The sequence below is a fragment of the Citrobacter youngae genome, assembly GCF_003818115.1.
In the GTDB taxonomy this organism is placed as follows: domain Bacteria; phylum Pseudomonadota; class Gammaproteobacteria; order Enterobacterales; family Enterobacteriaceae; genus Citrobacter; species Citrobacter youngae.
On the sequence record NZ_RPOI01000012.1, the window covers coordinates 57,672 to 115,342 of the forward strand.

Here is a 57,671-nt window from a genome sequence, read left to right on the forward strand (position 1 = left end):
ATGAAGGTGAAACGATTGCTCCTGATAATTTCTTACCGGTAGCCCATGAGTTTGGCTTGTCATCCAGCATTGATCTGTGGGTCATTGAAAATACGCTGAAATTTATGGCGCAGAATCGGGAGAAAATGCCCGCTCATCGGTTTGCCATTAACTTGTCACCCACGTCGATATGTCGCGCCCGACTTCCGCATGACATCAACCAGCTACTGGTTAAGTACAAGGTTGAAGCGTGGCAGTTGATTTTTGAAGTCACGGAAAGCAACGCCTTAACCAATGCGGAACAGGCACAGGCAACGTTACTGCAGCTGCAATCATTGGGCTGTCAGATTGCAATCGATGATTTTGGTACCGGCTATGCCAGCTATGCGCGGTTGAAAAATGTGAGTGCCGACATCCTGAAGATTGACGGAAGCTTTATCCGTAACATTGTCTCAAATAGTCTCGACTACCAAATCGTGGCCTCGATTTGTCACCTGGCGCGGATGAAAAAAATGTTGGTGGTCGCGGAGTATGTTGAAAGCGAAGAAATACGCAGTGCGGTGATTTCTCTGGGGATTGATTATTTGCAGGGCTATCTGATTGGTGAGCCGCGACCGCTGCATAAAACTCTGGAAGAACAGGTGCCAGTCACGCTGGCACCTGTCGATCACTCACGCAGCGATATCGGGTGAGTTTTCTTCCTCAATTTTAAGGCACCAGCCTGTGACGGCTTCCCAGTATTGCTGCTCTTTTTCCAGATCGAGCAGCACCAGCGCGTTCTGGCTAAACCAGTCGTGCGGGAAGCGTAGCGTCCAGTGGTTATCGTCGGTAATCAACGTTAGCGTCGGCGGCGTAGTGGTTGCCTGGCGCTGGTTGTTGAGCAATACCCCAAGTCGCAACAGCTGAATTAGCGGCAGGAACTGCTTTTTCTTGAACAGCGTAAAGCGGGGTAAATCATCCAGCTTAACCGCTTTACGATGATAGCGAACCAGGGTTGCCATCATCAGCTGTTGCTCCTGGTTGAAACCTGGCAGGTCGCTGTTTTGCAGAATATAAGCCGAGTGGCGATGCAGTCCGCTGTGGTTGATGTTCAGCCCAACCTCATGCAGCATCGCTGCCCAGCGCAGTAACGCTTCCAGTTGAGGATTGGCCAGTTTGGGCTGTTGTGTATGCCACTGGTCGTACATTTGCATGGTCGTTTCCAGCACGCGCCGGGCCTGTTCGCTGTCGATGTTGTACTGGTTTGCCAGGCTGCTGGCGGTACGACTACGAACGTCCTGGTGGCGAAAACGGCCTTCCATCTCATACAGTACACCTTCACGCAGCGCGCCATCGGAAAGCCGGAGTTCACGAATAGCGAGGGCATCAAAAACACCGCACAGTATTGCCAGACCGGGAACAAAAACCGCCTTTCGTTCTTCTGACAGCCCCGGCATGCTGAGTGCCTCAAATGACGCATGCTTCAGGACTTCTGTTGTCAGCTTGTCCAGACGTTCAGGGGTGATAAAACCATCTTTCTCACCCATTTCCAGCAGCACTTCATGGGCTGCTTTGATGGTGCCTGAAGCTCCCAGTGCAACGTTCCAGCCCTGGATTCGAAATTGCCAGGTGAGCGTTTCCAGTTTTTGCGCTGCCGCCATACGGGCGCGCTGGAAGTTTTCCCGGCTGATCGCACCACCCGGAAAGTACATCTGGGCAAAACTGACGCAACCCATACGGCGACTTTCGACCAGTTTAGGCTCGAAATCTTCGCCGATCACCAGTTCTGTTGAGCCGCCGCCGATATCAATAACCAGCTTGCGACCTTTTTCCGGCTGGGTGTGCTCCACGCCCATAAAAATCAGTCGGGCTTCTTCGTTACCGGAAATAATCTCAATCGGGTAGGGGATGACTTTTTCCGCTCGCTTGAGAAAATCTGGCGCATTCAGCGCCTGACGCAAAGTATGGGTTCCCACGATGCATACGCTTGACGGGGGAAAGCCCTGCAGGCGTTCGGCGAACAGCGACAGGCAGCTTAATCCGCGTTCCATCGCTTCTTCGCTTAGCTTGTTATCCGCGCCAAGGCCGTCCGCCAGATGTACGCGTTGTTTCAGTCGCCCGATAATTTGCATTGCGCCATCAACCACGCGGGCAATGACCATATGGAAACTGTTTGAACCAAGGTCGACCGCAGCAAATTCCTGCGGTCGTGGAGACTTGTCGTGTATTGGCATAGAGTTAGTCAGGTTGCTCGAGTGATTTGATGTAGTCGTAAATCGCTAATTGTGACTGAACCTTACGGCGGTTTCCGCGCGGTACGTAGCGATTACTCAGTTCTTTATCAATAAAGCGGGCTTTCACCGTGTCGCTGAACAGGATATCGATAATATCCAGCACGCGCTGCTTAAGGCGTGGGTCAAGAAGCGGTGTGGCAACTTCAATTCGATAATCGATGTTCCTGGTCATCCAGTCAGCAGAGGAGAGATACACCTGCTTATCGCCCCCGTTCTCGAAGATATAGACCCGGTCATGTTCGAGATAGCGGTCAACAATGCTGATGACGCGAATATTGTCACTGATGCCTTCCAGATTCGGGATCAGTGAGCACATACCGCGGATCAATAAATTAACGGGGACACCTGAACATGAAGCCGCATACAGGCGGTCAACCAGCCCTTTATCGACCAGATTATTCAGCTTCAGGGTAATGCCAGAAGGCAACCCTTGCTGTGCATTAGCGATCTCTTTGTCGATCATGCTGTACAGCAGGCGCCGTGAGTTCTGCGGGGAAACCAGCAGATAATCGAACGTTACCGGGCGATACGGGTTTTCGATGAAGTTAAACACCCGACGGACTTCGTTGGTAATGCGTGAATCGGCGGTCAGCAACGAGTAGTCGGTATACAGGCGCGCTGTTTTTTCGTTGAAGTTCCCGGTGCCGATATGTGCATAGCGCACGACCTCATCGCCTTCTTTACGCGAAATCAGGAACAGTTTGGCGTGAATTTTCAGTCCTGGTGCGGAGAAGATGACGTGAACGCCCGCTTCGGTCAAACGCTTGGCCCAATGAATGTTGGCTTCTTCATCAAAGCGCGCCTGCAGTTCCACCACCACGGTGACTTTTTTACCGTTATGCGCAGCATGGATCATCGAGTCGATGATGCGCGAATCTTTTGCCACACGGTAAATGTTGATTTTTATCGCCAGCACACTCGGGTCGAATGAGGCCTGGCGCAGCAGTTCAAGAACGTGTTCAAAGGTGTGATACGGATAATAAAGCAGCACATCGCGTTCACGTACGGCATCAAAGCCGTTACGAAACTTCTCTTTATCGAACCAGATATGGCGCAGACGCGGCAGGGGTTTGTTCACCAGGTTAGCTTTGCCAACGTTGGGAAAGTTAATAAAGTCTTTGAAGTTATGATAACGCCCGCCGGGGACAATGGAGTCGTAGCGAGAGATCGTCAGCTTTTCACGCAGTACTTCAACCAGCGCATTGGGCATATCGCGCTGATAAACAAAACGTACAGGCTCTGCGGTCAGACGCTGTTTCAGGCTGGATGACATCAGTTCCATCAGGCTCGATTCCATCTCGTGCACCAAATCGTATTCGGCATCACGGGTCATTTTCATCGAATAGGCGTTCAGCGCATCGTAATCAAAGAAACCTTTGAAAATGTCGTCAAGGCAGTAACGTAAGATGTTGTCCAGCAGGATCATCGGTTTGCGGCGACGCGGGGTTTCCGGCGGCAGATTCACAAAACGGGGAACCTTGTCAGAAGGGATTTCCAGCAACGCGTAGCGGATTGTATCGCCGCGGATAATTTCCACCGCCAGATAGGTGTAGTCATCTTTCAGAAACTGGACTAAATCCGTCTCGCGGTTAATCAGGATCGGCGTAATGTGCTGACGCAGATATTGCTTGAAGTAGTGGCGTAACCAGCTCTGTTGATTGGCTGATAGCTGACGTTCGTTGATGAGGAAAATCTGGTTGCGCGCCATCTCCAGCAGCAGCTCGTTGTACAGGCCGTCAAATTCCTGATCGGCTTTTAATACCCGAGCCTGGATTTTGCCTAACAGATGGCGGGAGTGAGAGTTTGAACCCTGTTCTTCGCTAATAATGATTCGGCGCTTCAGTTCGGCAAAACGCACCTTGTAAAATTCGTCGAGGTTGTTGGAATAGATGCCTAAGAAACGCATCCGTTCGATCAACGGGTTTGACTTATCAGCAGCTTCCTGGAGTACGCGTTCGTTGAACGCTAACCAGCTGAGTTCTTTCTCGATGTATAGCTTTTCCTGACCCATTACCACTTTTACTCCGTTTCATTCACGGGACACTACCGGTTAATTATGGCGAGCATTGCTCTCAGATGTCCAACTGTGCCAGAAAAATATGACAATAAACCGTCTGATAGCAAAGAGAAAGGGGGAGCGTAGATGAATACCGGAGATGTTAACCGGAAAAGGTATTTATGCCTGTAGACCGGAGGGTGAGATCCGGTTTACAGGTTGGATTTTATTATTCGTCGGCGGCGTAGCCTTGTGGCGGCAGACGAACGCCATCCAGCCATGCAGCGTTATCACGCATCTTCAGACGGCCATCGGTAAACCAGCTTACCACCAACGGGTAAATGGTATGTTCCTGGGCCTGAACCCGCGCCGTGACGTCATCTTCGCTATCGCCTTCAAATACCGGAACCTTGGCCTGGAGAATAACCGGTCCGCCGTCCAGTTCATCAGTGACGAAGTGGACGGAGGTACCATGCTCTTCATCGCCGTTTTCCAGTACCTGGCGGTGCGTATGCAGGCCAGGATACTTTGGCAATAAAGACGGGTGGATATTCAGCAATCGTTCAGCATAGTGAGCGACAAACGCCGGGCTGAGGATACGCATATAACCGGCCAGCACCACGACATCGGGTGCCCAGGCGTCAATTTCTTGCATCAGTTGGCGGTCGAAGGCTTCGCGACTGGCAAACTGGGCGGCTTCCAGCGAGTACGCTGGAATATTCGCTTCGCGTGCGCGCTCAAGGCCGAACGCATCGGCCTTGTTACTGAATACTGCACGTATGGTGCCATTGATTTTTTTCTGTTCGCAGGCGTCTATTATCGCCTGCAAATTGCTTCCGTTACCGGAAATGAGCACCACAATGTTTTTCATTCAATGACCACACGCTGTTCGGAATCAGAAGCTTTGATGATACCGATTTTCCATGCGTTTTCACCTTTCTCATTGAGCAAAGCAAGGGCTTTGTCCACTTCCGGAGCTGGCAGGGCGATAACCATACCTACGCCGCAGTTAAAGGTGCGATACATCTCATGCTGGCTGACGTTACCCGCCGTTTGCAGCCAGTTGAAGACGGCTGGCCACTGCCATGAAGACTCGTCGATCACGGCCTGCGTGTTGTCTGGCAGAACGCGTGGAATATTTTCCCAGAAGCCGCCGCCGGTCAGGTGCGCAATGGCGTGCACATCAACCTTCTCGATCAGTTCCAGAATGGATTTTACGTAAATGCGGGTCGGAGCCAGCAAGTGATCGGCCAGCGACTTGCCTTCAAGCTCGGTGGTTTCTGGGTCACAACCGCTGACTTCTACAATTTTACGCACCAGAGAGTAGCCGTTAGAGTGCGGACCGCTGGAGCCGAGCGCAATCAGTACGTCGCCGTCAGCCACTTTAGAACCGTCGATAATCTCTGATTTTTCGACGACGCCAACACAGAAACCTGCCACGTCGTAATCTTCGCCGTGGTACATCCCCGGCATTTCAGCTGTTTCCCCACCGACCAGCGCACAGCCAGACTGCAGGCAGCCTTCGGCAATCCCGTTAATGACGCTGGCTGCGGTGTCCACATCCAGTTTGCCGGTTGCATAGTAGTCGAGGAAGAACAGCGGCTCAGCGCCCTGAACCACGAGGTCGTTGACGCACATTGCGACGAGGTCAATGCCGATAGTGTCGTGGCGTTTCAGATCTATCGCCAGACGCAGTTTTGTACCAACGCCATCAGTGCCGGAAACCAGTACCGGTTCACGATATTTTTGCGGCAATGCGCACAGCGCACCGAAGCCACCCAGACCACCCATAACTTCCGGACGACGCGTTTTCTTTACTACGCCTTTGATTCGATCAACCAGAGCATTACCTGCATCAATATCAACACCGGCATCTTTGTAGCTAAGAGAGGTTTTATCGGTCACTGCCTGCTTCCCCACATGTTTACTTGCAGTAAAAGTTAAATTCGGCGCAATTCTAACAGGGAAAGCAAACGTTTGCGAGCCTGCTCTGCATCAAGTTTTATCTGCTGGTTTTTTCAGCATTTTACAATCATTTATCTATTTGTTTGAACTGCGCCACGAAAATGAAACCGGGTACAGTCTTGTGCTTGAAACCTGCCAGCCGAATGCACAGTATCGTACTGAAACCGGTTTCTGTTTTCTGTTGCGGAGCTCATTTATACCCTAAATAATTCGAGTTGCAGGAAGGCGGCGACGCAGCGAATTTCCAGGAGCGTACATAAGTACGTGACTGGAGTGAGCGAGAAAAGCCAACGCACATGCAGCTTGAAGTATGACGGGTATAGAGCGTTTTGCGCAGACTCATCACGATAGGGGAAGGGGATGTCAGGATTTAAAGCAGATTTCATGTGGGGTGGCGCTGTCGCCGCTCATCAACTGGAAGGTGGCTGGCAGGAGGGCGGTAAAGGCATAAGCGTTGCTGATGTCATGACGGCGGGGGCGCACGGCGTGGCGCGTGAAATTACTGACGGTGTGATTGCCGGTAAAAACTACCCTAACCACGATGCCATCGATTTTTATCATCGCTATAAAGACGACATCAAGCTGTTTGCCGAAATGGGGTTTAAATGCTTTCGCACTTCTATTGCCTGGACGCGGATTTTCCCTTTAGGTGATGAAGCGCAACCTAATGAAGCTGGCCTGCAGTTCTATGATGACCTGTTCGACGAATGTCTGAGATATGGCATTGAACCGGTGATTACGTTGTCGCACTTCGAGATGCCCTACCATCTGGTGACGGAATACGGCGGCTGGCGCAACCGTAAGCTTATCGACTTTTTTGTCCGTTTTGCCCGGGTGGTTTTCACTCGTTACCAGCACAAAGTGAAGTACTGGATGACGTTTAATGAGATTAACAATCAGGCAAATTATCACGAAGACTTCGCGCCCTTTACTAACTCTGGCCTGAAATATCTGCCTGGTGAAGACCGCGAGCCGGTCATGTACCAGGCGGCGCACTACGAGCTGGTGGCAAGCGCGCTGGCGGTGAAGCTCGCGCGTGAAATTAACCCGGCGCTGCAAATTGGCTGCATGATTGCGATGTGCCCAATTTATCCGCTGACCTGTGCGCCGAACGACATGATGATGGCGATGAACGCTATGCACCGGCGTTACTGGTTTACTGACGTCCATGTGCGCGGCAAATACCCGCAGCATCTTCTCAATTACTTTACCCGTCGTGGCTTTGAACTGGATATCACCGAGGAAGACCGTCAGGCGCTGACCGAGGGCTGCGTTGATTACATCGGCTTTAGCTATTATATGTCTTTCGCGACCCAGGCAACGGCGGACAACCCACAACTGGATTACGACGAGTCGAAAAGCCTGGTTTCTAACCCGTACGTGCAGAAGTCGGACTGGGGCTGGCAGATTGATCCCGTCGGTCTGCGCTATTCGCTGAACTGGTTCTGGGATCATTATCAGCTGCCGTTGTTTATTGTTGAAAACGGCTTTGGGGCGATTGACGTGCAGCAGGCCGACGGCTCGGTGGATGATTCCTATCGTATTGACTATATGGCCGCGCATATCCGCGAAATGAAAAAAGCGGTGGTGGAAGATGGCGTGGATCTGATGGGTTATACCCCGTGGGGCTGTATTGATTTAGTCTCGGCCGGGACGGGGGAGATGAAAAAACGCTACGGCTTTATCTATGTTGATAAAAATAATGACGGGAGTGGGACATTAGCACGCTCGCCGAAGAAATCTTTTTCATGGTATCAAAACGTCATCCAGAGTAATGCTGAAAATCTATAAAATTCATAGCATTGATAACAACCCCCGCACTTATTGTGGGGGTTGTTTTATACTCATCATCCAGACGCAAACGATTTTGGTTGATCCATATCAAGCGTATGCAGTGTTGCGCCAGAGACGAAAAGCGGTATAATCCGGCGATTTTTTTTGTGGTTGCCACTCGTCTGAGGAAAGGAGAAGAGTATGAAGATCGTGGAAGTCAAACACCCACTCGTCAAACACAAGCTGGGACTGATGCGTGAAAACGACATCAGCACTAAACGCTTTCGTGAACTCGCCTCGGAAGTTGGCAGCCTGCTGACTTATGAAGCAACCGCTGGTCTGGAAACCGAAAAGGTGACCATCGAAGGCTGGAACGGTCCGGTTGAAGTTGACCAAATCAAAGGTAAAAAAATCACCGTTGTGCCAATCCTGCGTGCGGGCCTGGGCATGATGGAAGGCGTACTGGAAAACGTTCCGAGCGCGCGTATCAGCGTGGTGGGGATGTACCGTAACGAAGAGACGCTGGAGCCGGTTCCGTACTTCCAGAAGCTGGTTTCTAACATCGATGAGCGTATGGCGCTGATCGTTGACCCGATGCTGGCAACCGGCGGTTCCGTTATCGCTACCATCGACCTGCTGAAAAAAGCAGGCTGCAGCAGCATTAAAGTCCTGGTGCTGGTTGCAGCGCCGGAAGGTATCGCGGCGCTGGAAAAAGCGCACCCGGATGTTGAGCTGTACACTGCCTCCATCGATCAGGGACTGAACGAGCACGGATACATTATTCCGGGGCTCGGCGATGCCGGCGATAAGATTTTTGGTACCAAGTAAACGAATAAGTGAAAAGAAGCCGACTTTAAGAGTCGGCTTTTTTTTGAATAAAACAACCCAATCGCTAATAACAAACAACACTCAGAGGAAAACACTATGACGCGCCGTGCTATCGGGGTGAGTGAAAGACCGCCGCTTTTACAGACAATCCCGCTTAGTTTGCAGCACCTGTTCGCCATGTTTGGCGCAACGGTACTGGTGCCAGTCCTGTTTCATATCAACCCAGCTACCGTTCTGCTGTTTAACGGCATTGGTACGTTACTGTATCTCTTTATTTGCAAAGGAAAAATTCCGGCTTACCTCGGTTCAAGCTTTGCGTTCATTTCCCCGGTTCTGCTGCTGCTCCCGCTAGGGTATGAAGTGGCGCTGGGCGGTTTCATTATGTGTGGCATCCTGTTCTGCCTGGTTTCGTTCATCGTTAAGAAAGCCGGTACTGGCTGGCTGGATGTGATGTTCCCGCCGGCGGCGATGGGCGCAATCGTTGCCGTCATCGGTCTGGAGCTGGCGGGTGTCGCTGCGGGTATGGCGGGATTACTGCCTGCTGAAGGACAAGCGCCAGACTCAACAACCATCATCATCTCAATGGTGACGCTGGCGGTGACGGTATTTGGTTCCGTACTGTTCCGTGGCTTTATGGCGATTATCCCGATTTTGATTGGGGTGCTGGCCGGGTACGCGCTCTCCTTCGTGATGGGCGTCGTGGACACTACGCCGATAGCGCAGGCCCACTGGTTTGCGCTGCCAACGTTTTACACGCCGCGCTTTGAATGGGTCGCTATTCTGACCATTCTGCCTGCGGCGCTGGTGGTGATTGCTGAACACGTCGGCCACCTGGTGGTAACGGCGAATATCGTGAAAAAAGATTTGATTCGCGATCCTGGCCTGCATCGTTCTATGTTTGCTAACGGCCTGTCGACGGTGATCTCCGGCTTCTTCGGTTCGACGCCTAACACCACCTACGGCGAAAACATCGGCGTCATGGCGATTACCCGCGTTTACAGTACCTGGGTTATTGGCGGCGCGGCGATTTTCGCCATTCTGCTCTCCTGCGTGGGTAAACTGGCTGCGGCGATCCAAATTATTCCACTGCCGGTCATGGGCGGTGTATCTCTGCTGCTGTACGGCGTGATTGGCGCTTCCGGTATTCGCGTACTGATCGAGTCAAAAGTTGACTACAACAAAGCACAGAACCTGATCCTGACCTCGGTCATTTTGATCATCGGCGTCAGCGGCGCGAAAGTTCACATCGGTGCTGCTGAGCTGAAAGGCATGGCGCTGGCGACCATTGTGGGTGTCTGTCTGAGCCTGATTTTCAAAGTTATCAGCCTGCTGCGTCCGGAAGAAGTGGTGCTCGACGCCAAAGATGCCGACACTGAGCAACAGTAAACCTTTGACCGGGCGGCGATGCTGCCCGGTTCTATCGCGACGCATTTCTGTGTTAAACTCAACGCGATTTTATGAAATCCTGGGTTGAGGTATCTCTGAACACACCGGCACAGCTCTCTTTGCCACTTTATCTTCCTGACGACGAAACTTTCGCAAGTTTCTGGCCGGGGGATAACTCCTCTTTACTGGCTGCACTGCAAAACGTGCTGCGTCAGGAACATAGCGGGTATATTTATCTCTGGTCTCGTGAAGGCGCTGGCCGTAGTCATTTGCTGCATGCAGCCTGTGCGGAACTGTCCGCGCGCGGCGATGCGGTAGGCTACGTACCGCTCGACAAACGCACCTGGTTCGTCCCCGAGGTGCTCGACGGGATGGAGCATTTATCGCTGGTATGCATCGATAACATCGAATGTGTGGCCGGTGATTCGCTGTGGGAAATGGCGATCTTTGATCTCTACAACCGTATCCTGGAGTCGGGGAAAACACGCCTGCTGATCACCGGCGATCGCCCGCCAAGACAGCTAAATCTGGGATTGCCGGATCTCGCCTCGCGTCTGGACTGGGGACAAATCTACAAGCTACAGCCGCTTTCTGATGAAGATAAACTGCAGGCGTTGCAATTACGCGCCAGGCTACGTGGGTTTGAACTGCCGGAAGATGTGGGACGCTTCCTGCTTAAGCGTCTGGATCGGGAAATGCGTACGCTGTTTATGACGCTGGATCAGCTTGATCACGCATCGATCACCGCCCAGCGAAAGCTGACCATTCCGTTCGTAAAAGAAATTCTGAAGCTGTAAGCGCCGCAGCCGGAAAACTGCGGCAGTCTTAAGATTAACCGACGATTTCCAGTACCTGCTCCGGCGGACGTCCAATTCGAGCCTGACCTTTGGCAACTACGATCGGGCGCTCCATCAGTTTCGGGTTTTCCACTATTGCCTGAATCAGCGCATCTTCACTCAGGTTTTTGTCCGCCAGGTTAAGCGACTTATAGAGATCTTCTTTCTGGCGCATCAGCTCACGCGCGCTGGACATACCCAGCATCTGCAGAAGTTCACGCAGAGTCGCGGCGTCAGCCGGGGTTTCCAGATACAGCACCACTTCCGGGTCCACGCCGTTGGACTTCAGTAATTCCAGCGTTTCACGGCTCTTGGAGCAGCGTGGGTTATGGTAGATTTTAATCGCGTCTGACATTTTTCTTTCCTGTTACATCTTGGTGTACGGTTTAAAGCGCTCTTGCAGCTGGCGTAGCTGGTCGATACGGGCATCGTATCTGGCCTGCTGCTGGCTGCCCAGTTTCACCTGAGAGCTTGCGCTGCTGAGCATTGAAATCGCCTGATCCAGACGTCCGGCGAGGGCATACCCTTCTGCGCGCGCCGCCAGCTCCTGATCGCGGTTATTCAGGTTGGCTTCCGTTTGCGCTAACAAATCCCAGCCGTTAGGGTCGTCCTTATGGTTAAACGTATAGCGATTCAGGATGGTCGCCGCCTCTTTGGCTTGTCCACCCTGTAAATACGCATTCGCCAGGTTGAGCTGCAGTACCGGGTTAGTGCGCAGGTCGCGGGCGTTTTTCAGGCGGTTAATGGCATCACTGGTTTTCTTCTGGCCGAGATCGATATCCGTTGCCAGGTCGAGATACCAGGCATTATTTGGATCTGCCGCGAGCAGCGGCTGTAGCGCTTTACGTGCTTCGTCATATTTGCTGGCTTCCATCGCCTGTAATGCCCGGCCATACTGGGCTGCACGTTGTTCACGTACGTTGCCTTTCGACCAGTTATCCAGTAGATCGCTGGTTAACTGGTTGCGACCCGAGTTGTACATGCCTAAGGTTCGCGCCTTGGCCAGATAAAAATCTTCCGACGATTGGACGACCACCGGACGCATCTGGTTGGCGCGGTTACGGGCATCCGCCAGACGGCTTTCAGGCAGGGGGTGAGTCAGCAAAATTTCCGGCGGACGCGAAGAGTAACGAGCCTGATCGAGCAGTTTTTCGAGGAACGTTGGCATGGCCTGAGGATCAAAGCCCGAACGTTGCAGTACCTGAATACCGATGCGGTCTGCTTCCTGTTCATTTTGTTGCGTAAAGCTAATCATCCCCTGGCGAGTACCCGCCAGCGTACCGGTTAACGCCGCCATCCCTGCCTGCGGGCTGGCCATTGCTAATAAAATCGAGCCTAATGCGCCAACCCATGTCAGCGGTGCGCTGCGTTTCTGATCTTCCATCGCGCGCGCCAGGTGGCGCTGCGTGACGTGGGAGATTTCGTGCGCCATGACCGATGCTAACTGGCTTTCGTTATCGGAATAGCGGAATAGCGCGGAGTGCAAAACAACGTTGCCGCCAAAGAAAGCAAAGGCGTTGATTTCATCGTTGTTAATCAAAAAGAAGGTGAAGGGCGTTTTTACCGAGTCGGCGTGCGAAACCAGACGCATACCCAGAGAATTAATGTATTGGGTCAGCAGTGGATCGTTAATTAATGGCGCACTACCGCGCAACTGGCGTACGTAATAATCGCCCATCTGCATTTCCTGTCCTATGGAAAGCGTACTCCCTGCCGAGGTTCCCATATCAGGCAGGGTGTCCGCGGTGTCTGCAAATGCGGGCGCGACCTGACCGATGGTCAGTGCGGCAATGAGGGTAGCAACCAGGTTTTTTTTCAACTGCCTGAACATAACCTCTGTCCTGTATTCTTTTTTGAGATAGCCATTTGACCAATGCCGTGAAGTATCGTTCACACTCCGCAAGCTTACGGAGTGTAACTGTGAAACCTGACGATGAACACCCAGGAAAAATGTCTTTTCACTTTGCGTAATCAGTCATAAAAAGCGAAGTCTTTTTTGTGACATTTCGATACAATTCGGGATCGCAATCCCGCTATTGAGGTTCAGGGAAGGTTTTATGCTCGAAATGTTGACGCAATGGTATCGCCGCCGCTTTAGCGACCCAGAGGCTATTGCCTTGCTGATTATTCTGGTTGCCGGTTTTGGCATCCTGTTCTTCTTTAGTGGTCTGTTGGCGCCGCTGCTGGTCGCGATTGTGCTGGCTTATCTGCTGGAATGGCCTACCGCCCGGCTGGAAAATATCGGTTGCTCGCGGCGCTGGGCGACGTCAATTGTGCTGGTGGTGTTTGTCGGTATTTTACTGCTGATGGCGTTTGTGGTGATGCCCGTTGCATGGCAGCAGGGGATCTATCTGATCCGCGACATGCCCGGCATGCTTAATAAATTGTCTGATTTTGCCGCCACCTTGCCTCGGCGTTATCCGGCGCTGATGGATGCGGGCATCATTGATGCGATGGCGGAAAATATGCGCTCGCGAATGCTCACCATGGGCGATTCAGTGGTGAAATATTCGCTGGCTTCTCTGGTTGGGTTGTTGACGCTGGCGGTCTATCTGGTGCTTGTCCCACTGATGGTATTCTTTTTGGTGAAGGATAAAAGCCAGATGTTGAATGCTGTGCGCCGGGTGCTGCCGCGAAATCGTGGACTGGCAGGACAGGTCTGGAAAGAAATGAACCAGCAAATCACCAACTATATCCGCGGTAAAGTACTGGAGATGGTGGTGGTCGGTGTTGCAACCTGGCTGGGCTTCCTGATGTTTGGCCTTAACTACTCTCTGCTGCTGGCGGTGCTGGTCGGGTTCTCTGTGCTGATCCCGTATATCGGCGCTTTTGTGGTGACGATTCCGGTGGTTGGCGTGGCGCTGTTTCAGTTCGGGCTTGGCACCGAGTTCTGGAGCTGTTTTGCCGTGTACCTGATAATCCAGGCGCTGGACGGCAATCTGCTGGTTCCCGTACTCTTCTCCGAAGCCGTAAATTTGCATCCGCTGGTCATTATTCTCTCAGTCGTAATATTCGGTGGCCTGTGGGGATTCTGGGGCGTTTTCTTTGCCATTCCGCTGGCGACGCTAATCAAAGCCGTGGTGCATGCCTGGCCGGATGGTCAGACGGTTGACGATCGCTAATCCGTCAGTTCCGACGGCATAACGCCGTCGGAACTGAACTTATCTGACTTCTATCCACACTTTCTGAGTAATTTCCTCCGGTATCGTTTTTCTCCGTGTTTGTCTTTAATTTGGTCCTCCTGATGTTTTTTTCGTTACGCAAGGAATAAGACCAGCAGGAGAATTAAATGGGCCACAACACACACGCGCAACAAAAAGTGGGATGGGGCGGCGTCGGCGTTTGTGCCAGTCTGGTTGTTGCTGGTACGCTTTCGGGACATGATGCGACTGTATTGCTACCGGCTATCTACCTGATGGGCAATCCGGTGCAAAATGTGGGACGCTGCCTGGGAACTGCGGGGGGCCATCCCCGTTACTACCCGCTGATTATTGCGGTATGCGTCATTAATGCGCTGCTCTCTATTTGGGTTATGCAGGTAATTGCCTGACAAGGAAGGTTATGAACTGTTCCATTCTTAATTTGACGTTGTTCCGGCAGGGACACGTGTACGCGCCGGAAGATTTAGGGCGACAGGATATACTGGTCTCCGGCAGTAAAATTGTCGCCATCGCCCCGTCTATCGCAGCAGAAGATTTTCCCGGTTGTGAGTGCATCAACCTTGATGGGGCAATTGTTTGTCCCGGCTTTATCGATCAGCACGTCCATCTGATTGGCGGTGGCGGAGAGGCAGGGCCACATACCCGCACGCCGGAAGTGCGCTTGTCACGACTGGTGGAAGCTGGCGTCACCTCGGTGGTGGGATTGCTGGGTACCGATGGCATCACCCGTCACCCGGAATCGCTGCTGGCGAAAACACGTGCGCTGGAGTTTGAAGGCATCAGCGCATGGATGCTGACCGGGGCTTATTCTCTGCCATCGCCGACCATCACCGGCAGTATCGATCGCGACGTGGCGCTGATCGATAAAGTCATTGGCGTGAAATGTGCGGTTTCGGACCATCGTTCCTCCGCCCCGGACACCTCGGCGCTGGCGAACATGGCGGCGCAGTCGCGGGTAGGTGGATTGTTAGGGCGCAAACCGGGGGTAAGCGTTTTCCACATGGGTGACAGCCCGCGCATGCTGGAGCCGTTGTACAACATCCTCGAGTGCTGTGATGTCCCGATTACCAAACTGTTGCCAACGCATGTTAATCGTGCGGAACCGCTGTTCCAGGCGGCGCTGGAGTATGCCCGCCAGGGCGGTTATATCGATATCACCAGCAGCATTGATGAGCCTGTTGATCCGGCAATGGCGATTGCTACAGCGTTGCGCCAGAACGTGCCACTGTCGCGCATTACCCTGAGCTCGGATGGCAACGGCAGCCAGCCGGAATTTGATGAGTTAGGTAATCTCACCGGTATCGGTGTCGCGGGGTTTGAATCACTGGCGGAAACGGTGCGCCAGTTGGTGAAAGTTCATGCCATACCGCTGGAACAGGCGCTGTGTCCGCTGACGCGTACGGTCGCAGAATTTTTGGGACTAGAGCATAAAGGGCGTTTGGCGGTGGGATGCGATGCGGACATTCTGGTGCTGAACGACGCGCTGGAAGTGAATTACCTTTGGGCAAAGGGGAAAGCCATGGTGAAAGAGAAGCAAGCGTGTGTAAAAGGAACGTTTGAATAAACGACCTTTATGCCGGGGGGCGGCTACGCCTTACCCGGCCTACAAGTTTCGCAATATTAATAAGCTGCGTAGGCCTGATAAGCGAAGCGCCATCAGGCTTTTTCCAGCAAAACGTAAATCAGGCGTTCTCTTTCAGCCAGTTCAGTACCACGTCGTGGTGATTGCTGGTTTTGAAATCATCAAACACATGTTCAATTTTGCCTTCGGCATCAATAAGGAAGCTGATGCGGTGGATGCCATCGTAGGTCTTACCCATAAATGACTTTTCACCCCAGACGCCAAATTGCTCGCAAACCTGATGATCTTCATCAGACAGGAGCGTGAAGTTAAGCACTTCTTTCTCCGCAAATCGGGAAAGCTTCTCTGGTTTATCGGTGCTTATCCCCAGCACTTCAACACCGGCTTTTTTTAACTGATCCATGTTATCGCGCAAGCCACAGGCCTGTACGGTACAGCCGGGCGTCATGGCTTTCGGGTAGAAATAAACCAGAACACGCTGTCCCTGGAAGTCGGTTAAATTTACTTGTTCTCCGTCTTGATCCGGCAAGCTAAATTTCGGTGCGATATCACCGGCTTTCAGTGGGTTCATTACTTAACTCCATCCTGTTCATCATGCTGTGAGTAATTGACGACGTTAATACTGCCTTGCGCATTGAGTTCTGTACAGAGTGCTTTAAACGCATCCTCAATATTTGCCGAATCATGTGACGCAGGACTATGTGCGGTAATTTGAATAAACAACTGTGCAGTCTTGCCGTTTTCAGCCGGCTGTGTGCGCGAAACCAGTTCCGCAATATTCATTTGATGGCTGTCAAAAAGGGCGGTAAAGCGCTCAATCAAATGAGGCGAGTCGGGGACATCGACCTGTACCCATACCGTGGCGGGCATCGCCGGACGGGGACGCGCGGTCGTACGCTTCATCACAATCAATAAATCCAGCTCTGCGCCTTTCAACGGCAAGGTTGATTCAATCAGGGTGATGGCATTCCAGGTTCCGGATAACAGCATGATAAACGTAAACTCGTCACCCAGCATGGCCAGTCGGCTGTCTTCGATATTACAGCCACAACTGCTGACATGACGGGTGATAGTGTTCACAATTCCCGGGCGATCAGCACCCAGCGCAGTAATGACCAGATAGTGTTGCGATGGCGATGTCAAACCTGTTCTTCCTTTGAGCGGTGAGGTAATCATAAGGAAAGCATAAAAAAAACATGCATACAACAATCAGAAGGGCTATGGTCGCTTGCTTTTATTGTCGTACCAAACGTACCATTGAGACACTTGTTTGCACAGAGGATGGCCCATGTTCACGGGAAGTATTGTCGCGCTTATTACGCCGATGGATGAGAAAGGTAAAGTCTGCCGGTCGAGCCTGAAAAAACTGATTGATTATCATGTCGCCAGCGGCACCTCGGCGATCGTTTCGGTTGGCACCACCGGTGAGTCCGCTACCCTGAGTCATGATGAACATGGCGATGTGGTAATGATGACGCTGGAGCTGGCCGATGGGCGTATTCCGGTTATTGCCGGAACGGGCGCCAATGCGACCGCAGAAGGCATTAGTCTGACGCAGCGTTTTAACGACAGCGGTGTTGTCGGCTGCCTGACGGTGACGCCTTACTACAACCGCCCAACTCAGGAAGGTTTGTTCCAGCATTTCAAAGCCATCGCGGAACATACTGACCTGCCGCAAATTCTGTATAATGTGCCGTCCCGTACTGGCTGCGATATGCTGCCGGAAACCGTGGGTCGCCTGGCGAAGGTAAAAAATATTGTCGCTATCAAAGAGGCCACAGGGAACTTAAGTCGTGTTCACCAGATCAAAGAGCTGGTTTCAGACGATTTTATTCTGCTTAGCGGTGATGATGCGACCGGACTGGACTTCATGCAGCTTGGTGGTCATGGCGTGATTTCCGTAACGGCTAACGTTGCGGCACGCGATATGGCCGAAATGTGCAAACTGGCGGCAGAAGGGCATTTTGCCGAGGCGCGGGTGATCAACCAACGTCTGATGCCGTTACACAACAAACTATTTGTCGAACCCAATCCTATCCCAGTGAAATGGGCATGTAAGGAGTTGGGACTTGTGGCGACCGATACGCTACGTTTGCCGATGACGCCAATCACGGACAATGCTCGTGATATCGTCAAAGCGGCGCTTAAGCATGCCGGTTTGCTGTAAAGTTTAGGGAGATTTGATGGCTTACTCAGTACAAAAGTCGCGCCTGGCCAAGGTTGCGGGTGTTTCGCTTGTTATGTTGCTCGCGGCCTGTAGTTCTGACTCGCGCTATAAGCGCCAGGTGAGCGGTGATGAATCCTATCTGGAGGCCGCACCGCTTGCTGAGCTTCACGCGCCAGCTGGGATGATTCTGCCGGTTATGACCGGCGACTATAACATCCCGGTAACCAACGGCAGCGGTGCCGTGGGTAAAGCGCTGGATATTCGCCCACCGGCTCAGCCATTAGCATTAGTTACTGGCGCCCGTACTCAGATCGCGGGCGATACAGCGACATTGTTGGTGGAAAATGGTCGTGGCAACACGCTGTGGCCGCAGGTCGTGAGCGTTGTTCAGTCTAAAAACTACACCATCGCCAAACGTGATGATGCCAGCCAGACGCTGACTACCGATTGGGTTGACTGGAACCGTCTGGATGAAGACGAACAGTACCGTGGGCGTTATCAAATCTCGGTTAAACCGCAGGGCTATCAGCAAGCGGTGACGGTGAAACTGATTAACCTCGAGCAGGCAGGTAAACCGGTAGCCGATGCGGCATCAATGCAGCGTTACAGCGCTGAGATGATGAACGTTATCTCTGCTGGCCTGGATAAGAACGCCACCGACGCCGCGAATGCCGCGCAGAACCGTTCTGCCGCGACAATGGACGTTCAGAGTGCTGCAGATGACACCGGTTTACCGATGCTGGTGGTACGTGGACCGTTCAACGTGGTATGGCAGCGTCTGCCGGCAGCGCTGGAAAAAGTGGGGATGAAAGTGACCGACAGCACCCGCTCTCAGGGCAGCATCGCTGTGACTTACAAACCACTGTCAGACAGTAACTGGCAGGAGCTGGGCGCGAGCGATCCGGGTTTGGTATCCGGCGACTACAAACTGCAGGTCGGTGATTTAGACAACCGCAGTAGTTTGCAGTTTATCGATCCTAAGGGGCATACCCTGACGCAAAGCCAGAACGACGCGCTGGTCGCCGTCTTCCAGGCAGCGTTCAGTAAGTAAAAATAAAGGGCTGGATAACTCCAGCCCTTTTTTTCTGATATGATACGCAAACGTGTGCGTCGGCAGAAAAACGCAATATTTATCGTTAATTCACACCCAGGAGTAATAAAGATGCAAAAGCAAGCTGAGTTGTATCGTGGTAAAGCGAAGACCGTATACAGCACGGAAAACCCGGACCTGTTGGTGCTCGAATTCCGCAATGATACGTCAGCAGGGGATGGCGCGCGCATTGAACAGTTTGACCGTAAAGGTATGGTGAATAACAAATTCAACCATTTCATTATGACCAAACTGCAAGAAGCAGGCATTCCTACCCAGATGGAGCGACTGCTATCCGATACTGAATGTCTGGTGAAAAAACTGGAGATGGTACCGGTTGAATGTGTGGTACGTAACCGCGCGGCAGGCTCACTGGTTAAGCGTTTAGGCGTTGAGGAAGGTATTGAACTGAATCCGCCGTTGTTTGATCTGTTCCTGAAAAACGATGCTATGCACGATCCAATGATTAACGATTCCTATTGCGAAACTTTTGGTTGGGTGAGCAAAGAGAATCTGGCACGTATGAAAGAGCTGACTTACAAAGCCAACGACGTGCTGAAAAAGATGTTTGATGATGCTGGTCTGATTCTGGTCGACTTCAAACTTGAGTTTGGCTTGTACAAAGGCGAAGTCGTGCTGGGCGACGAATTCTCACCGGACGGTAGCCGTCTGTGGGACAAAGAAACGCTGGATAAAATGGACAAAGATCGCTTCCGCCAGAGTCTGGGCGGCCTGATCGAAGCCTATGAAGCTGTCGCGCATCGTCTGGGTGTGAAGTTAGACTAACGCCCCCCTGAGCCGGCGATCGCTCTCCGGCTCATCAATCCCGCCGATTTTGATTACTGTTTCTTATGGTAATCCTGTTCCGAACCGCCTACGATCATCATCATAATGAATAAAAAGTTGAGGTGATTATGCGCTGGCAAGGGCGTCGTGAAAGTGACAATGTGGAAGACAGACGAAACAGCGCCGGCGGCGGCCCTTCTATGGGCGGACCGGGTTTTCGTTTGCCCAGTGGTAAAGGCGGCATCATCCTGCTGATTGTGGTGCTTGTCGCGGGCTATTATGGCGTGGATCTTACCGGATTAATGACCGGCCAACCTGTATCCCAACAGCAATCATCACACTCCATTAGCCCAAATGATGATGAAGCGGCAAAATTCACCTCGGTGATACTGGCAACGACCGAAGATACCTGGGGGCAGCAGTTTGAAAAAATGGGCCGGACCTACCAACAGCCGAAGCTGGTGATGTATCGTGGCGCGACGCGTACCGGCTGCGGTGCGGGCCAGTCCGTGATGGGGCCGTTTTATTGCCCGGCGGATGGTACGGTGTATATCGACCTCTCATTCTATGATGACATGAAAAACAAGCTGGGCGCTGATGGCGATTTTGCTCAGGGCTATGTCATTGCGCACGAAGTGGGCCACCACGTGCAGAAACTGCTGGGTATTGAACCGAAAGTTCGTCAGATGCAGCAAAATGCCTCTCAGGCCGAAGTGAATCGCCTTTCCGTTCGTATGGAGCTGCAGGCAGATTGCTTTGCCGGTGTCTGGGGACACAGTATGCAACAGCAGGGTGTACTTGAATCTGGCGATCTGGAAGAGGCGCTAAACGCCGCTCAGGCCATTGGTGATGATCGTTTGCAACAGCAGGGGCAAGGGCGCGTTGTGCCCGATAGTTTTACTCACGGCACCTCGCAGCAACGTTACACCTGGTTTAAACGCGGCTTTGACAGTGGCGATCCGGGACAATGTAATACCTTTGGCAAAGGCATTTAAGATATTGAGGCAGGGATGTCTGACAATGCAGCACTGAGTGCGCTCACTGAACGCATGGCCAGAGAAGGAATTCGTCGTCTGCTGGTCATCAGCGGCGAAGAAAACTGGTGCCAGGCGCAAGCGTTAGCGCTACGCAAAACATTGCCCGGCGACTGGCTGTGGGTAGGGGCAACAGCCCCCGCAGAGCCAGGTTGCACACCACAGGCGCTGCAAACGTTACTGGGGCGCGAGTTTCGTCATGCGGTTTTCGACGCCGGACAGGGATTTGACGCGGCGGCGTTTGCCGCACTCAGCGGCACGCTCCGCGCCGGGAGTTGGCTGGTGTTGCTGACCCCACCCTGGCAGGCCTGGCAAACGTCTCCGGACATGGATTCCCTGCGCTGGAGCGACTGCGCCGAACCTATCCCAACACCGCACTTTGTTGAACACTTCAGGCGAGCCGTGACTCGTGAAGGGGAAACGTTGCACTGGCAACAGCATCAGGCGAAATCCTATCCGCACTTTCCTGTACGGGCAGACTGGCAGGCGGCAAACGGCGATCCCCTGCCGGAACAGGCGAAGATTTTACATCATTTGCTGGATATGCCTCCGGGTGTGGTTGCGGTGACCGCCGCGCGTGGCCGGGGTAAATCTGCGCTGGCAGGACAGTTGATTTCGCGCATGACGGGGACGGCTATTGTTACCGCTCCGGCGAAAGCGGCAACGGATGTACTGGCGCAATTTGCTGGGGAACGCTACTGCTTTATGGCCCCGGATGCGCTGTTAAGCAGTACTGCAACTGCAGACTGGCTGATCGTGGATGAAGCCGCCGCGATCCCCGCGCCGCTGCTACACCAACTGGTGGCGCGTTTTCCCCGAACAATGTTAACCACCACCGTTCAGGGCTATGAAGGAACTGGCAGAGGGTTTTTGTTGAAATTCTGCGCTCGCTTCCCCTATCTGCGGCGCTATGAACTGCAGCAGCCCATCAGGTGGGCTCTGGGGTGCCCGCTGGAAAAAATCGTCAGCGAGGCACTGGTGTTCGACGACGAAACCTTTTCGCATCCCCCTCAGGGCAATATCCACTTCTCTGCCTTTGAGTCGACCGCCTGGCATCGCAATCCGCATCTGCCTCTGGCGGTCTACCAACTGCTTTCCGGGGCGCATTACCGTACCTCACCGCTGGACCTGCGACGCATGATGGATGCACCAGGTCAGCATTTTCTGCATGCTTCGGTTGCGGGCTCGGTTGCGGGAGCCGTCTGGTTGGTCGATGAAGGGGGATTATCCGCAGAATTAAGCCAGGCCGTTTGGGCAGGATATCGCCGGCCAAGAGGCAATCTGGTTGCGCAGTCACTGGCGGCGCATGGCAGCGATCCTCTGGCCGCAACGCTGGTTGGCCGGCGGGTTAGCCGTATTGCGGTTCATCCCGCTCGCCAGCGGGAAGGTATCGGGCAACAACTGATTATGCAGGCCCATCAGTATTCCTCGCAGTGTGACTATCTTTCCGTCAGTTTTGGTTATACGGCCGAATTGTGGCGTTTTTGGCAGCGATGCGGTTTTGTCATGGTGCGAATGGGGAATCATCGTGAAGCCAGCAGCGGGTGCTATACGGCAATGGCGTTGCTTCCCATCAGTGATGCCGGGCAGCGTCTGGCTGAGCGGGAGCATCAGCGATTGCGTCGCGATGCGGCGATCCTCGCACAATGGAATGATGAGTGTATCCCGGTCGTCCCACTGAAAGAGTCTACGCTTAATGATGATGACTGGGATGAGCTGGCAGGGTTTGCCTTCGCGCATCGGCCGTTACTCACCTCACTCGGTTGCTTAAGCCGTCTTCTCCAGCACTGTGAACAGCCTCTCCCGGCGCTGCGTGGGCGTTTACAGGAAAAATGCAGTGACGCAGAACTGTGCAAGCGGCTGAAGGTCTCGGGGCGCAAAGCATTGCTGCTGGTTCAGCGTGAGGAGGCGGCACAGGCGTTAGCGCAGTTGGATACCGAACGTCAGCAACGGTTACGTAATCGCATTATGCAATGGCAATTTTTTCACTAACTTCTTCAATTTCCTGGCATGGTCATTGCGGTTAAGCGGCGTAGAATAATTCTCATCAGTTAAGGAGATCGCCATGAAACATGACCATTTTGTTGTTCAAAGTCCCGATAAACCCGCTCAACAGCTACTGTTGCTGTTTCATGGCGTCGGCGATAACCCGGTTGCCATGGGCGAAATTGGTTCCTGGTTTGCACCACTGTTTCCGGACGCGCTGATTGTCAGTATTGGTGGCGCTGAGCCTTATAGCGCTGCCGGTGGGCGTCAATGGTTTTCTGTTCAGGGTGTAACAGAAGAGAACCGTCAGGCGCGTATTGATGCCATCATGCCGGTGTTTATCGAAACCGTTCGCTATTGGCAGAAACAGAGTGGTGTGTCACCTCAGGCCACCGCGCTGATTGGCTTTTCGCAAGGGGCGATTATGTCACTCGAGAGTATTAAAGCTGAGCCAGGGCTGGCGTCGCGGGTCATTGCCTTTAATGGTCGTTACGCCACCTTGCCGGAAGCCGCTACCACCGCTACCACAGTGCATTTGATTCACGGCGGTGAAGATCGGGTGATTGAGTTATCTCATGCGGTTGCTGCGCAGGAAGCGTTAATTCGTGCAGGTGGGGATGTGACTCTGGATATCGTCGAAAATCTGGGGCACGCCATTGATGAACACAGCATGCAGTTCGCGCTTGATCATCTGCGCTTTACCGTACCGAAGCACTACTTTGATGAAGCGCTGAGCGGTGGTAAGCCTCACGATGATGATGTGATTGAAATGATATAATGTGTAGGCCGGATAAGGCGAAGCCGCCATCCGGCATGACAGTCAGTGATAGTGCCGGATAGCAACGTGATATGTGTTATCCGGCCTACAAATTATTTCTTCGGCTGATCCTTATTCGGCCAATCGTCGTCATCGTCCCATTTATCGTTAAAATCACGATGCGGGGGAAGTTCCGGCTTATTGGCGAGAAACTTCTTGTGGTCGACACGCTTAAGATCTTTGATCACATTCAGCAGTACCCCCACCAGAAACACCAGCACTAAAATCCACCAATATTTTGCCAGCCAGTCCATGCTCATTTCCTCTTGCAGGAACACTCATCAGGCGACGAGTTGTTCCATGATACGTTGATACATACGGGCAAGCAGCTGCAGGTCGGCGGCATTGACGCATTCATTTATTTTATGAATGGTGGCATTGACCGGCCCAAGTTCCACCACCTGTGCCCCCATGCGGGCAATAAAGCGCCCGTCGGATGTCCCGCCTGTCGTCAGTAACTGCGGTTTAATCTCATTATAGTGCTCAATGGCGTTCACCACTGCATCCACCAGTTTACCGCGTTCGGTCAGGAACGGTTGACCGGAAAGCCACCAGTCTATTGTGTAACGCAGTTGGTGCTTGTCCAACAGTTCCAATACCCGCGACTTAATCATTTCGTCGTTTAATTCGGTGCTGAAACGGAAGTTGAACTGAATAAACAGTTCGCCAGGGATGACGTTGTTGCTGCCCGTGCCCGCCTGAATATTGGCAATCTGCATGCTGGTTGCCGGGAAGAACCCATTGCCTTGATCCCACTCAATCGCCACCAGCTCATTGAGCATTGGCGCAGCCCGGTGCACCGGGTTATCGGCCAGATGTGGGTAGGCTACGTGGCCCTGCACGCCATGAATGGTCAGGTTGCAGGTCAGTGAACCACGACGTCCATTTTTCACTACGTCACCGACGATTTCGGTGCTGGACGGCTCACCGACCAGGCAATAATCCAGCCGCTCATTACGCGCCATCAGCGTTTCAACCACCTTCACGGTGCCGTTTTTAGCGCTGGCTTCTTCGTCAGAGGTTATCAAAAACGCCAGACGACCCTGATGGTCTGGATGCTGTGCGACAAAACGCTCTGCGGCCACGACCATTGCCGCCAGCGAACCTTTCATATCGGCCGCACCGCGTCCGAACAGCATGCCGTCGCGAATGGTCGGTTCAAACGGCGGATTGATCCACCGATCAACATCGCCTGCGGGCACTACGTCGGTGTGACCGGCAAATGCCAGGGTCTCACCTTTTCCGCGCCATGCCCAAAAATTCTGTGTGTCACCAAAATCCATTCGCTCAACGGTAAAACCTACCGCACGCAGGCGTTCAATCATTAACGCCTGGCACCCGGCATCATCCGGGCTCAGAGATGGACGGCGAATAAGCTGCTGTGTCAGCTCAATAACCGGGCACGACATAGATTACACCTCATTAAAAAACTGCGTATAACTGGATTCGCTGAAACCAAGCAGCATAGGCTTACCCGGCGCGCAGAGCAATGGGCGTTTGATAATTGCAGGCATTTCAATCATCAATGAGGCGGCAGCAGTGGCATTAGTGATTTGATTACGCGTTGCTTCATCCAGTTTGCGCCAGGTGGTTCCCCGCGTATTGAGCAGCGCCTCCCAGCCTAACTCGTTGATAAAGGACTGTAACAGCGTGTTGTCCAGACCGTCGACACGATAATCATGGAAGCGGTAGTCAATACCCTGCGTTTCCAGCCAGCGTCGGGCCTTTTTAATTGTATCGCAATTCTTAATGCCGTAGAGGGTGATCATGTGAATCCTTATTAACGTATTTTGAATACTTATTCTTGTATTCTCGCGTTTCTGATAATACATATTGTCATTCATTCGTTATAGAAAAATATAACATTGTTGAACAACGGTGAATAATGATTCCTGAAAGTTCCAAAATTTCACGTCGATCGGTATTTCAGAATTAACCTGTTTGCATCAGTCTGTTTTTCCATCAAAATTGTCAAAGTCGTAGATTATGTGTGAATATTTCAAAATATTGCAGTGAGTCACATAAAATTTATGGGTATAGCGCATAGTGATGACATGACCCCAAGCACTGGAGGATGTAATCACAACCATCGGTTAAATTATCTTCTTTTAATGAGGATGATTTCGTAGAATGCTCATAATAATAAGAGAGGTTGTTATGATTGAACGTGAACTGGGGAACTGGAAAGACTTTATCGAAGTGATGCTTCGTAAATAATTTTCTGGAAGAAATTCATATCCTGCAAAGGATGAAAAAGGCGACTCATCGTAAGTCGCCTTTTTTGTGCCCGATTATTCCGGGCGTGGTTTCAACGGGAAGCGTCTGCGTACCAGCACAAAGAACAGAGGCACGAAGTAAATCGCCAGGATCGTGGCTGAAATCATCCCGCCCATTACGCCAGTCCCCACCGCATGCTGGCCGCCGGAGCCAGCACCGCTGCTGATTGTCATCGGCAGTACCCCGAAGATAAACGCCAGTGACGTCATCAGAATCGGACGCAAGCGCTGGCGACAGGCATGCAGTGTGGCATCGAGCAGATCGTGTCCTTTTTCGTTCATCTCATTGGCGAATTCAACAATCAATATCGCGTTCTTTGCCGAAAGCCCGATAACGGTGAGTAACCCGACCTGGAAGTACACATCGTTTTCCAGACCACGCATCCAGGTCGCCAACAGCGCGCCAATGACACCCAACGGTACGACCAGCATAACGGAGAAGGGAACCGACCAGCTCTCGTATAGCGCAGCCAGACACAGGAACACGACCAACAGTGAAATAGCGTACAGGGCAGGAGCCTGAGATCCCGATAACCGTTCCTGATAAGACATCGCTGTCCATTCGAGGCCGAATCCGGTCGGCAACTGATGGACCAGCGATTCCATGATGTCCATCGCAGTACCAGTGCTGACGCCGGGGGCGGCTTCGCCGACGATCTCGACGGCGGAGTAGCCGTTATAGCGTTCCAGACGCGGTGAACCGGTTTCCCAGCGCGATGTGGCAAAGGCCGAGAAAGGCACCATGCCGCCGCTATTGTTGCGCACGTACCACAGGTTTATATCGTCCGGGAGCATGCGGTATTTTGCCGCAGCCTGGACGTAAACCTTCTTCACGCGGCCCCTGTCCATAAAGTCGTTTACGTAACTGGAGCCCCACGCCGTTTGCAATGTGTCGTTGATGTCATCAATGGAAACGCCCAGCGCCTGAGCTTTACGCTGATCGATATCAATTTGCAGTTGCGGACTGTCATCCAGGCCGTTATGACGAACACGGGTCAGTGAAGAGTCGTTCCCGGCAAGCTCAATTAATTTGTCGCGTGCGGCCATTAACGCGTCATGTCCCGCACCAGCGTGGTCCTGCAGCTCCATATCGAAACCGGCAGAGCTTCCGAGGCCACTGATAGCCGGAGGACTGCTGGCGAAGACGCGGGCTTCTTTAATCTTATTGAAGGCTTTGGTTGCACGCTCGATAATGGCGAAAGAGGTTCCGGTAGTGGTGTCGCGCTCATCCCAGTCTTTTAAGCGGACAAACATACGCGCCACGTTTTGACCGTTCCCGCCTGGACCGGAACCGACCGTGGAAAAGACCGACATAATGTTGTCTTTTTCGTGGGTGAAGTAGTACTTCTCGACTTCCTCAACGACTTTTAATGTTTGCTGCTGCGTGGAGCCGCTCGGCAACTGTACCGAGGTGGTAAACATCCCGCGGTCTTCTAACGGCAAGAAGGACGTTGGCAGGCGCAGGAACAGGAACACCATGCCGCCAAGCAGCAGTCCGTAGATCAGTATCCAGCGCAGGCTGCGATGCAGGATCCGCGCAACGCCTTTTTCGTAACGCTCAGCGTTGCGGTTAAACATCCGATTAAACCAGCCGAAGAAGCCTGTTTGACCATGATGCTCACCTTTATGCAGCGGTTTAAGTAGCGTAGCGCACAGGGCAGGGGTCAGGATCATCGCCACCAGAACAGACAGCACCATTGCGGAGACGATAGTAATTGAGAACTGGCGGTAAATAGCCCCTGTTGTGCCACCGAAGAAGGCCATCGGGATAAACACCGCCGACAGCACCATGGCGATACCGACCAGCGCTCCCTGGATTTGCCCCATCGATTTTCGCGTCGCTTCACGCGGTGAGAGGCCTTCCTCACTCATAATACGCTCGACGTTTTCCACCACCACGATGGCATCATCGACCAGCAGGCCAATTGCCAGCACCATTGCAAACATTGTTAAGGTGTTAACGCTGTAGCCAAAACCATAAAGCACGGAGAAGGTGCCCATCAGGACGACGGGAACGGCGATGGTCGGGATAAGCGTGGCGCGGAAGTTTTGCAGAAACAGATACATCACGAGGAATACCAGCGCGATGGCTTCCAGCAGCGTTTTCACCACGTCGATAATTGAGGCTTTAACAAAGGAGGTGGTTTCATACGCGACCTTGTATTCCAGCCCGTGCGGGAAATACTGTGACAGTTCGTCAAGGCGGTTAAGCACCAGCTCTGCCGTTGCCATTTCATTGGCGCCGGAGGCCAGTTTCACCCCCAGACCGGAAGCCGGGTTGCCATTAAACCGGCTGAGGTAGTCGTACTTCTCGGCCCCCATTTCGACCGTTGCCACATCGCCCAGTTTAACTTCAGACCCGTCCTGGTTAACGCGAAGCGTAATTGCACGGAATTCATCCGGCGTTTGCAGCAGGGACTGGGCGTTGATCGTCGCATTTAGCGCCTGTTTGTCCACCGAAGGCGTACCGCCAAGCTGCCCAACCGCAATTTGCGCATTCTGTGATTCAATAGCGTCAGTCACATCTTTGGCGGTCATCTGAAAGCTGTTAAGTTTGGCCGGGTCGAGCCAGATACGCATCGAGTACTGTGAACCGTAAGCATCAATATCCCCTACACCGTTAATACGGCTAAGCGGGTCCTGAATATTACTCGCCACGTAGTCGGCGATGTCCTGCTTATCCATTGAGCCATCGGTGGAGACGAAGGCGATTGTCAGAATATTGGTGTCCCCGGTCTTACGCACCGTGACCCCCTGATCCTGTACCGCCTGCGGCAGCTTACGCATTGCCGATTGCAGCTGGTTTTGCACCTGCTGGACGGCCTCGTCAGGATCGGTTCCGGCAACGAAGCTAAGCGTCACCGTAGCCTGGCCTGTCCCGCTGCTCTGCGACGACATATACATCAGGTTATCGAGACCGGTCATGTTCTGCTCGATCACCTGGGTGACGGTGTTTTCCAGAGTCTGAGCCGATGCGCCAGGATAGTTGGCGGTGACCCGCACGTTTGGCGGTGCCAGGTCGGGATATTGCTCAACGGGCAGCGAAAAAATAGCCAGGGCTCCTGTCAGGCACAACAGGATAGCTAACACCCAGGCAAAAATGGGGCGATCGATGAAAAAATTCGCCATTAAAAGAGGACCTCGTGTTTCTGCGTATCGTTATGGGTATGGCTTGCTTCACTTTAGCGGCAAGGTACGGGTCAAACGTGGAGAAAAAAAGAAGATAATGTAAATTATCATGCCCGTTTACAGCATACCTTTCGTGCCAACGCCGTCAGGCCTGGATCCAGACCCGACGGCGCTTTGTGGTTCTTTACGTTAGCTCACTGTCTGATTCAGCTGAACGGAAACTGATACTCACCAGCGTTCCCCCGCCGGAAGGTTGCGAGAAGGTCAGCGTACCGCTGAGTCTCTCTGCACGCTCACGCATGATATTCAGACCGTAGTGCCCCGTAGGCTCATGAGGCTCACCGATACCGACACCGTTATCACGGATATAAACGGTATGATTACCATCCGGCGCGGTAACACAGCTGACAGCAATTTCGCTGGCATTGGCATGCTTAATGGCATTCAGCACCGCTTCACGGACGATTTGTAACAGATGCACCTGCATTTGCGCGTCCAGTGCCAGTGTTGGCAGTCGACAATCGAGAGTCAGTTTAGCCGATGTTTGATTTTGCAACGTTTCCAGCATTTCATGCAGGGCAGAAGGCAAATCGGCCTGCTGTAAGGTCAGGCGGAAGGTGGTAAGCAGTTCGCGCAATTGGCGATAAGCATCATTCAGCGCCTGGGAGAAGTCCGCCATGATGCTTTGCGCCGGAACGTTATCCTGCGGAATAGCGCGTTTCAGTAGCGTAAGCTGAATACGTAAATAAGAGAGCACCTGCGCCAGCGAGTCGTGCAGCTCGCGGGCGATAGTTGCTCGCTCTTCCATTAGCAGCAGTTGCTGAAAATGCTTTTGCGCCTGGTTGAAGTACAGCCCGCGCCCGAGCATAGTTGATACGCTGTTGAGCAGTGGTGTGGAAGCATTCACATTCGGGCTTTGCCAGTGCAGTTCACCGTAAACTGTATCTTGCATCGTGACGGGCAGGATCTGCATTGGCAGTTCAGGGCTTGCCGTTCCTTCGCTGATTCGCCAGTTATCACCGACGGTGAGCTCCAGGAAATACGCGGCGTCATGTTCGCGGACAATCTGTAAAATATGGCGGAAGCAGTACACGTCAATCTGGCTGGTATTCAGTGCCTGGGAACATTGATATAACACTTCCAGACGGCGATTGGCTTCGTGGAGATCGTGGGTTTTCTCGGCGACGGAGGCTTCCAGTGAACGGTACAGCTTATGCAACTCACTCGACATCTGGCTAAACGTTTTTGCCAGTAATCCCAGTTCGTTGGGGAGTTGTGTATCCAGCGGTGAGATATCAAACCGACCGTGTTCAATATGCTGGCTGGCCATCACCAGCTTATTCAGCGGACGCACCACCTGCTGGCGAATACGCCGTAGCGTAAAGAAGACGAGGGTGAAGATGCCGATCCCCCCCGCCAGCGATATGCCAAAAACCAACATCACCTTGCGTTCGGCATAATGCTGAAGTGCCAGCACGAAGAGATCGATTTGATCGACATAACTATTGATATTGGCCTGGTACCATTTTAAATCGCCATCGATCAGACGGGCGTTCATTTCCAGCCAGTTGGCATGCAGGCGGCCATAGCGGCTTTTTACCGCTTGCGGGACATACCATGCGTTCAGATTTTGCAATGCGGGTGAGTTTAACGCCTGCTGGAAAAGCTGGCGATGAGCGTTGAGCTGTGGGCTTTGGCTTTGCAGATCGTAACCCAAACGGTAGCTTTGCATGCGCAATGAGCCCGCAACGTTGATGGCCTCAGCATCCCGCAAGCTGCTGGTCAGTGTAAGCAGCGCAATACCTGTTGAGAGAATCGACAGCAACACTATATAGAAAAAAGCCTTAGCCAGGCTGGCTGAGACCGGACGCTTTACCGTCACTTGCGCACCCTCACACAATTCACGCCACGCTCCGACTCAACCTGAACGATTCAGCGTATTTGATAAATGTTAAAAAAGTAATCATGAAACTGATTGTTAAATGAAACACAATTTCATATTCGATGAAATAAATTGATCTGCCACAGGTTCTGGATAAATAGTTGTGCTTCCTGGGCAAATGAACATTGCCGCCCTCTTCAGGGTCGGTTAATAACAACAGTCATATAAAGAATAAGGTTTTCGCAACCAAAAAAGAAGGAAGCCATGAATCGTTTTATTATGGTCAATAGCCAACAGTGCCTGGGATGCCACGCCTGTGAGGTCGCCTGTGTCATGGCCCACAACGGCGAGCAGCATGTCCTGAGCCAACGGCATTTTCAGCCCCGAATTACTGTCATCAAGCATCAGCAACAACGCAGTGCAGTCACCTGCCACCACTGTGAAGATGCCCCTTGCGCCAGAAGTTGCCCGAATGGGGCCATTAGTCATGAGTACGACAGCGTTCAGGTAAATGCGCAAAAGTGTATTGGCTGCAAATCGTGTGTCGTGGCCTGTCCTTTTGGTACGATGCAGATCGTACTCACTCCGGTCGCTAAAGGAAAGGTAAAAGCAACGGCGCACAAATGCGACCTGTGTCATGGGCGTGAAGAGGGCCCGGCTTGCGTGGAGAACTGTCCGGCGCAGGCGTTGCAACTGGTGACGGAGAATTCGCTTACCGGTCTGTCAAAAGCGCGCAGGTTGCGTACCGCCAGTCTGGAAAGCCAGCCATGGCATACCAGCGCTACCGATTTTGTTCCACATATCATCACCAAACGTGAGCAAATGCAGGCGACGCCTGCGCGTGGCGAGCCGGATAAACTGCCGATTGAGGCGCGTAAAACCAGTTTTGAAGAGATCTATCTGCCGTTTCGCACAGTGCAGGCTGAACGGGAAGCGTCTCGCTGCCTGAAATGCGGCGACCACAGTATTTGCGAATGGACCTGCCCGCTGCATAACCACATCCCGCAGTGGATTGAACTGGTAAAAGCCGGGAATATCGATGCGGCGGTTGAGCTTTCACATCAAACCAACTGCTTGCCGGAGGTGACCGGGCGTGTATGCCCGCAGGATCGACTCTGCGAAGGGGCATGCACGGTGCGTAACGAGCATGGCGCGGTGACTATCGGTAATATTGAGCGTTACATCTCCGATCGGGCGCTGAGCAAAGGATGGCGACCCGACTTAAGCCGTGTGCAGAAAGTCGATAAACGCGTTGCCATCATCGGCGCAGGTCCGGCGGGCCTGGCCTGCGCGGATGTGCTGGCGCGTAGCGGTATCAGCGCTACCGTGTACGATCGCCACCCCGAAATCGGCGGTTTGCTGACGTTCGGCATTCCGGCTTTCAAACTGGACAAATCGCTGCTGACGCGTCGCCGTGAAATCTTCAGCGCCATGGGTATTCATTTCGAGCTGAACTGTGAGGTCGGCAAGGACGTGGCGCTGGCCGCGTTACTCGAGGACTACGATGCCGTATTTGTGGGCGTCGGGACTTATCGCTCGATGAAGGCAGATCTGCCGAATGAAGACGCGCCTGGCGTGTATGACGCGCTGCCGTTCCTGATTGCCAATACCAAGCAGGTGATGGGGCTGGACGAGTTGCCTGAAGAGCCGTTTATCGACACTGCAGGGCTGAACGTGGTCGTGCTGGGCGGCGGTGATACGGCGATGGATTGTGTACGTACCGCGCTGCGTCACGGTGCAAGCCAGGTGACCTGCGCCTATCGTCGTGATGAAGCCAACATGCCAGGTTCGAAAAAAGAGGTGAAGAACGCGCGTGAAGAGGGGGCCAATTTCGAGTTTAACGTCCAGCCGGTGGAGCTGGTGCTGAATGCCGACGGTCGCGTCAGCGGCGTGCGTTTCTTACGAACCCAGCTCGGTGAGCCTGATGCGCAGGGGCGTCGTCGCCCGGTTCCCATCGCCGGGAGTGAGTTTGTCATGCCAGCAGATGCGGTGATCATGGCGTTTGGTTTTCACCCGCATGGCATGCCGTGGCTCGAGAGTCAGGGTGTGAAGGTCGATAACTGGGGACGTATTGCCGCCGATGTTGAAAGCGCATACCGTTATCAAACCAGCAACCCGAAAATCTTTGCCGGTGGTGATGCGGTTCGCGGTGCGGATCTGGTTGTTACAGCGATGGCGGAAGGGCGGCATGCCGCACAAGGCATCATTGATTGGCTGGGTGTAAAATCAGTCAAATCTCACTAAGCAGCGTCCAGGCCGGATAAAACGCGTTAGCGTTGCCATCCGGCAATGTGCCGGATGAATGCCTGATGGCGCTTTGCTTATCAGGCATTCATAGTTCCAGGACAAACCCGGTTTCACGGCGTAGTATTATTTCTCACTTCTCACCGTGGAGTCGGTATGTCGCAAAAAATCACCCTCATCAAAGATAAAGTCCTGTCCGATAACTACTTCATCCTGCGCAATATCACCTATGACCTGACCCGCAGCAATGGCGAGGTCATTCGCCACAAACGTGAGGTTTACGATCGCGGTAACGGTGCCACAGTTTTGCTGTATAACCCGGAGAAAAAAACCGTCGTGCTGACCCGTCAGTTTCGTATTGCGACCTGGGTTAACGGCAATGAAAGTGGACAATTGATTGAAGCCTGCGCCGGGTTGCTGGACAACGATGAGCCGGAAGTTTGCATTCGTAAAGAAGCCATTGAAGAGACTGGCTATGAAGTGGGCGAAGCACGGAAACTTTTTGAGTTATATATGTCGCCGGGTGGCGTGACGGAGATAATCCACTTTTTTATCGCGCAATACAGTGACAGTCAGCGCGCAAATGCGGGTGGCGGTATTGAAGATGAGGATATTGAAGTACTGGAATTGCCTTTTGAACAGGCACTGTCGATGATCAAAACGGGCGAGATTCGCGACGGGAAAACGGTGCTGCTACTGAACTACCTGCAATCGTCGCATCTTATGGATTAGCGAGCAGGGCTTATATTTCTTTACAAAGATACAGGCCAATCCGACGATTCTTATTGAGCCTCATTAGTCGCGCAAGGAAGATACCGCCTGGGCTGTGTGTTTTGATTTCGGAGTTGTACCGTCCATGCGCTATCGCATTATTTTCGTGTTCCTGCTCGGCCTGCTACCGGCCCATTTGCTGTGGGCGGCACCTGCGCAACAGGCGTTTGCTGACTGGCAGGTGACGTGCAATAACCAAAACTTCTGCGTGGCGCGAAATACGGGAGATCATCACGGTCTGGTGATGACCCTGAGCCGCAGCGCCGGGGCACATACCGATGCCGTGTTGCGTATTGAACTTGGCGGTATGGATTCTCCTGATGTCAAAGAGGCAGATATTGCGCCGCGCTTGCTGCTGGACGGCGCACCACTCCCACTGGCCGGTGAACACTGGCGTCTTACGCCCTGGCATTTGATGACGGATGATCCGGCTACCATCGCTACATTTTTACAAGCCGTGCAGGATGCGAAAGCCATTACCCTGCAAAAAGGTACGCAAACGCTTTCTCTGTCTGGGCTGAAAGCAGCATTGTTGTTTATTGATGCGCAACAAAAGCGCGTCGGTAGCGAAACCGCCTGGATTGAGAAAGGTGACGAGCCGCCGCTCAGCGTTCCGCCAGCTCCCGCTCTGAAAGGTGTGGCGGTGGTTAATTCCACGCCAACGCCACTCACTCAACAGGAGCGTAATGAGCTGTTGGATTATGGCAACTGGCGGATCAATGGCATCCGCTGTTCACTCGATCCCATGCGTCGTGAGATGCGGGTTTTCGCCTTAACGGACGACAAAGCTCTGCTGATGATCGGCTGCGAAGCAGGGGCATACAACACGATCGATCTGGCATGGACCGTTTCTCGTACCACACCGTTTACCTCTCGCGCTGTACGTCTGAGCCTGCCATTTAAAACCGATGCTGACAGTACCGACATGGAGCTGACCAACGCTACGTTTGACGAGAAATCTCGCGAATTGGTCACTCTCGCCAAAGGGCGAGGTTTATCGGACTGCGGGATCCAGACTCGCTGGCGGTTTGACGGCCAGCGCTTTCGTTTGGTGCGTTACGCACAAGAGCCAAGCTGTGATAACTGGCATGGACCAGATGCCTGGCCCACGCTGTGGATTACGCGTTAATTTAATGCCGGATGCGACTGCGCCTTATACGGCCTGATGGTGATAGATGTCGTAGGCCTGATAAGACGCGTGAGCGTCGCCATCAGGCGTTCAACACCTTATGCGCTTTGTCGACGATGTTCTCCACCGTAAAGCCGAAGAACGGGAACAGCTTGTCTGCCGGCGCCGACTCCCCATAGCCCGTCATCCCAACAATCGCCCCTTTCAGCCCAACATATTTGTACCAGTAGTCGGCAATACCGGCTTCTACCGCCACGCGCGCGCTGACGTTTGCCGGCAGGACCGACTCCCGGTACGCCTCATCCTGGGCGTCGAAGATATCGGTTGAGGGCAGAGAAACTACCCGTACGTTACGGCCTTCACCGGTCAGTTTTTCCGCCGCCAGCAATGTAATTTCCATTTCTGAACCTGTGGCAATCAGGATGACATCCGGCTTACCGCCGCTATCCTTCAGCACATAGCCGCCGCGGGCAATCTGCTGCACCTGCTCAGGCGTGCGTTCAACCTGTGCCAGATTCTGCCTGGAGAGGATCAGCGCCGTAGGGCCGTTATGACGCTCGACTGCCAGCTTCCAACCCACTGCCGCCTCAACCTGATCGCACGGTCGCCAGGTGCTGAAATTCGGCGTCAGTCGCAGGCTGGCGAGCTGTTCGACGGCCTGATGCGTGGGACCGTCTTCCCCCAGACCAATTGAGTCGTGGGTATAAACCATAATTTGTCGGGCTTTCATCAGCGCCGCCATGCGCGCGGCATTACGGGCATATTCAACAAACATCAGGAACGTTGCGGTGTACGGTACGAAGCCACCGTGGTGCGCGATACCGTTGGCAATGGCGGTCATGCCAAATTCACGCACGCCGTAGTGGATGTAGTTTCCTGCGTGATCCTCTTTAAGAGAAGTGGAGCCTTTCCAGATGGTCAGGTTGCTGGGCGCAAGATCCGCCGAGCCGCCAAGCAGTTCGGGCAGTATCGGTCCGTAGGTGTTCAGGGTATTTTGCGAGGCCTTACGGGTGGCGATTTTGGCCGGGTTGGCCTGCAGGTCGGTAATATATTTCCGGGTCGTTTCTTCCCATGCTTCCGGCAGTTCTCCGCTCATCCGGCGGGTAAACTCTGCCGCCAGTTCCGGATGCGCTTGTCGATACGCCGCGAATTTCTCATTCCAGTCCTGTTGCGCTTTTTCGCCTTTCTCACGCGCGTCCCACGCCCGATAAATCTCTTTGGGGATCTCAAAAGCTGGATGATGCCAGCCCAGTTTCTGTCGGGCCAGCGCCACTTCTTCTTCACCTAACGGCGCACCGTGCGCTTCCTCTTTCCCGGCTTTATTCGGTGATCCAAAACCAATCACCGTGCGGCAGATAATCAGCGACGGCTTGTCGGTAACGCTTTGCGCTTCCTGAATCGCTTTTTTCACCGCCTCAGGATCGTGACCGTCAATATCGTGTATCACATGCCAGTGGTAGGCCTCGAAGCGTTTCGCGGTATCGTCGGTAAACCAGCCTTTGGTTTCGCCATCAATTGAGATGCCGTTGTGATCGTAGAAGCCGATGAGTTTGCCCAGTCCCAGCGTGCCCGCCAGCGAACAGACTTCGTGGGAAATCCCCTCCATCAGACAACCGTCGCCCATAAAAACCCAGGTGAAGTGGTCGACAATCTCATGGTCCGGCTGGTTAAACTGCGCCGCCAGCGTGCGTTCAGCAATCGCCATTCCGACAGCGTTGGCTAAACCCTGGCCCAGCGGCCCGGTGGTGGTTTCCACGCCCGGTGTGTAGCCAAGCTCAGGGTGGCCGGGCGTTTTTGAATGCAACTGGCGGAAGTTCTTTAATTCTTCCAGCGGCAGGTCATAGCCGGAAAGATGCAGCAGGCTGTAAAGCAGCATTGAGGCGTGGCCGTTGGACAAAATAAACCGATCGCGATCGTACCAGTGAGGATCGCTCGGATTATGGCGGAGAAAATCGTTCCACAGCACTTCGGCGATATCTGCCATTCCCATCGGTGCGCCGGGATGGCCTGAGTTGGCTTTTTGGACGGCATCCATACTCAGCGCACGAATGGCATTGGCAAGCTCTTTACGGGTCATAGGAAATACTCCTTGAAAAGTAAAGCGTTAGAGCGTGTGTTAATTCACACTTTTGGAGAATTTGCAGGCGTTGTCAGCAAAAAGCATAGCAGACAGGCATGGTATTGCTGGCTTAAGCAGGTAACATGGCTGTTATAAATTGATAACAAATTCTTTCTTTGAGTAGTGAGAGTTTGGCGACCTTCAAAGTTTGCGCCGCTGACAGAGGTGATAATGTGCGGCTCAATAGAAGGGTTACCTGCGACACTTTTTTGATCGATACGTGAAAGGAACAACAAGATGGATGACCAGTTAAAACAAAGCGCCCTCGATTTCCACGAATTTCCAGTACCAGGCAAAATTCAGGTTTCTCCGACCAAACCGCTCGCCACTCAACGTGACCTTGCGCTGGCCTATTCACCCGGTGTTGCAGCTCCGTGTCTGGAAATTGAAAAAGACCCGCTGGCCGCCTACAAATACACCGCGCGCGGTAATCTGGTTGCGGTTATTTCCAACGGTACGGCGGTGCTGGGGCTGGGCAACATTGGCGCGCTGGCTGGCAAGCCGGTGATGGAAGGGAAAGGCGTTCTGTTTAAGAAATTCGCCGGAATTGACGTGTTTGACATCGAAGTTGATGAACTCGATCCGGATAAATTTATCAACGTGGTCGCGGCTCTTGAGCCGACGTTTGGCGGTATCAACCTCGAAGATATCAAAGCGCCGGAATGCTTCTACATTGAGCAAAAGCTGCGTGAGCGCATGAATATTCCGGTCTTCCACGACGATCAGCACGGCACGGCAATCATCAGTACCGCCGCCATTCTTAACGGTCTGCGGGTGGTGGAGAAAAATATCTCCGACGTGCGCATGGTGGTGTCTGGCGCAGGTGCTGCGGCGATTGCCTGTATGAACCTGCTGGTGGCGCTGGGCATGCAGAAACACAACATTGTGGTCTGCGACTCCAAAGGCGTGATTTATAAAGATCGTGAACCGAATATGGCCGAAACCAAAGCGGCCTACGCGGTGGTGGATGACGGTAAGCGCACGCTGGACGACGTGATTGATGGCGCAGACATTTTCCTCGGTTGCTCCGGCCCGAAAGTGCTGACCCAGGAAATGGTCAAGAAAATGGCGCGCGCGCCAATGATTCTGGCGCTGGCGAACCCGGAACCGGAAATTCTGCCGCCGCTGGCAAAAGAGGTACGTCCCGACGCCATCATCTGCACCGGCCGCTCTGATTATCCGAACCAGGTTAACAACGTGCTGTGCTTCCCGTTCATCTTCCGCGGCGCGCTGGACGTCGGTGCAACCGCCATCAACGAAGAGATGAAGCTGGCCGCGGTACATGCCATTGCGGAACTGGCGCATGCCGAGCAGAGCGAAGTTGTGGCCTCGGCCTATGGCGATCAGGACCTGAGCTTTGGCCCGGAATATATTATTCCTAAACCGTTCGACCCGCGCCTGATCGTCAAAATAGCGCCTGCGGTGGCGAAGGCGGCGATGGACTCTGGCGTGGCGACGCGCCCGATTGCCGACTTTGATGCTTACATCGATAAGCTGAGTGAGTTTGTCTACAAAACTAACTTGTTCATGAAGCCGATTTTCTCGCTGGCACGCAAAGCGCCGAAGCGCGTGGTATTGACGGAAGGGGAAGAGGCGCGTGTGCTGCACGCCACCCAGGAATTGATCACTTTAGGTCTGGCGAAGCCGATCCTGATTGGTCGTCCGAGCGTGATCGAGATGCGCATCCAGAAACTGGGTCTGCAGATCAAAGCGGGCGTTGATTTTGAAATAGTCAACAATGAATCCGATCCGCGCTTTAAAGAGTACTGGAGTGAGTATTATCAGATCATGAAGCGCCGTGGGATCACCCAGGAGCAGGCGCAGCGGGCGGTGATTGCTAATACCACGGTGATCGGTGCGATCATGGTGCAGCGCGGTGAAGCGGATGCGATGATCTGCGGTACGATCGGCGACTACCACGAGCACTTCAGCGTGGTGAACGCGGTATTTGGTCACCGTGACGGTGTGCATACGGCGGGGGCAATGAACGCGCTGCTGCTGCCAAGCGGTAATACCTTTATCGCCGATACCTACGTCAACGACGACCCGACGCCGGATCAACTGGCTGAAATCGCCATTATGGCGGCAGAGACCGTGCGCCGCTTTGGTATCGAACCGAAGGTAGCGTTGCTGTCGCATTCTAACTTTGGCTCATCTAACTGCCCGTCGGCCAGCAAAATGCGCGAAGCGCTGGCGCTGATTAAGGCACGTGCGCCAGAACTGATGATTGACGGTGAAATGCACGGTGACGCCGCGCTGGTGGAAAGTATTCGTAATGACCGCATGCCGGACAGCCCGCTGAAAGGCTCCGCCAATATTCTGGTGATGCCGAATATGGAAGCCGCGCGTATTAGTTACAACTTACTACGTGTTTCAAGTTCCGAGGGCGTAACGGTTGGCCCGGTACTGATGGGCGTAGCGAAACCGGTTCACGTATTAACACCGATCGCCTCTGTTCGTCGTATCGTTAATATGGTGGCGCTGGCGGTCGTTGAAGCACAGACTCAGCCGCTGTAATTTCACTTTAATTAATTCCGGCGCGGGTTTCTCCCGCGCCTTTTTATTTCCCTTTTCTTAGTGATCCACTTCACCTTTTAAACCTGGTTGCCGAATTTTGTTATTTACTCTGACAAAAAATTGCCACGATGGGGGCAGTTTTAGCGGAGGCGGTGAGCAATGGAAAAAGAACGCATTATTCAGGAATTTGTGCCGGGGAAACAGGTCACGCTGGCGCATCTCATTGCGCACCCCGGTGAGGAACTGGCGAAAAAGATCGGCGTTCCCGAAGCGGGCGCTATCGGCATTATGACGCTGACGCCAGGTGAAACCGCAATGATTGCTGGTGACTTAGCCATGAAAGCGGCGGATGTACACATCGGCTTTCTCGATAGATTCAGCGGCGCGCTGGTGATCTACGGCTCGGTTGGCGCGGTAGAGGAAGCGTTATTACAGACGGTAAGCGGTCTGGGGCGATTATTAAATTTCACTTTGTGCAACCTGACAAAAAGTTAATCAGAGGCGGCGATGAAACGTATTGCATTCGTCGGTACGGTGGGGGCGGGGAAAACAACGCTCTTTAATGCGCTACAGGGGAATTATTCCCTCGCCAGAAAAACACAGGCTGTCGAGTTTAATGAAAACGGCGATATCGATACGCCAGGAGAATATTTTAGCCATCCGCGCTGGTATCACGCCTTAATTACCACGCTGCAGGATGTCGATACGTTGATTTATATACATGCGGCAAATGATAAAGAAAGTCGCTTACCTGCCGGGCTGTTGGATATCGGCGCCAGTAAACGACAAATCGCCGTTATCAGCAAAACGGATGTGCCGGATGCCAATGTCGCCGCAACGCGACAATTACTTCACGGGCTAGGGTTTCAGGAGCCGATTTTTGAGCTCAATAGCCACGACCCAAGCAGTGTGCAGCACCTGGTGGATTATCTGACTGAGCTCAGCCAAAAGGAGGAAAGGGCAGGTGAAAAAACTCATCACAGCTAACGATATTCGTGCGGCCCACGCACGCGGCGAACAGGACGTATCGGTTGTTCTGCGCGCCAGCATCATCACCCCGGAGGCGCGCGAAGTTGCGGCGCTGCTCGGCGTCACTATCACTGAATGCGATGAATCCGCGCCAACTGCCACCGCACCTGCTGCGGTGGATGACGGCAAAACGGAAAGCCAGCGTATTCGTGAAACCATCATTGCACAACTGCCGGAAGGACAGTTTACCGAAAGCCTGGTCGCGCAGCTGATGGACAAAGTGATGAAAGAAAAGCAGTCGCTGGAGCAGGGCGGAATGCAGCCGAGCTTTAACTCGGTGACCGGCAAAGGCGGCGTGAAAGTTATCGACGGCAGCAGCGTGAAGTTTGGCCGTTTTGATGGCGCGCAACCGCACTGCGTCGGCTTAACCGACTTAGTCACTGACCAGGACGGTAGCAGCATGGCCGCCGGGTTTATGCAGTGGGATAACGCATTTTTCCCATGGACGCTGAACTACGACGAAATCGACATGATTCTGGAAGGCGAGCTGCACGTTCGCCATGAAGGCGAAACCATGATTGCCAAAGCCGGGGACGTGATGTTTATCCCGAAAGGCTCCAGCATCGAATTTGGTACGCCATCAACAGTGAAGTTCCTGTATGTGGCCTGGCCTGCGAACTGGCAGTCCTGCTAAGGCGGATGTATGAAGGATTTCATTACCGAAGCATGGCTCAGAGCGAATCATACGCTCAGCGAAGGGGTTGAAATTCATCTCCCCGCTGATGCCCGCCTGACGCCGTCTGCCCGGGAGCTGCTGGAAAGCCGTCGTCTGCGCATTAAGTATATCGACGAGCAGGGAAGCTTGTTTGTTGACGACGAGGAACAGCAGCCGCAGCCGGTACATGGTTTGACCAGCAGCGATACACATCCGCAGGCGACCTGTGAACTGTGTCATCAACCGGTGGCGAAGAAACCTGACACGCTGACGCATCTGACGGCGGACAAAATGGTCGCCAAAAGTGACCCCAGACTTGGATTTCGCGCCGCGCTGGACAGCACCATTGGTCTGGCCGTGTGGTTGCAAATTGAACTGGCGGAACCCTGGCAGCCGTGGCTGGCGGATATTCGCTCGCGCCTGGGCAACATTATGCGTGCTGATGCTGTGGACGAACCGCTGGCCGCACAGGCCATCGTTGGCTTAAGCGACGAAGATTTACACCGGCTTTCGCATCAGCCGCTGCGTTACCTGGACCACGATCATCTGGTGCCGGAAGCCAGCCACGGACGTGATTGCGCGTTGCTTAATCTGCTGCGTACCAAAGTCCGCGAAACGGAAACGGTGGCCGCTCAGGTGTTTATCACCCGCAGTTTTGACGTTATGCGGCCGGACATTCTGCAGGCGCTCAACCGTCTTTCCAGCACGGTTTACGTGATGATGATTCTGAGCGTGGCGAAGCATCCGCTAAGCGTCAGCCAAATCCAACAGCGACTGGGGGAGAAGTCATGATCATTGAACGTGCTCGCCAACTCGCCAAACAAACGCCGGCTCGGGTGGTGTTCCCGGATGCGCTGGATGTACGGGTGCTGAAAGCCGCCAATTACCTGCACCAGCACGGTCTGGCACGCCCCATTCTCGTCGCCAGCCCGTTTGCGCTGCGTCAGTTTGCGCTCAGCCATCGCGTAGCCATGGACGGTATTCAGGTTATTGATCCACAAAGCAATGTACAGATGCGTGAAGAGTTTGCTCTGCGCTGGCTGGCCCGCGCGGGCGAAAAAACACCGCCAGATGCGCGAGAGAAGCTCAACGATCCGCTGATGTTTGCCGCCGCGATGGTCAGCGCCGGTAAAGCCGATGTGTGTATTGCGGGCAACCTGTCGTCAACGGCAAACGTGCTGCGTGCAGGATTGCGCATTATTGGATTACAACCTGGTTGCAAAACGCTGTCGTCAATTTTCCTGATGCTGCCGCAGTATCTCGGGCCGTCATTAGGGTTTGCAGATTGTAGCGTTGTGCCGCAGCCCACCGCCGCGCAACTGGCGGACATCGCCATCGCCAGTGCTGAAACCTGGAAAGCGATTACCGGTGAAGAACCGCGTGTCGCCATGCTGTCGTTTTCCAGCAACGGCAGTGCTCGTCATCCCAATGTCGCTAACGTGCAGCAGGCGACCGAGATCGTTCGTGAGCGCGCTCCACAGCTTACCGTGGATGGGGAACTGCAGTTTGATGCTGCCTTTGTGCCGGATGTCGCCGCGCAAAAAGCGCCCGCCAGTCCGTTAAAGGGCAATGCCAATGTGATGGTTTTCCCATCGCTGGAGGCAGGCAATATTGGTTATAAAATCGCCCAGCGTTTGGGAGGGTATCGTGCCGTTGGCCCCTTGATTCAGGGACTTGCCGCACCACTCCACGACCTCTCTCGCGGCTGTAGCGTACAGGAAATTATCGAACTGGCGTTGGTGGCAGCTGTGCCGCGCCAGACTGACGTGAGCCGTGAAAGCGTCTCGCAAACACTGGTTGAATGAACGGTCCCGTTCTGGACCCCTTTGATTAAGAGGAAAGCACAATGGAAGCATTAGGAATGATTGAAACCCGGGGCCTGGTTGCACTGATTGAGGCTTCTGACGCGATGGTTAAAGCGGCACGCGTGAAACTGGTTGGCGTGAAGCAGATCGGTGGCGGCCTGTGTACTGCCATGGTTCGTGGTGATGTTGCAGCCTGCAAAGCGGCTACGGATGCCGGTGCTGCTGCCGCGCAGCGTATCGGTGAACTGGTTTCTGTACACGTTATCCCGCGTCCGCATGGCGATCTGGAAGAAGTGTTCCCGATCAGCTTCAAAGGCGACAGCAACGATATGTAAGTCGTCCATGTGACGCCACTGGATCGTTAAGAGAAAGCTGGCGTCACCCTCTCTCCTTTTCACATTACCTTCTGCGGAGGGTAGGGGGAGGTTTTACCTGAAATATGCCACGGAGGCGGGTATGAAACTGGCAATCGTCACAGGACAAATTGTTTGTACCGTTCGCCATCAGGGGCTCGCGCACGACAAGTTGCTGATGGTGGAAATGATTGATGCCCAGGGAAATCCCGACGGGCAGTGCGCTGTTGCGATAGACAGCATCGGGGCGGGAACCGGAGAGTGGGTGCTGCTGGTCAGTGGAAGCTCAGCCCGCCAGGCGCACCATAACGACTCATCGCCTGTCGATCTGTGCGTGATTGGCATCGTCGATGAAGTGGTGGCAGGTGGGAAAGTGGTATTTCACAAATAAGGCAGAAAATCATGAATCAACAGGATATTGAACAGGTCGTGAAAGCGGTGCTGCTGAAAATGAAAGACAGCAGTCAACCCGTCAGTGCCGTTCAAGAAATGGGCGTCTTTGCCTCCCTGGATGACGCAGTGGCGGCAGCAAAACTGGCCCAGCAGGGGCTGAAAAGCGTCGCTATGCGCCAACTGGCCATTCACGCCATTCGTGAAGCGGGCGAAAAACACGCCAGAGAATTAGCGGAATTTGCCGTCAGTGAAACCGGCATGGGACGCGTTGAAGATAAATTTGCCAAAAACGTGGCGCAGGCTCGCGGTACCCCGGGCGTGGAATGCCTGTCTCCACAGGTATTGACCGGCGATAACGGCCTGACGCTGATTGAAAACGCACCGTGGGGCGTGGTGGCTTCGGTAACGCCGTCCACCAACCCGGCGGCGACCGTCATTAACAACGCCATCAGCCTGATTGCCGCGGGTAACAGCGTCGTCTTTGCGCCGCACCCGGCAGCAAAAGGCGTTTCTCAGCGCGCGATCGGCCTGCTTAACCAGGCGGTAGTCGCCGCAGGTGGTCCGGCAAACCTGCTGGTTACCGTTGCTAACCCGGATATCGAAACCGCACAGCGTCTGTTCAAATACCCGGGCATCGGACTGCTGGTCGTCACCGGTGGTGAAGCGGTGGTGGAGTCTGCGCGTAAGCATACCAACAAGCGTCTGATTGCCGCTGGTGCCGGTAACCCGCCGGTGGTGGTGGATGAAACGGCCGATCTGACCCGCGCCGCGCAGTCCATCGTCAAAGGCGCATCGTTTGATAACAACATTATCTGTGCCGATGAAAAAGTGCTGATTGTCGTGGATAGCGTTGCTGATGAGCTGATGCGTCTGATGGAAGGCCAGCACGCGGTCAAACTGACGACCGCCCAGGCTGAACAGCTGCAACCGGTACTGCTGAAAAATGTCGATGAGCGCGGTAAAGGCACAGTCAGCCGTGACTGGGTCGGGCGCGATGCGGCAAAAATCGCCGCGGCGATCGGCCTGAATGTTCCGGAGCAAACCCGCTTGTTGTTCGTCGAAACCTCCGCCACGCATCCGTTTGCAGTGACTGAACTGATGATGCCGGTGCTGCCGGTGGTGCGGGTGGCTAACGTTGACGAAGCCATTGCGCTGGCCGTTACGCTCGAAGGTGGTTGTCACCATACGGCGGCGATGCACTCACGCAACATCGACAACATGAACCGTATGGCTAACGCCATCGACACCAGCATTTTCGTCAAGAACGGACCGTGCATTGCCGGCCTTGGGCTTGGCGGCGAAGGCTGGACGACCATGACCATTACCACGCCAACCGGGGAAGGGGTGACCAGTGCGCGCACGTTTGTACGCCTGCGTCGCTGTGTGCTGGTGGATGCGTTTCGCATCGTATAAGGAGTGAAAGAGATGGCGCATGACGAACAACTGTGGCTCACACCCAGACTGCAAAAAGCGGCATCGCTGTGTAACCAGACGCCTGCCGTAAGCGATTCACCGCTGTGGCTGGGCGTTGATTTGGGGACCTGTGATGTGGTGTCGATGGTTGTTGACAGCGATGGGCAGCCGGTTGCGGTTTGTCTGGACTGGGCTGACGTCGTGCGCGATGGCATCGTCTGGGATTTCTTCGGTGCTGTGACCATTGTTCGTCGCCATCTCGATACGCTCGAGCAACAACTGGGTTGCCGTTTTACTCATGCGGCTACCTCATTCCCGCCGGGCACTGACCCGCGTATCTCCATCAACGTGCTGGAGTCTGCCGGGCTTGAGGTGAGCCATGTGCTGGATGAGCCAACCGCCGTGGCGGATCTGCTGGTGCTTGATAACGCCGGAGTCGTCGATATCGGCGGTGGTACGACCGGTATCGCCATTGTGAAACAGGGCAAAGTGACTTACTCCGCCGACGAAGCGACCGGTGGGCACCACATTTCCCTGACGCTTGCCGGGAACCGTCGTATTCAACTGGAAGAAGCCGAGCAGTTCAAACGCAGCAACGGCAAAGAAATCTGGCCGGTGGTTAAGCCGGTTTACGAAAAGATGGCGGAAATCGTCGCCCATCATATTGCCGGACAAGGGATAACGGATTTATGGCTGGCCGGTGGGTCCTGTATGCAGCCGGGTGTTGATGAGCTTTTTCGTAAGCGTTTCCCGGAGCTGCAGGTGCATTTACCGCAGCACAGTCTGTTTATGACCCCGCTGGCGATTGCCAATAGCGGAAAAGTAAAAGCGGAAGGAATCTATGCAAGCTGAATTGCAGACCGCGCTCTTTCAGGCATTCGATGCCCTGAATCTGCAACGCGTAAAAACGTTCAGCGTTCCACCGGTCACATTATGCGGACTGGGAGCGCTCAGCACCTGCGGACAGGAAGCGCAAACGCGCGGACTGACGCATATGTTCGTCATGGTTGACAGCTTCCTGCATCAGGCGGGGATGACCGCCGCTCTGGAACGTAGCCTGGCGATGAAAGGCGTGGCAATGACGCTGTGGCCATGTCCGGTCGGCGAGCCGTGTATTACGGACGTCTGCGCGGCAGTCGCGCAACTGCGCGAATCAAAATGTGACGGCGTGGTGGCCTTTGGCGGCGGCTCTGTACTGGATGCCGCTAAAGCAGTGGCGCTGCTGGTGACCAACCCGACGCAAACACTGGCTGACATGACGGAGCACAGCGTGCTGCGCCCGCGTCTGCCGCTGATTGCCGTGCCAACCACCGCCGGGACCGGGTCAGAAACCACCAACGTTACGGTGATTATCGACGCCGCCACCGGACTCAAAAAAGTGCTGGCCCACGCAACCCTGATGCCGGACGTCGCCATTCTGGATGCCGCGGTAACGGAAGGCGTTCCGGCGCACGTGACGGCAATGACCGGCATTGACGCGCTGACCCATGCCGTTGAAGCGTACAGCGCGCTGAACGCGACGCCGTTTACCGACAGCCTGGCGATTGGCGCGATTGCGATGATCGGCAAATCGCTGCCGAAAGCGGTGGGCTACGGCCACGATCTGGCGGCGCGTGAAAGCATGTTACTGGCGTCCTGCATGGCGGGAATGGCGTTTTCCAGCGCGGGGCTGGGCCTGTGTCACGCGATGGCGCACCAGCCGGGTGCGACGCTGCACATCCCACACGGACAGGCTAACGCCATACTGCTACCCACGGTAATGGGGTTCAACCGCATGGTGTGTCGTGAGCGTTTCAGCCATATCGGCAGGGCGTTAACCAATAAGAAATCAGACGATCGTGACGCTATCAACGCGGTCAGCGAGTTGATTAGCGAAGTGGGCCAGACCAAACGGCTCGCTGACGTTGGGGCAAAACCCGAGCATTACAGCGCATGGGCACACGCCGCGCTGGAGGATATTTGTATTCGCAGTAACCCACGCACCGCCACGCAGGCACAGATTATCGACCTGTACGCGGCTGCCGGGTAATGCCTGTAGGCCGGATAAGGTGCTCGCACCGCCATCCGGCAATAACACGGCGTTAATGCCGGAGGCGACGTAAACGTCTTATCCGGCCTACAAATCACAAATGACAGGGAGTAGGGGCTATGGGAATTAACGAAATCATCATGTACATCATGATGTTCTTTATGCTGATTGCCGCCGTGGACAGGATCCTGTCGCAGTTCGGCGGTTCGGCGCGCTTCCTCGGTAAGTTCGGTAAGAGCATTGAGGGATCGGGCGGTCAGTTTGAAGAAGGTTTTATGGCAATGGGCGCGCTGGGCCTGGCGATGGTCGGTATGACCGCGCTGGCGCCGGTGCTGGCGCATGTGCTCGGGCCGGTAATTATTCCGCTGTATGAAATGCTGGGCGCGAACCCGTCGATGTTTGCCGGAACGCTGCTGGCGTGCGATATGGGCGGCTTCTTCCTGGCGAAAGAACTGGCGGGCGGCGACGTGGCGGCATGGTTGTACTCTGGCCTGATCCTTGGCGCGATGATGGGACCGACGCTGGTCTTCTCCATTCCGGTTGCGCTGGGAATTATTGAACCGTCTGACCGTCGTTATCTGGCGTTGGGCGTGCTGGCTGGTATCGTCACCATTCCGATTGGCTGTATTGCGGGTGGTCTGGTCGCGATGTACTCCGGCGTGGAAATCAACGGTCAGCCGGTGGAGTTCACCTTTGCGCTGATCCTGATGAACATGATCCCGGTGCTGATCGTGGCCGTGCTGGTGGCGCTGGGACTGAAATTCATCCCGGAAAAAATGATCAACGGCTTCCAGATCTTCGCCAAGTTCCTGGTAGCGCTGATCACCCTCGGTCTGGCTGCGGCAGTCATCAAGTTCCTGCTCGGCTGGGAGCTGATCCCGGGTCTTGATCCTATTTTCATGGCGCCAGGCGACAAGCCGGGTGAAGTGATGCGCGCCATCGAAGTTATCGGTTCTATCTCCTGTGTGCTGCTGGGTGCCTACCCAATGGTGCTGCTGCTGACCCGCTGGTTTGAAAAACCGCTGATGAGCGTCGGCAACCTGTTAAAAGTCAATAACATTGCGGCTGCGGGTATGGTGGCAACGCTTGCCAACAACATCCCAATGTTCGGCATGATGAAAAACATGGATACCCGCGGCAAAGTGATCAACTGCGCGTTCGCGGTCTCAGCGGCCTTCGCGCTGGGTGACCACTTAGGCTTCGCCGCTGCCAACATGAACGCCATGATCTTCCCGATGATTGTCGGCAAGCTGATTGGCGGCGTGACGGCGATTGGCGTGGCTATGCTGTTAGTACCGAAAGACGAAGATGTTCCGGCACCAGCAGAAACCAATCCGGAGGCGCAATCGTGAATACTCGCCAGCTACTCAGCGTCGGTATCGATATCGGCACCACCACCACTCAGGTGATCTTCTCGCGCCTTGAGCTGGTTAACCGTGCGGCAGTGTCGCAGGTGCCGCGCTACGAATTCATCAAACGCGAAATTAGCTGGCAAAGCCCGGTGTTCTTTACCCCCGTTGATAAGCAGGGCGGGTTGAAAGAGGCCGAACTGAAAGCCCTGATCCTCGCCCAGTATCAGGCGGCGGGGATTGCGCCAGAGACCGTCGATTCCGGCGCGATCATCATTACCGGGGAAAGCGCCAAAACCCGCAACGCACGACCTGCGGTGATGACGCTCTCCCAGTCGCTGGGGGATTTCGTGGTTGCCAGCGCCGGTCCGCATCTGGAATCGGTGATTGCCGGTCACGGTGCGGGGGCACAAACCCTGTCCGAGCAGAAGTTGTGCCGCGTACTGAATATCGACATCGGCGGCGGTACGTCGAATTACGTCCTGTTCGACGCGGGAAAAGTCAGCGGCTCGGCCTGCCTGAACGTCGGCGGGCGGCTACTGGAAACGGACGGTCAGGGGCGCGTAGTACATGCGCATCAGCCGGGGCAGATGATTGTTGATGACGTATTTGGTCCAGGCACTGATGCCCGAACCCTCAATGCGGCGCAGCTTGTTCAGGTGGCCCGACGGATGGCGGCGCTGATTGTGGAGGTGATTGACGGCACGCTTTCACCGTTGGCGCAGGCGCTGATGCAAACCGGTCTGCTGCCTGTTGGCGTGAAGCCTGAAGTGATTACGTTGTCCGGCGGGGTGGGCGAGTGCTACCGCAACCAACCTGCCGATCCGTTCTGTTTTTCCGACATTGGGCCGCTGTTAGCAACGGCGCTGCATGAACATCCGCGCCTGCGTGAGATGAACGTGCAATTTCCGGCGCAAACCGTGCGCGCCACGGTGATTGGTGCCGGGGCGCATACGCTGTCGCTTTCGGGCAGCACCATCTGGCTGGAGGGTGTGGCGCTTCCGCTGCGCAATCTGCCGGTGGCGATTCCGGTTGATGAGGCTGATCTGGTGGCCGCCTGGCAGCAGGCGCTGCTGCAGCTCGACCTTGACCCGCAAACTGACGCCTACGTGCTGGCGCTGCCCGGTTCGCTACCGGTGCGCTACGCCGCGCTGTTAACGGTGATTGATGCGCTGCTGGCCTTTGTCGCGCGCTATCCGAATCCGCATCCCCTGCTGGTGGTAGCTGAGCAGGATTTTGGTAAAGCCCTGGGCATGCTGTTACGCCCACAGTTACAGCAACACCCGCTGGCGGTCATCGATGAGGTGGTTGTCCGGGCGGGGGACTATATCGACATTGGTACGCCTCTTTTTGGCGGATCGGTTGTGCCGGTGACGGTGAAATCACTCGCATTTCCTTCCTGAGGGAACGACTTATGAAACTAAAGACCACATTGTTCGGCAATGTTTATCAGTTTAAGGATGTTAAAGAGGTGCTGGCAAAAGCCAACGAACTGCGTTCGGGGGATGTGCTGGCAGGCGTGGCTGCAACCAGTTCGCAAGAGCGCGTGGCGGCTAAGCAGGTATTGTCGGAAATGACGGTGGCGGATATCCGCAACAACCCGGTGATTTCCTATGAAGAGGACTGCGTGACGCGTCTTATTCAGGATGACGTCAACGAAACGGCCTATAACCGCATCAAAAACTGGAGCATCAGTGAGCTGCGCGAGTACGTGCTGAGCGATGAAACCTCCGTGGATGACATTGCGTTTACGCGCAAAGGGTTAACGTCGGAAGTGGTCGCCGCGGTAGCAAAAATCTGCTCTAACGCGGACCTGATCTACGGCGGTAAGAAAATGCCGGTGATCAAAAAGGCTAACACCACCATCGGTTTGCCGGGCACCTTCAGCTGTCGTTTACAGCCGAACGACACCCGTGATGACGTGCAGAGTATTGCTGCACAAATCTATGAAGGGCTGTCCTTCGGGGCGGGCGATGCGGTAATTGGCGTCAACCCGGTCACGGATGACGTGGAAAACTTAAGCCGCGTGCTCGATACCGTGTATGGCGTTATCGACAAGTTCAATATTCCGACCCAGGGCTGTGTACTGGCGCACGTGACCACCCAGATCGAAGCGATTCGTCGCGGCGCACCGGGCGGGCTGATTTTCCAGAGTATCTGCGGCAGTGAGAAAGGTTTAAAAGAGTTTGGCGTTGAGCTGGCGATGCTGGATGAGGCGCGTGCAGTGGGCGCGGAGTTCAACCGCATCGCCGGGGAAAACTGCCTGTACTTTGAAACCGGGCAAGGGTCTGCGCTCTCCGCTGGCGCTAACTTTGGTGCCGATCAGGTGACGATGGAAGCGCGTAACTACGGGCTGGCGCGTCACTACGATCCGTTCCTGGTGAACACCGTGGTGGGCTTTATCGGGCCGGAATATCTCTACAACGACCGTCAGATTATTCGCGCGGGCTTAGAAGATCACTTCATGGGCAAGCTGAGCGGCATCTCAATGGGCTGCGACTGCTGCTACACCAACCATGCTGATGCTGACCAGAACCTTAACGAAAACCTGATGATTCTGCTCGCCACCGCTGGCTGCAACTACATCATGGGCATGCCGCTCGGTGACGACATCATGCTCAACTACCAGACCACCGCCTTCCACGACACCGCGACCGTGCGTCAGTTGCTGAACCTGCGCCCGTCGCCGGAGTTTGAACGCTGGCTGGAAACCATGGGCATTATGGCAAACGGTCGCCTGACCAAACGGGCGGGCGATCCGTCACTGTTCTTCTGATGACGCGGAGATGACATACGATGGATCAAAAACAGATTGAAGAAATTGTACGCAGTGTAATGGCGTCAATGGGGGAGTCACAGCCGCAGGCTCAAGCGCCGTCACCAGAAGCGAAATGCAGCACTACGCAGTGCGCCGCACCAACGGGTGAAAGCTGTGCGATGGACTTAGGTTCAGCCGAAGCGAAAGCGTGGATTGGCGTTGAGAACCCGCACCGTGCCGAAGTGCTGACCGAGCTGCGCCGCAGCACCGCCGCGCGCGTATGTACCGGTCGTGCCGGTCCGCGTCCTCGCACTCAGGCGCTACTGCGCTTCCTGGCCGACCACTCGCGTTCAAAAGACACAGTGTTGAAAGAAGTCCCGGAAGAGTGGGTGAAAGCGCAAGGCTTGCTGGAAGTACGCTCAGAAATCAGCGACAAAAACCTGTATCTGACGCGCCCGGACATGGGGCGTCGTCTGAGCGCAGAAGCCATTGAAGCGCTGAAATCACAGTGTGTAATGAACCCGGATGTGCAGGTGATTATCTCTGATGGCCTGTCTACCGACGCCATCACCGCTAACTACGAAGAGATCCTGCCGCCGCTGTTGTCAGGCTTAAAACAGGCCGGATTAAAAGTCGGGACACCGTTCTTTGTTCGCTATGGCCGTGTGAAAATCGAAGATCAGATCGGTGAACTGCTCGGCGCGAAAGCGGTGATCCTGCTGGTTGGGGAACGTCCGGGCCTCGGCCAGTCGGAAAGTCTTTCTTGCTATGCCGTCTATTCGCCACGCGTGGCGACAACCGTTGAAGCTGACCGTACCTGTATCTCGAATATTCACCAGGGCGGTACGCCACCGGTTGAAGCGGCGGCGGTGATTGTGGATTTGGCCAAGCGCATGCTGGAGCAAAAAGCGTCCGGCATCAATATGACCCGTTAAGGAGGCATCATGCCAGCATTAGATTTGATTAGACCTTCAGTCACCGCAATGCGCGTGATTGCCTCGGTAAATGACGGTTTTGCCCGTGAACTTAAATTACCGCCACATATACGTAGTCTCGGACTCATCACAGCAGATTCTGATGACGTGGCGTATATTGCTGCAGACGAAGCGACAAAACAGGCGATGGTGGAAGTGGTTTATGGCCGCTCGCTGTATGCCGGCGCGGCGCACAGTCCCTCTCCAACCTCGGGCGAAGTGCTGATCATGCTCGGTGGACCTAACCCGGCCGAAGTTCGCGCCGGCCTGGACGCGATGGTCGCCAATATCGAAAGCGGCGCGGCGTTCCAGTGGGCCAATGACGCAGAAGATACCGCCTTCCTTGCGCACGTGGTTTCGCGTACCGGTTCGTATCTCTCGGCGACCGCAGGATGCCGACTTGGCGATCCGATGGCGTATCTGGTGGCTCCGCCGCTGGAAGCAACGTTTGGTATTGATGCTGCGCTCAAATCTGCCGATGTACAGATTGTCACCTACGTGCCGCCGCCGTCAGAAACCAACTACTCAGCGGCGTTTTTAACTGGTAGCCAGGCTGCCTGTAAAGCTGCCTGTAATGCTTTCGCTGATGCTGTTCTGGATATTGCCCGGAATCCGGTACAACGCGCGTAAGAGAGGTTGTGATGATCAATGCACTGGGATTACTGGAAGTGGATGGCATGGTGGCTGCCGTAGACGCGGCAGATGCCATGCTGAAAGCCGCGAACGTGCGTCTGCTCAGTCACCAGGTGCTGGATCCTGGCAGGCTGACTCTGGTGGTGGAAGGCGATCTGGCCGCGTGTCGTGCAGCGCTGGATGCCGGAAGCGCAGCCGCAGCGCGTACAGGACGTGTTGTCAGCCGCAAGGAGATAGGGCGGCCGGATGATGACACCCAGTGGCTGATCGGCGGTTTTACGCGCCAGCCGAAGAAACCCGCACCGAAGCCAGAAATGATGCCAGAAGACAAAGCGGAAAAGACGCAGGACACGCCTGTGACATCTGAATCTTCTGATGAACTCCTGGCGTTGTTGGCATCAACCCGTCAAGGAATGACGGCAGGGGAAGTGGCCGCGCACTTTGGCTGGTCACTTGATGAAGCCAGAAAGGCGCTGGAACAGCTCTTTTCTGACGGAGCGTTGCGTAAACGCAGTAGTCGCTATCGCTTAAAAAATTAACCTGTCGGAGGGCCGGGGGCTTCGTTGAAGCTTCCGGCTTAAAAGATCATGAAAAAGACCCGTACTGCAAACCTGCACCATCTTTATCATGAAGCATTACCCGAAGACGTTAAACTTACGCCGAAGGTCGAGGTGGACAATGTTCACCAACGGCGAACAACAGATGTGTATGAGCATGCCCTGACGATTACCGCCTGGCAGCAGATTTACGATCAACTGCATCCGGGAAAATTTCATGGCGAGTTCACGGAAATCCTGCTTGATGATATTCAGGTGTTCCGTGAATACACCGGTCTTGCGCTGCGCCAGTCATGCCTGGTCTGGCCGAACTCGTTCTGGTTTGGTATTCCGGCCACCCGCGGCGAGCAGGGATTTATTGGTACGCAATGCCTTGGCAGTGCTGAAATTGCGACCCGCCCAGGCGGAACGGAGTTTGAGCTGAGCACACCCGATGATTACACCATTCTTGGGGTCGTTATCTCTGAAGACACCATTGCGCGTCAGGCTAACTTCCTGCATAACCCGGAAAGAGTGCTGCATATGCTGCGCAACCAGTCGGCGCTGGAGGTAAAAGAACAGCATAAAGCCGCGCTATGGGGCTTTGTGCAACAGGCGCTGGCGACGTTTAGCGAGAATCCTGAGAACCTTCATCAGCCGGCGGTGCGCAAAGTGTTGGGTGATAACCTGCTGCTGGCGATGGGCACCATGCTGGAAGACGCTCAGCCGATTATGACCGCTGAAAGCATCAGCCATCAGAGCTATCGCCGCCTGCTGTCGCGGGCGCGCGAATATGTGCTGGAAAATATGTCAGAGCCGCTGACCGTACTCGACTTGTGCAACCAGCTACATGTGAGTCGTCGCACGCTGCAAAACGCGTTTCACGCAATCCTCGGTATCGGACCGAATGCCTGGTTAAAACGTATTCGTCTGAATGCCGTGCGCCGGGAGCTTATTAGCCCGTGGTCGCAAAGTGCGACGGTGAAAGACGCTGCGATGCAGTGGGGATTCTGGCATTTAGGGCAGTTTGCTACCGATTACCAGCAGTTGTTTGCGGAGAAACCGTCGCTGACGCTGCATCAGCGCATGCGTCAGTGGGCGTGATGAGATTATTGTGCCGGATGCGACGCTAACACGTCTTATCCGGCCTACGGGTTTTGCCGTTGCTTATCCGGCCTACGAATTGTGCCGCTATCAGGCCATTACACCCAGTCGCGGACCTGAATAAATTCGCTAAGGGCGGCTTCCGGGCTGTTCGCTTCCGGCTGCCAGTCATATTCCCAGCGTACCAGCGGCGGCATCGACATCAAAATCGATTCCGTGCGCCCGCCGGTCTGTAAACCGAATAACGTGCCGCGATCCCACACCAGATTAAATTCCACATAGCGTCCGCGACGATAAAGCTGGAAGTTTCGCTCGCGCTCGCCCCAGCTCATCGCTTTGCGGCGTTCGACGATTGGCAGATACGCTTCGGTGTAACCTTGCCCGACCGCCTGCATAAAGGCGAAGCAGTGGTCGAAATCTGGCGTATTTAGATCATCGAAAAACAGTCCGCCGATGCCGCGCTGCTCGTTACGGTGCTTGAGAAAGAAGTAGTCATCGCACCACTTCTTGTAACGTGGATAAACGTCATTGCCGAACGGCTGGCACAGATCACGCGCTGTGCGGTGCCAGTGAATCGCATCCTCATCAAAGCCGTAGTAGGGCGTTAAATCAAAGCCGCCGCCAAACCACCACACCGGGTCGGCGCCCGGTTTTTCCGCGATAAAAAACCGTACGTTGGCATGGCTGGTCGGAATGTAAGGATTCTGCGGATGCACCACCAGCGAGACACCCATCGCCTCAAAGCTGCGCCCGGCAAGCTCCGGGCGATGTGCAGTAGCCGATGCTGGCATTGCATCGCCGTGGACGTGGGAGAAGTTGACTCCCGCTTGCTCGAAAATACCACCGTTACGCAGCACCCGGCTACGACCGCCGCCGCCCGCTTCACGCTGCCAGTTATCTTCAACAAACTCTGCGCCATCGACGGCGGATAACTGCTGACAAATATCATCCTGCAGGCTAAGCAGGAACTGTTTTACGCGCTGTGCATCGGGCTTCATGATTAACGTTTCTTCGAGTGTGCTTTCTGGTTATCAAACCAGTGGAAATAGCTAATGATGCCATTGGCGATAGCGGTAGCGATTTTTTGACGAAACGCCGTCGTGCCCAGCAGTCGCTCTTCTTCCGGGTTGGTAATGAACGAGGTTTCGACCAGTACCGACGGAATTGACGGTGATTTTAGCACCACGAAGGCGGCCTGTTCCGTGCTACGACTGTGCAGACGATGTACTGGCTTGATCTTCTTGAGAATATGCGAGCCTAAGGTCAGGCTGTTTTTAATGGTGTCGGTTTGCACCAGATCGAACAATACCTGCTGCAGCAAATGGTCTTTATCGGTGGTTTTCTTTCCGGCTACTTCATCGGCCCGGTTTTCACGGTCGGACAGATATTTCGCCATGGCGCTACTGGCACCGCGGTTAGACAGCGCAAAGACCGACGCACCTGCGGCGCTCGGATTGGTGAAACCGTCGGCGTGAATCGACATGAACAGATCGGCGCCATGCTTATGGGCTATCTCGACGCGATCGTACAGTGGAATAAACGTATCGCCGGAGCGGGTCAGTCGTGCATCAATCCCCTGGTTGCGTAGAATCGAGCGCACGTTTTTGGCAATCGCCAGCACCACGTGCTTCTCCTTTGAACCGTTGCGACCAATGGCGCCGGTATCAATCCCGCCGTGACCCGGATCGAGGACAACTACGCGCTTAGCGCCGGCTTTTTTCGCTTTCGGTTTGCTGTGACCATTGCTGGTCTTAAGCGCTTCTTCTTTAGCGATGGCTTGCGACATGCCTGACAGCGTCAGGGCGGCCAGCCCGGCTTTCAACACCTGGCGGCGCGATGTGAGTGTTTTTAGTGGTTTAAAAGTGCTCATACGGCCTGAGTTGTAAAAAAAAGGTTCTAAACGTTATATCGTATCGCGTTGTCCGTTGCGACGGATCGGGATAAGAATTGTTTTACTTTTCATTTCAATACGTGACAATTCCGTATTATGCCATTTTTTCCGTCGCTTCGCGTCAGATATTGGCTAAATCAGTGGTTCGCGCCATAATCGCTTTTTAACGTCCTGAAAAGGAAACCAATACCATGGAAATACGCGTATTTCGCCAGGAAGATTTCGAAGAGGTGATCACCCTCTGGGAGCGCTGTGATCTGCTGCGTCCATGGAATGACCCGGAAATGGACATTGAACGCAAGGTCAATCATGACGTCAGCTTGTTTCTGGTCGCAGAAGTGAACGGCGAGGTGGTCGGCACAGTGATGGGGGGCTATGACGGTCATCGTGGCTCCGCCTATTACCTTGGCGTGCATCCTGAATTCAGGGGGCGCGGTATTGCTAATGCGCTGCTGAACCGACTGGAGAAAAAGCTCATTGCCCGTGGTTGTCCAAAGATTCAAATCATGGTGCGTGACGATAATGACGTCGTACAGGGCATGTATGAACGTCTGGGCTATGAACATGCGGATGTACTCAATCTGGGCAAGCGTTTGATTGAAGATGAAGAGTACTGAGTTTCATCCGGCCGACTATGACGGTCATGGGCGTCTGCGCCTGCCTTTTCTCTTCTGGTGCGTACTGTTGTTGCAGGCACGCACCTGGGTTTTGTTTGTGATAGCCGGTTCTTCTCGTGAGCAGGGCAACACGTTGCTGAATCTGTTTTATCCCGATCATGACGCATTTTGGCTGGGTTTGCTCCCCGGCGTTCCCGCCGTGTTGGCGTTTTTACTCAGCGGGCGACGCTTTGCGTTTCCGGTAATCTGGCGCTGGCTGCGCGGATTATTGATTCTCGCTCAACTGGTGCTGCTGTGCTGGCAGCCGGTGATGTGGCTGACAGGCGATCCGCTCAACGGTGTCGGGCTGGCGCTGCTGGTGGCGGATATCGTCGCACTGATCTGGCTGTTAACCAATCAACGTCTG

53 protein-coding genes and 1 pseudogene (2 of these 54 cut by a window edge) are annotated in these 57,671 nt (G+C 54.2%); 38 read left to right on the forward strand and 16 right to left on the reverse strand.

Annotated elements, in window-relative coordinates:
• Nucleotides 1-671 carry the 3' portion of a bifunctional diguanylate cyclase/phosphodiesterase gene (locus tag EHN13_RS10825; protein WP_124021380.1) on the forward strand. Its footprint begins 1,600 nt before the window's first position, so the window shows 671 of its 2,271 coding nt (coding positions 1,601-2,271); its start codon lies off the left edge, out of view; it ends in the stop codon at nt 669-671.
• Here the strand turns inward: EHN13_RS10825 and ppx are convergent.
• The 4 genes from ppx to purM form a co-directional block, all read right to left on the reverse strand.
• On the reverse strand, nt 651-2,192 hold the full coding sequence (gene ppx, locus EHN13_RS10830) for an exopolyphosphatase (RefSeq protein ID WP_061068325.1): 1,542 nt from the start codon (nt 2,190-2,192) through the stop codon (nt 651-653). The two genes, EHN13_RS10825 and ppx, sit on opposite strands and share 21 nt — an antisense overlap.
• 4 nt (nt 2,193-2,196) lie before the next feature.
• Nucleotides 2,197-4,263, reverse strand: a complete 2,067-nt coding sequence (gene ppk1 / locus EHN13_RS10835; protein WP_048210939.1) for a polyphosphate kinase 1 — start codon at nt 4,261-4,263, stop codon at nt 2,197-2,199.
• A 214-nt stretch (nt 4,264-4,477) separates the two neighbouring features.
• Nucleotides 4,478-5,119 (reverse strand): phosphoribosylglycinamide formyltransferase, encoded by a 642-nt coding sequence (purN, locus tag EHN13_RS10840; protein ID WP_124021381.1) that lies wholly within the window; start codon nt 5,117-5,119, stop codon nt 4,478-4,480.
• Nucleotides 5,116-6,153 (reverse strand): phosphoribosylformylglycinamidine cyclo-ligase, encoded by a 1,038-nt coding sequence (gene purM, locus EHN13_RS10845; RefSeq protein WP_124021382.1) that lies wholly within the window; start codon nt 6,151-6,153, stop codon nt 5,116-5,118. Before purM ends, purN begins: the two co-directional genes overlap by 4 nt.
• Nucleotides 6,154-6,573: 420 nt before the next feature.
• On the opposite strand from purM, the gene EHN13_RS10850 reads away from it, so the two are divergent.
• The 4 genes from EHN13_RS10850 to EHN13_RS10865 all read left to right on the forward strand — a co-directional run bounded on the left by EHN13_RS10850 (nt 6,574) and on the right by EHN13_RS10865 (nt 10,997).
• Nucleotides 6,574-8,004 (forward strand): 6-phospho-beta-glucosidase, encoded by a 1,431-nt coding sequence (locus tag EHN13_RS10850; RefSeq protein WP_003037925.1) that lies wholly within the window; start codon nt 6,574-6,576, stop codon nt 8,002-8,004.
• A 183-nt stretch (nt 8,005-8,187) separates the two neighbouring features.
• Nucleotides 8,188-8,814 carry a uracil phosphoribosyltransferase gene (upp, locus tag EHN13_RS10855; RefSeq protein ID WP_003037929.1) on the forward strand — a complete coding sequence of 209 codons (627 nt, stop codon included), beginning with the start codon at nt 8,188-8,190 and terminating at the stop codon, nt 8,812-8,814.
• Nucleotides 8,815-8,910: 96 nt separating this feature from the next.
• On the forward strand, nt 8,911-10,200 hold the full coding sequence (uraA, locus tag EHN13_RS10860; protein ID WP_003037932.1) for a uracil permease: 1,290 nt from the start codon (nt 8,911-8,913) through the stop codon (nt 10,198-10,200).
• Between the two features lie 95 nt (nt 10,201-10,295).
• Nucleotides 10,296-10,997 carry a DnaA inactivator Hda gene (locus EHN13_RS10865; protein ID WP_211924219.1) on the forward strand — a complete coding sequence of 234 codons (702 nt, stop codon included), beginning with the start codon at nt 10,296-10,298 and terminating at the stop codon, nt 10,995-10,997.
• A 34-nt stretch (nt 10,998-11,031) separates the two neighbouring features.
• Here the strand turns inward: EHN13_RS10865 and arsC are convergent, their stop codons facing one another.
• Both arsC and bepA read right to left on the reverse strand, forming a co-directional pair.
• Nucleotides 11,032-11,391, reverse strand: a complete 360-nt coding sequence (arsC, locus tag EHN13_RS10870; RefSeq protein WP_124021383.1) for an arsenate reductase (glutaredoxin) — start codon at nt 11,389-11,391, stop codon at nt 11,032-11,034.
• A 12-nt stretch (nt 11,392-11,403) separates the two neighbouring features.
• Nucleotides 11,404-12,867, reverse strand: coding sequence for a beta-barrel assembly-enhancing protease (gene bepA, locus EHN13_RS10875; RefSeq protein WP_101741992.1), 1,464 nt, complete (start codon nt 12,865-12,867; stop codon nt 11,404-11,406).
• A 226-nt stretch (nt 12,868-13,093) separates the two neighbouring features.
• On the opposite strand from bepA, the gene EHN13_RS10880 reads away from it, so the two are divergent.
• The 3 genes and pseudogenes from EHN13_RS10880 (at nt 13,094) to iadA (ending at nt 15,761) form a co-directional block, all read left to right on the forward strand.
• Nucleotides 13,094-14,158, forward strand: a complete 1,065-nt coding sequence (locus EHN13_RS10880; protein ID WP_005121878.1) for an AI-2E family transporter — start codon at nt 13,094-13,096, stop codon at nt 14,156-14,158.
• Nucleotides 14,159-14,364: 206 nt separating this feature from the next.
• Nucleotides 14,365-14,586, forward strand: a pseudogene (locus EHN13_RS10885) (hypothetical protein); the annotation flags it as partial.
• An 11-nt stretch (nt 14,587-14,597) separates the two neighbouring features.
• Nucleotides 14,598-15,761 (forward strand): beta-aspartyl-peptidase, encoded by a 1,164-nt coding sequence (iadA, locus tag EHN13_RS10890; protein ID WP_124021384.1) that lies wholly within the window; start codon nt 14,598-14,600, stop codon nt 15,759-15,761.
• A 118-nt stretch (nt 15,762-15,879) separates the two neighbouring features.
• On the opposite strand, the gene bcp is transcribed toward iadA, so the two are convergent.
• Nucleotides 15,880-16,350 (reverse strand): thioredoxin-dependent thiol peroxidase, encoded by a 471-nt coding sequence (bcp, locus tag EHN13_RS10895; protein WP_048210945.1) that lies wholly within the window; start codon nt 16,348-16,350, stop codon nt 15,880-15,882.
• Nucleotides 16,350-16,922 (reverse strand): glycine cleavage system transcriptional repressor, encoded by a 573-nt coding sequence (locus EHN13_RS10900; RefSeq protein WP_197081302.1) that lies wholly within the window; start codon nt 16,920-16,922, stop codon nt 16,350-16,352. The genes bcp and EHN13_RS10900 overlap by 1 nt, the downstream gene beginning before the upstream one ends.
• 145 nt (nt 16,923-17,067) lie before the next feature.
• Between EHN13_RS10900 and dapA the strand changes: the two genes are divergently transcribed.
• From dapA to ypfH, 6 genes are all read left to right on the forward strand, one after another.
• Nucleotides 17,068-17,946, forward strand: coding sequence for a 4-hydroxy-tetrahydrodipicolinate synthase (dapA, locus tag EHN13_RS10905; protein WP_005121885.1), 879 nt, complete (start codon nt 17,068-17,070; stop codon nt 17,944-17,946).
• A gap of 16 nt (nt 17,947-17,962) precedes the next feature.
• Nucleotides 17,963-18,997: an outer membrane protein assembly factor BamC gene (bamC, locus tag EHN13_RS10910; protein WP_048210947.1), complete on the forward strand. Its 1,035-nt coding sequence runs from the start codon at nt 17,963-17,965 to the stop codon at nt 18,995-18,997.
• Between the two features lie 111 nt (nt 18,998-19,108).
• Nucleotides 19,109-19,822 (forward strand): phosphoribosylaminoimidazolesuccinocarboxamide synthase, encoded by a 714-nt coding sequence (purC, locus tag EHN13_RS10915; RefSeq protein WP_003835086.1) that lies wholly within the window; start codon nt 19,109-19,111, stop codon nt 19,820-19,822.
• 128 nt (nt 19,823-19,950) lie between these two features.
• Nucleotides 19,951-20,817, forward strand: coding sequence for a KPN_02809 family neutral zinc metallopeptidase (gene ypfJ, locus EHN13_RS10920; RefSeq protein WP_048210948.1), 867 nt, complete (start codon nt 19,951-19,953; stop codon nt 20,815-20,817).
• A 15-nt stretch (nt 20,818-20,832) separates the two neighbouring features.
• On the forward strand, nt 20,833-22,848 hold the full coding sequence (locus EHN13_RS10925) for a tRNA(Met) cytidine acetyltransferase TmcA (protein ID WP_124021385.1): 2,016 nt from the start codon (nt 20,833-20,835) through the stop codon (nt 22,846-22,848).
• Between the two features lie 73 nt (nt 22,849-22,921).
• A complete protein-coding gene (gene ypfH, locus EHN13_RS10930) occupies nt 22,922-23,620 on the forward strand; it encodes an esterase (RefSeq protein WP_048210950.1) in 699 nt (232 codons plus the stop codon).
• A gap of 92 nt (nt 23,621-23,712) precedes the next feature.
• On the opposite strand, the gene EHN13_RS10935 is transcribed toward ypfH, so the two are convergent.
• The 3 genes from EHN13_RS10935 to EHN13_RS10945 are packed head-to-tail and all read right to left on the reverse strand — an operon-like array spanning nt 23,713 to nt 25,428.
• On the reverse strand, nt 23,713-23,913 hold the full coding sequence (locus EHN13_RS10935) for a YpfN family protein (RefSeq protein ID WP_003835080.1): 201 nt from the start codon (nt 23,911-23,913) through the stop codon (nt 23,713-23,715).
• A 27-nt stretch (nt 23,914-23,940) separates the two neighbouring features.
• The gene (gene dapE / locus EHN13_RS10940; RefSeq protein WP_124021386.1) at nt 23,941-25,068 is read right to left on the reverse strand and encodes a succinyl-diaminopimelate desuccinylase; all 1,128 of its coding nucleotides are present in this window, start codon (nt 25,066-25,068) and stop codon (nt 23,941-23,943) included.
• A 3-nt stretch (nt 25,069-25,071) separates the two neighbouring features.
• Nucleotides 25,072-25,428 carry an ArsC family reductase gene (locus EHN13_RS10945; protein ID WP_115601680.1) on the reverse strand — a complete coding sequence of 119 codons (357 nt, stop codon included), beginning with the start codon at nt 25,426-25,428 and terminating at the stop codon, nt 25,072-25,074.
• Between the two features lie 388 nt (nt 25,429-25,816).
• Here EHN13_RS10945 and ypfM point away from each other — a divergent pair, with 388 nt between their 5' ends.
• On the forward strand, nt 25,817-25,876 hold the full coding sequence (gene ypfM / locus EHN13_RS10950) for a protein YpfM (RefSeq protein WP_001386977.1): 60 nt from the start codon (nt 25,817-25,819) through the stop codon (nt 25,874-25,876).
• A 74-nt stretch (nt 25,877-25,950) separates the two neighbouring features.
• On the opposite strand, the gene acrD is transcribed toward ypfM, so the two are convergent.
• Complete coding sequence (gene acrD, locus EHN13_RS10955; RefSeq protein ID WP_101742249.1) at nt 25,951-29,064, reverse strand: multidrug efflux RND transporter permease AcrD; 3,114 nt, start codon at nt 29,062-29,064, stop codon at nt 25,951-25,953.
• A 184-nt stretch (nt 29,065-29,248) separates the two neighbouring features.
• On the reverse strand, nt 29,249-30,946 hold the full coding sequence (gene narQ, locus EHN13_RS10960; RefSeq protein WP_048210954.1) for a nitrate/nitrite two-component system sensor histidine kinase NarQ: 1,698 nt from the start codon (nt 30,944-30,946) through the stop codon (nt 29,249-29,251).
• 264 nt (nt 30,947-31,210) lie between these two features.
• Between narQ and aegA the strand changes: the two genes are divergently transcribed.
• The 3 genes from aegA (at nt 31,211) to EHN13_RS10975 (ending at nt 35,090) form a co-directional block, all read left to right on the forward strand.
• Nucleotides 31,211-33,190: a formate-dependent uric acid utilization protein AegA gene (aegA, locus tag EHN13_RS10965; RefSeq protein ID WP_101742250.1), complete on the forward strand. Its 1,980-nt coding sequence runs from the start codon at nt 31,211-31,213 to the stop codon at nt 33,188-33,190.
• 156 nt (nt 33,191-33,346) lie between these two features.
• Nucleotides 33,347-33,922, forward strand: a complete 576-nt coding sequence (gene nudK, locus EHN13_RS10970) for a GDP-mannose pyrophosphatase NudK (RefSeq protein WP_061068315.1) — start codon at nt 33,347-33,349, stop codon at nt 33,920-33,922.
• A 124-nt stretch (nt 33,923-34,046) separates the two neighbouring features.
• Entirely contained in the window at nt 34,047-35,090 is a 1,044-nt protein-coding gene (locus EHN13_RS10975; protein ID WP_048212548.1) for a DUF1176 domain-containing protein, read from the forward strand.
• Nucleotides 35,091-35,172: 82 nt separating this feature from the next.
• On the opposite strand, the gene tkt is transcribed toward EHN13_RS10975, so the two are convergent.
• Nucleotides 35,173-37,167, reverse strand: a complete 1,995-nt coding sequence (tkt, locus tag EHN13_RS10980) for a transketolase (RefSeq protein WP_061068314.1) — start codon at nt 37,165-37,167, stop codon at nt 35,173-35,175.
• A 279-nt stretch (nt 37,168-37,446) separates the two neighbouring features.
• On the opposite strand from tkt, the gene maeB reads away from it, so the two are divergent.
• The 18 genes from maeB to eutR all read left to right on the forward strand — a co-directional run bounded on the left by maeB (nt 37,447) and on the right by eutR (nt 54,757).
• Nucleotides 37,447-39,726, forward strand: a complete 2,280-nt coding sequence (gene maeB / locus EHN13_RS10990) for an NADP-dependent oxaloacetate-decarboxylating malate dehydrogenase (RefSeq protein WP_048210958.1) — start codon at nt 37,447-37,449, stop codon at nt 39,724-39,726.
• A 159-nt stretch (nt 39,727-39,885) separates the two neighbouring features.
• The gene (eutS, locus tag EHN13_RS10995) at nt 39,886-40,221 is read left to right on the forward strand and encodes an ethanolamine utilization microcompartment protein EutS (protein ID WP_003037995.1); all 336 of its coding nucleotides are present in this window, start codon (nt 39,886-39,888) and stop codon (nt 40,219-40,221) included.
• Nucleotides 40,222-40,233: 12 nt separating this feature from the next.
• Nucleotides 40,234-40,713, forward strand: a complete 480-nt coding sequence (gene eutP / locus EHN13_RS11000; protein WP_101742252.1) for an ethanolamine utilization acetate kinase EutP — start codon at nt 40,234-40,236, stop codon at nt 40,711-40,713.
• Complete coding sequence (gene eutQ, locus EHN13_RS11005) at nt 40,691-41,389, forward strand: ethanolamine utilization acetate kinase EutQ (RefSeq protein ID WP_061068313.1); 699 nt, start codon at nt 40,691-40,693, stop codon at nt 41,387-41,389. Before eutP ends, eutQ begins: the two co-directional genes overlap by 23 nt.
• A 9-nt stretch (nt 41,390-41,398) precedes the next feature.
• Entirely contained in the window at nt 41,399-42,202 is an 804-nt protein-coding gene (eutT, locus tag EHN13_RS11010; protein ID WP_124021387.1) for an ethanolamine utilization cob(I)yrinic acid a,c-diamide adenosyltransferase EutT, read from the forward strand.
• Nucleotides 42,199-43,215 carry a phosphate acetyltransferase gene (gene pta, locus EHN13_RS11015; RefSeq protein ID WP_048210962.1) on the forward strand — a complete coding sequence of 339 codons (1,017 nt, stop codon included), beginning with the start codon at nt 42,199-42,201 and terminating at the stop codon, nt 43,213-43,215. The genes eutT and pta overlap by 4 nt, the downstream gene beginning before the upstream one ends.
• Before the next feature lie 41 nt (nt 43,216-43,256).
• Nucleotides 43,257-43,550 carry an ethanolamine utilization microcompartment protein EutM gene (gene eutM, locus EHN13_RS11020; protein WP_005121908.1) on the forward strand — a complete coding sequence of 98 codons (294 nt, stop codon included), beginning with the start codon at nt 43,257-43,259 and terminating at the stop codon, nt 43,548-43,550.
• A gap of 121 nt (nt 43,551-43,671) precedes the next feature.
• Nucleotides 43,672-43,959, forward strand: a complete 288-nt coding sequence (gene eutN, locus EHN13_RS11025) for an ethanolamine utilization microcompartment protein EutN (RefSeq protein WP_005121909.1) — start codon at nt 43,672-43,674, stop codon at nt 43,957-43,959.
• 11 nt (nt 43,960-43,970) lie between these two features.
• The gene (locus EHN13_RS11030; RefSeq protein ID WP_048210963.1) at nt 43,971-45,374 is read left to right on the forward strand and encodes an aldehyde dehydrogenase family protein; all 1,404 of its coding nucleotides are present in this window, start codon (nt 43,971-43,973) and stop codon (nt 45,372-45,374) included.
• A gap of 12 nt (nt 45,375-45,386) precedes the next feature.
• Entirely contained in the window at nt 45,387-46,226 is an 840-nt protein-coding gene (eutJ, locus tag EHN13_RS11035; protein WP_124021388.1) for an ethanolamine utilization protein EutJ, read from the forward strand.
• Entirely contained in the window at nt 46,216-47,403 is a 1,188-nt protein-coding gene (eutG, locus tag EHN13_RS11040; RefSeq protein ID WP_124021389.1) for an ethanolamine utilization ethanol dehydrogenase EutG, read from the forward strand. The genes eutJ and eutG overlap by 11 nt, the downstream gene beginning before the upstream one ends.
• 119 nt (nt 47,404-47,522) lie before the next feature.
• Nucleotides 47,523-48,755 carry an ethanolamine utilization protein EutH gene (eutH, locus tag EHN13_RS11045; RefSeq protein WP_003038023.1) on the forward strand — a complete coding sequence of 411 codons (1,233 nt, stop codon included), beginning with the start codon at nt 47,523-47,525 and terminating at the stop codon, nt 48,753-48,755.
• On the forward strand, nt 48,752-50,155 hold the full coding sequence (gene eutA, locus EHN13_RS11050) for an ethanolamine ammonia-lyase reactivating factor EutA (protein WP_124021390.1): 1,404 nt from the start codon (nt 48,752-48,754) through the stop codon (nt 50,153-50,155). Before eutH ends, eutA begins: the two co-directional genes overlap by 4 nt.
• Before the next feature lie 11 nt (nt 50,156-50,166).
• On the forward strand, nt 50,167-51,528 hold the full coding sequence (gene eutB / locus EHN13_RS11055; protein WP_003038029.1) for an ethanolamine ammonia-lyase subunit alpha: 1,362 nt from the start codon (nt 50,167-50,169) through the stop codon (nt 51,526-51,528).
• 20 nt (nt 51,529-51,548) lie between these two features.
• A complete protein-coding gene (gene eutC / locus EHN13_RS11060; protein WP_048210968.1) occupies nt 51,549-52,445 on the forward strand; it encodes an ethanolamine ammonia-lyase subunit EutC in 897 nt (298 codons plus the stop codon).
• A gap of 9 nt (nt 52,446-52,454) precedes the next feature.
• Nucleotides 52,455-53,114, forward strand: a complete 660-nt coding sequence (gene eutL / locus EHN13_RS11065) for an ethanolamine utilization microcompartment protein EutL (protein WP_040233508.1) — start codon at nt 52,455-52,457, stop codon at nt 53,112-53,114.
• Between the two features lie 11 nt (nt 53,115-53,125).
• The gene (eutK, locus tag EHN13_RS11070) at nt 53,126-53,656 is read left to right on the forward strand and encodes an ethanolamine utilization microcompartment protein EutK (protein WP_048210969.1); all 531 of its coding nucleotides are present in this window, start codon (nt 53,126-53,128) and stop codon (nt 53,654-53,656) included.
• A gap of 48 nt (nt 53,657-53,704) precedes the next feature.
• Nucleotides 53,705-54,757 carry an HTH-type transcriptional regulator EutR gene (gene eutR, locus EHN13_RS11075; RefSeq protein WP_061068308.1) on the forward strand — a complete coding sequence of 351 codons (1,053 nt, stop codon included), beginning with the start codon at nt 53,705-53,707 and terminating at the stop codon, nt 54,755-54,757.
• 98 nt (nt 54,758-54,855) lie between these two features.
• Here eutR and hemF read toward each other — a convergent pair whose 3' ends face one another.
• Nucleotides 54,856-55,755, reverse strand: a complete 900-nt coding sequence (gene hemF / locus EHN13_RS11080) for an oxygen-dependent coproporphyrinogen oxidase (RefSeq protein ID WP_124021391.1) — start codon at nt 55,753-55,755, stop codon at nt 54,856-54,858.
• A 2-nt stretch (nt 55,756-55,757) separates the two neighbouring features.
• Entirely contained in the window at nt 55,758-56,627 is an 870-nt protein-coding gene (amiA, locus tag EHN13_RS11085) for an N-acetylmuramoyl-L-alanine amidase AmiA (protein ID WP_005121924.1), read from the reverse strand.
• Between the two features lie 212 nt (nt 56,628-56,839).
• Between amiA and EHN13_RS11090 the strand changes: the two genes are divergently transcribed.
• Both EHN13_RS11090 and EHN13_RS11095 read left to right on the forward strand, forming a co-directional pair.
• Entirely contained in the window at nt 56,840-57,265 is a 426-nt protein-coding gene (locus tag EHN13_RS11090; RefSeq protein WP_003038048.1) for a GNAT family acetyltransferase, read from the forward strand.
• Nucleotides 57,252-57,671 carry the 5' portion of a DUF2919 domain-containing protein gene (locus tag EHN13_RS11095; RefSeq protein WP_003038050.1) on the forward strand. It continues 30 nt past the right edge of the window, so the window shows 420 of its 450 coding nt (coding positions 1-420); the start codon lies at nt 57,252-57,254; its stop codon lies beyond the right edge, outside the window. The genes EHN13_RS11090 and EHN13_RS11095 overlap by 14 nt, the downstream gene beginning before the upstream one ends.

Excerpts from the sequence above, each read along its gene's own strand:
- ppx (WP_061068325.1), bottom strand. The coding sequence starts at position 2,192 with ATGCCAATACACGACAAGTCTCCACGACCGCAGGAATTTGCTGCGGTC.
- ppk1 (WP_048210939.1), bottom strand. The coding sequence starts at position 4,263 with ATGGGTCAGGAAAAGCTATACATCGAGAAAGAACTCAGCTGGTTAGCG.
- purN (WP_124021381.1), bottom strand. The coding sequence starts at position 5,119 with ATGAAAAACATTGTGGTGCTCATTTCCGGTAACGGAAGCAATTTGCAG.
- EHN13_RS10850 (WP_003037925.1), top strand. The coding sequence starts at position 6,574 with ATGTCAGGATTTAAAGCAGATTTCATGTGGGGTGGCGCTGTCGCCGCT.
- upp (WP_003037929.1), top strand. The coding sequence starts at position 8,188 with ATGAAGATCGTGGAAGTCAAACACCCACTCGTCAAACACAAGCTGGGA.
- uraA (WP_003037932.1), top strand. The coding sequence starts at position 8,911 with ATGACGCGCCGTGCTATCGGGGTGAGTGAAAGACCGCCGCTTTTACAG.
- arsC (WP_124021383.1), bottom strand. The coding sequence starts at position 11,391 with ATGTCAGACGCGATTAAAATCTACCATAACCCACGCTGCTCCAAGAGC.
- bepA (WP_101741992.1), bottom strand. The coding sequence starts at position 12,867 with ATGTTCAGGCAGTTGAAAAAAAACCTGGTTGCTACCCTCATTGCCGCA.
- EHN13_RS10880 (WP_005121878.1), top strand. The coding sequence starts at position 13,094 with ATGCTCGAAATGTTGACGCAATGGTATCGCCGCCGCTTTAGCGACCCA.
- iadA (WP_124021384.1), top strand. The coding sequence starts at position 14,598 with ATGAACTGTTCCATTCTTAATTTGACGTTGTTCCGGCAGGGACACGTG.
- bcp (WP_048210945.1), bottom strand. The coding sequence starts at position 16,350 with ATGAACCCACTGAAAGCCGGTGATATCGCACCGAAATTTAGCTTGCCG.
- dapA (WP_005121885.1), top strand. The coding sequence starts at position 17,068 with ATGTTCACGGGAAGTATTGTCGCGCTTATTACGCCGATGGATGAGAAA.
- bamC (WP_048210947.1), top strand. The coding sequence starts at position 17,963 with ATGGCTTACTCAGTACAAAAGTCGCGCCTGGCCAAGGTTGCGGGTGTT.
- purC (WP_003835086.1), top strand. The coding sequence starts at position 19,109 with ATGCAAAAGCAAGCTGAGTTGTATCGTGGTAAAGCGAAGACCGTATAC.
- ypfJ (WP_048210948.1), top strand. The coding sequence starts at position 19,951 with ATGCGCTGGCAAGGGCGTCGTGAAAGTGACAATGTGGAAGACAGACGA.
- EHN13_RS10925 (WP_124021385.1), top strand. The coding sequence starts at position 20,833 with ATGTCTGACAATGCAGCACTGAGTGCGCTCACTGAACGCATGGCCAGA.
- ypfH (WP_048210950.1), top strand. The coding sequence starts at position 22,922 with ATGAAACATGACCATTTTGTTGTTCAAAGTCCCGATAAACCCGCTCAA.
- EHN13_RS10935 (WP_003835080.1), bottom strand. The coding sequence starts at position 23,913 with ATGGACTGGCTGGCAAAATATTGGTGGATTTTAGTGCTGGTGTTTCTG.
- dapE (WP_124021386.1), bottom strand. The coding sequence starts at position 25,068 with ATGTCGTGCCCGGTTATTGAGCTGACACAGCAGCTTATTCGCCGTCCA.
- EHN13_RS10945 (WP_115601680.1), bottom strand. The coding sequence starts at position 25,428 with ATGATCACCCTCTACGGCATTAAGAATTGCGATACAATTAAAAAGGCC.
- acrD (WP_101742249.1), bottom strand. The coding sequence starts at position 29,064 with ATGGCGAATTTTTTCATCGATCGCCCCATTTTTGCCTGGGTGTTAGCT.
- aegA (WP_101742250.1), top strand. The coding sequence starts at position 31,211 with ATGAATCGTTTTATTATGGTCAATAGCCAACAGTGCCTGGGATGCCAC.
- nudK (WP_061068315.1), top strand. The coding sequence starts at position 33,347 with ATGTCGCAAAAAATCACCCTCATCAAAGATAAAGTCCTGTCCGATAAC.
- EHN13_RS10975 (WP_048212548.1), top strand. The coding sequence starts at position 34,047 with ATGCGCTATCGCATTATTTTCGTGTTCCTGCTCGGCCTGCTACCGGCC.
- tkt (WP_061068314.1), bottom strand. The coding sequence starts at position 37,167 with ATGACCCGTAAAGAGCTTGCCAATGCCATTCGTGCGCTGAGTATGGAT.
- maeB (WP_048210958.1), top strand. The coding sequence starts at position 37,447 with ATGGATGACCAGTTAAAACAAAGCGCCCTCGATTTCCACGAATTTCCA.
- eutS (WP_003037995.1), top strand. The coding sequence starts at position 39,886 with ATGGAAAAAGAACGCATTATTCAGGAATTTGTGCCGGGGAAACAGGTC.
- eutP (WP_101742252.1), top strand. The coding sequence starts at position 40,234 with ATGAAACGTATTGCATTCGTCGGTACGGTGGGGGCGGGGAAAACAACG.
- eutT (WP_124021387.1), top strand. The coding sequence starts at position 41,399 with ATGAAGGATTTCATTACCGAAGCATGGCTCAGAGCGAATCATACGCTC.
- pta (WP_048210962.1), top strand. The coding sequence starts at position 42,199 with ATGATCATTGAACGTGCTCGCCAACTCGCCAAACAAACGCCGGCTCGG.
- eutM (WP_005121908.1), top strand. The coding sequence starts at position 43,257 with ATGGAAGCATTAGGAATGATTGAAACCCGGGGCCTGGTTGCACTGATT.
- eutN (WP_005121909.1), top strand. The coding sequence starts at position 43,672 with ATGAAACTGGCAATCGTCACAGGACAAATTGTTTGTACCGTTCGCCAT.
- EHN13_RS11030 (WP_048210963.1), top strand. The coding sequence starts at position 43,971 with ATGAATCAACAGGATATTGAACAGGTCGTGAAAGCGGTGCTGCTGAAA.
- eutJ (WP_124021388.1), top strand. The coding sequence starts at position 45,387 with ATGGCGCATGACGAACAACTGTGGCTCACACCCAGACTGCAAAAAGCG.
- eutG (WP_124021389.1), top strand. The coding sequence starts at position 46,216 with ATGCAAGCTGAATTGCAGACCGCGCTCTTTCAGGCATTCGATGCCCTG.
- eutH (WP_003038023.1), top strand. The coding sequence starts at position 47,523 with ATGGGAATTAACGAAATCATCATGTACATCATGATGTTCTTTATGCTG.
- eutB (WP_003038029.1), top strand. The coding sequence starts at position 50,167 with ATGAAACTAAAGACCACATTGTTCGGCAATGTTTATCAGTTTAAGGAT.
- eutC (WP_048210968.1), top strand. The coding sequence starts at position 51,549 with ATGGATCAAAAACAGATTGAAGAAATTGTACGCAGTGTAATGGCGTCA.
- eutL (WP_040233508.1), top strand. The coding sequence starts at position 52,455 with ATGCCAGCATTAGATTTGATTAGACCTTCAGTCACCGCAATGCGCGTG.
- eutK (WP_048210969.1), top strand. The coding sequence starts at position 53,126 with ATGATCAATGCACTGGGATTACTGGAAGTGGATGGCATGGTGGCTGCC.
- eutR (WP_061068308.1), top strand. The coding sequence starts at position 53,705 with ATGAAAAAGACCCGTACTGCAAACCTGCACCATCTTTATCATGAAGCA.
- hemF (WP_124021391.1), bottom strand. The coding sequence starts at position 55,755 with ATGAAGCCCGATGCACAGCGCGTAAAACAGTTCCTGCTTAGCCTGCAG.
- amiA (WP_005121924.1), bottom strand. The coding sequence starts at position 56,627 with ATGAGCACTTTTAAACCACTAAAAACACTCACATCGCGCCGCCAGGTG.
- EHN13_RS11090 (WP_003038048.1), top strand. The coding sequence starts at position 56,840 with ATGGAAATACGCGTATTTCGCCAGGAAGATTTCGAAGAGGTGATCACC.